Origin of the sequence: Streptomyces sp. NPDC005648, from assembly GCF_040605395.1 — a bacterium.
Lineage (GTDB): Bacteria > Actinomycetota > Actinomycetes > Streptomycetales > Streptomycetaceae > Streptomyces.
This window is the reverse complement of record NZ_JBEXCS010000016.1, coordinates 53,271-110,214: the sequence shown is the minus strand read 5'-3', so window position 1 is coordinate 110,214 and position 56,944 is coordinate 53,271. Positions and strand designations below refer to the sequence as shown.

The window sequence follows — 56,944 nt, the reverse complement described above, 5'->3', positions numbered from 1 at the left end:
CCCCGGAAGCGGCGGGTGCGGCCGGTCGTCGGTATCTGGCCGGTGTGCGAGAGCCGTTCGATGAGGGCGGCGCGCTCGGCCCGCCCGGTGGCGTACGCGTGCAGGCCCACCACGGCCAGGACGCAGGTCAGCAGCGCGATGCCGGTGGTGAGGGTGACGAGGTCTCGTAGCTCCATGGGGGACGGCACCTACCTGGCTTCTCGGGTGGCTAGCTGCTCTGCGGTCTCGGCGACGCCGAAGGCCTGGGGGACGGCCTGGTTGGCCATGTAGAGGCGGTCCGCGGTACGGCGGGTGAGCGGGAAGTGCTCGAAGGCGCCGTAGATCCGGCCGTCGGGGGCCATGGGCTGGGCGTGGAAACGGGCCACGGTCGCGAGCCGGTACGGCTCCCCGCCGTGGCTGTCCAGCAGGGCGATCTCGGTGATGCGGCGGGCGCCGTCGGCGAAGCGGGTGAGCTGGATGATGACGTCGACGGCGCTGTTGATCTGGTCGTGCAGCGCCACGAAGGGGACCTCGACGTCGGACATGGAGGCGAGGGTCTGCAGCCTCATCAGCGCGTCCTCGGCGTTGTTGGCGTGGACGGTGGCGAGGGAGCCGTCGTGGCCGGTGGACATCGCCTGGAGCATGTCGAGCGACTCGCCGCCGCGGACCTCGCCGACGACGATGCGGTCGGGGCGCATGCGCAGCGAGTTGCGGACCAGGTCGCGGATGGAGATCTGGCCCTTGCCCTCGACGTTCGGGGGGCGGGACTCCAGGCGGATGACGTGGCTCTGCTGGAGCTGGAGTTCGGCGGAGTCCTCGATGGTGATGATGCGTTCGCCCTCGGGGATGAGCCCGGAGAGCGCGTTGAGCAGGGTTGTCTTGCCGGTGCCGGTGGCGCCGGAGACGATGATGTTGAACTTCGCCCGCACCAGCCCCGCGAGCAGGAACAGGATCTGCTCGTCGAGCGAGCCGAAGCCGATCATCTCCTGGAGCGTGAAGGAGCGCGGGAAGCGGCGGATGGTGAGGGTCGCGCCGGTCAGGGAGAGCGGCGGGATGATCACGTTGACGCGCTCGCCCGAGGGCAGCCGGGCGTCGACCATGGGGTTGGACTCGTCCACCCGCCGGTTGACCGTCGACACGATCCGCTCGATGGTCTGCATCAGCTGGTCGTGGGAGGCGAACCGGATCGGCAACTGCTCGACCCGGCCTCCGCGTTCGACGAAGATCGCGTCCGGGCCGTTCACCATGATCTCGGTGATGGAGGCGTCTTCGAGGAGGGGTTCGAGGATGCCGAGGCCGAGGGCCTCGTCGACGACCCGCCGGATGAGCTGCGAGCGCTCCACGGTCGACAGCACCGGGCCCTCGCGGCTGATGATGTGCCCGAGGACGCGCTCCAGCCGGGCCCGGCGCTCGGCCGCGGCCAGCGAGGACATCTCCGCGAGGTCGATCTCCTCCAGGAGCTTGGCCCGGTAGGAGGCGACCAGATGGGCGACCTCGCCCCGGTGGCCGTTCTCCTCGGGGGAGTTGATTCGTGCCCGCAGGCTCATCGGTCCGTGCTCCTCGCTGTGCCCTGGTACATCAGTGGTCCTTCGGCATGACGGCGGTCTTGCTGGCGTAGTGGCCGCCGAGTCCGGGGAGGACGCTCGGGATACGGACCCGGGAGGTGACCTGGACCTCGGTGCCCAGGTCGGCCTCCTCGCAGGTGACCTCCAGGCTCACCGCGTTGGCGCAGTCCGCCGCGAAGTCCCGCTCCAGCGAGGCGCCGCGCGCCCCCGCCCGGGCCGCCGTACCGGCCTGCTGGGCGGCGTACGCGACCAGGCCCAGCTGGACGCCGGCCAGCGCCACCAGCAGCAGGATCGGGATGAACCCGAGGTATTCGATGGCGACCTGACCGCGGTCCCGACGGCGGCGCCCGATGTCGTACGACATCTCACTTCGCCTCCCCTACGGCGCCCGCGTGGCCGTCGACGGGGAACGGGAAGCCGAGGAAGCCGGGGAAGAGCACGGGCACCCTGAGGTGCACGTCGGCCGTGACATAGTCCGTCCCCCCGCACGTCACCGTGGCACCGTCGCGGTACGCGGCCGACACCTGTTTCAGCCCGGCCTCCTGACAGGCGGCCTGGCGCGCTCCCGGCGGTGCCGCCGTCCCCGCCCGCACCGCCTCGTCGGCAGCATTCCCCGCGAGCGTGTACGTGTATCCCACCAGTACGAACTGCCACACCAGCACCAGGGTGAGGAGGATCAGCGGGGTCATGCCCAGGAACTCGACGGTGACCTGCCCCCGGTCGCCGCGCCGTCCCCCGCGCTTCCCCCTGGCGCCCCTCATGCTCCTCATCCCCCTCCCCCGATCTCCCGTCGCCGCCCGAAGCGCACCGAGCCCCGGTCGCCGCGCGGCCGCCCGCGGTGCGAGGCCCCTTCCGCGGACCTGACCAGGCCCAGCTCGCCCGCCAGGCCCCACAGTGCCTGCTTCACCACGCTCTTGTTGTCGAGCTGGTGGATCCGGCCCGCGTCCACCGCGCCCTGCAACTCCTTGAAGTTCGCCGGGATCGCGGTGGCGGCGACCGCCGTGCCGGTGATCTTCTGGATGAGCTGCGGCTGGATCTCGCTCGCGCGGGAGTGCCGGTTGACCACGACCGTGGTCTCCTCCGCCTTGCGGATCTGCAGCCGGTCCCACATCCGCACGGTCCGTTTGGCGCCCCGCACGGAGACCACGTCCGGGGTGGTGACCAGCAGGGCCACGTCCGCCATCTCGACGGCCGCCGCGCCCGCGCCGCTGAGCTGGGCCCCGCAGTCGACCACGACGACCTCGTACCGGGAGCGCAGCGCGCTGACGATCCCCCGGGCCGCCCGGTCGGTCACCTCCTCGCCGCGCTCGCCCTCCCCCGGCGCGAGCAGCAGCGCCACCCCGGTGTCGTGCCGGAAGACGGCGTCGGCGAGCACCCGCGGGGAGATGTCGTTGATGGCGGCCAGGTCGACCACCGAGCGCCGGAACTGCACGTCCAGGTAGGAGGCGATGTCCCCGGCCTGCAGATCCATGTCGACCAGGGCCGTGCCGCGCCCGGACGCCTGGGCCGCGAGCGCCAGTTGGACGGCGGTGAGGGTGGCCCCCACCCCGCCCTTGGCCCCGCTCACCGTCACGACGGTCCCGCCGACGCCGGTGAACACATCGCCGCCGGCGCCCAGATGACGCCGTACGCCCGTCGACCACTGGGCGACCGCCTGCACCCGGACCGCCAGCTCCTCGTAGCTCAGCGGGAGGGCGACGAGGCCGCGGGCGCCGTAGTCCATGGCGGCCTGGAAGAGTCCGGGGCTGGCGTCGGTGGTGACGAGGATGACCCCGACCGCGGGGAAGCGGAGCGCCACCTCACGGATGAGTTCCAGGGCCGGCACCGGCCCGATCCGCTCGTGCACCACCACGACCTCGGGCAGTTCGTCGACGGACTCGGCGGCCAGCCGGGCGAGGGTGTCGACGAGCCCGGTGGAGTCGACGACCGGGGCCACCGGCTCGGCGTCCGGGAGCTGGCTGAGCAGGGTCGTGAGGGAACGGACCGCGTCCGCGTCACCGACGGCCGGGAGAATCCTGGTGGGCATGCGGGCGGCCTCTCACTTGTCCTTGAGAAGTTCGTACGTGCGGTCCTTGTCCGGGACCGTCGTGTCGCCGCCGGGTGCCACCAGGGCGAGCCGCACCCGCTGGGCGAACGACTCGGCGTAGGTGATCCGCTGGGCGTCGAGGGTGGAGAGGGCGAAGGTGATGGGGACGGTGTCGGTGGGCTGGTTCTTGTCGCTGCCGGCCGGGTCGAGGGCCTTGATCTGACCGACCTGGAGGACCTTCGCGTTCGTTACGATGATCTTGGACTGGGCGGGGTCTCCCTGCCGCTGGCCCGCGAAGGTGGCGTAGACGTTGACCGTCGAACCGGGGGTGATCTGTCCCGCCACACCGGTGGCCGCGTCGATCATGATGGCGACCTCCTGCTGTCCCGGCTGCAGGGCGGGCTGGTCCACGATCATGTCGCTCTGCAGCAGGGAGCCGGCCTTCAGGGTGGTGACGGCGATCTTGTCCTTGATGTCCCCGATATGGGTGATCGCGTTCTCCGAGAGCCACCGTTTCGGCATCTTGATCTTCTCGAACTGGCCCGGGTTCAGCTGCGTGTAGGGCTTTATCTCGTCCTTGACCTGGTACGCCGTGACCTCGGGGCCGACCTTGGACTTCACGTCGCTGATGACGGACAGGACGCCGGCGAACGCGCCGAGGGCGCAGACGATCGAGACGATCAGCAGAAGCACGCCGCGGCGCTGGCGGGAGTTCATGAACCGTGCAACCTCATTGGGGGATATCGGTCGAGCGGACGGGGGCGGTGCGGACGGACGGCGGTCGCGTCCGGGCGGTTCAGGAGCCTCTCCCGGCGGGGAGCTGCCTCGGGGGGTCGTGGAGCGGCGGCGGCATGGCGGAGCAGAAGACGCAGCGGTCGCCGATGACGTCGATGCCGCACCAGTGGCAGACGCTCTGCCGGACGGACGTGACCAGCTGGTAGAGGACCGGGAGGTCGGGCAGGTAGGCGGCGAACTCGACGAGCTTGTTCGTCCCCCACCACTGGGCCGACTCGGCCGGCAGCGGGGCCTCCCGCAGCCCCTGCACGCTCCACTGCTTGGCCAGGGTGGCGGTCACCCAGTCCGTCTGGAGCTGGCCCTTGGCGACGACCATCCGGGTGGCGAACTCGGGCCCGGCGAGGGCGGCTCCGGGCCCCAGCTTCACCAGCTGCGGCTCGGGATGGGCGAGCACGGCGAACTGGCTGCCGGGCACCCAGGACTTGGCGTGGGACGTCAGCCCGACCGGCACCCGGTCGAGCCGGGCGACCGAGCCGAGCAGGGCGCCGGTGTGGATGTAGTGGGTGAGCAGGCGGCCCGCCGAGGCGAGCACGCCGGGGCTCAGGTCGCAGGAGGCCAGCTGGCGCAACTGGCGGGCCAGGACGGCGAGTCCGAGCGGTGGCAGATCGGGACGGAACAGGGCGATACGGTCGCTCTCCAGCAGGGACCGGATGGTCCGCAGGCGCTGCTCCACCCCCTCCGGGGCCGCCTTCGAGGACACGACGACGAGATGCCCGTACTGGTCGACGAGGGCCTGTATCTCCGCCAGCGCCTGGTCGAGAGGCCGGTGGTGCAGGTCCTGCAGGACGACGGCGGGCAGGGTCCGTTCGTCCTGCGGCGGCAGCGCCATGTCGGCACTGGTCACGGCAACGGCTGTTGGCACGCGCAGCTCCCCGTGTTGCGCCGTCGGTCCACCGGGCCAGGGGTTACTCCGGTACACCGAGATGACTTCATTGCGTGACTACCTCAGCACTGTAACCACGGCCCTGTGACCGGAGAACAGCGTTTGTGCAGCTGATGGGTAACTGACGTGGCACAAGTTGCGGCAAAACGGGGCAGGTTCGAGCATCTCGCCGGTCACGAGTCGAACTCTTGACAGAAGGATTGGTCTGGACCAACGTATTGTCATGTCCCCACAGAGACGATCAGCACGGCTCTGGTCAGGAGCCGTCACCGCCGCCCTCACGCTCTCCTTCCTGAGCGCGGGCCAGGCGTCCGCAGCGGACGTCAACAACGCCCGGAACCCGGGTTTCGAGTCCGGCCTGAGCAACTGGACCTGTTCCGCGGGCAGCGGTACGACGGTCAGCTCCCCGGTCCACGGCGGCTCGGCCGCCCTCCAAGCGACACCGGCCGGCCAGGACGACGCCCAGTGCGGCCAGACGGTGGCCGTGAAGCCCGGATCCACGTACACGCTGAGCGCCTGGGTGCGGGGCGGGTACGCCTTCCTGGGCGTGACGGGCACCGGCACGACGGACGTGTCCACCTGGACGCCGGACACCTCCTCCTGGACCCAGCTGTCGACGAGCTTCACCACCGGGGCGTCCACGACGTCCGTGACGGTGTACACGCACGGCTGGTACGGACAGGCGGCCTACTACACGGACGACGTGTCGGTCTACGGCCCCGACGGCGGCGGCGGTGGCTCCACCCCCACGGTCCCGTCCACGCCCGGCGGTCTGGCCGTCAGCGGTACGACGTCCTCGTCGGTGTCCCTGGGCTGGAACGCGGTGTCGGGCGCGACCGGGTACAACGTCTACCGGGACGGCACGAAGGTCACGGCGGTGACGGGGGCGTCGGCCACGGTGACGGGCCTCTCGGCGTCCACGTCGTACTCCTTCCAGGTCACGGCGACGAACTCGGCCGGTGAGTCGGGGAAGTCGGCGGCGGTGACCGGGACGACCGCCGCTTCGTCCGGGGGCGGGGGCGGCACCGCCCTGCCCAAGCACGCGGTCACCGGGTACTGGCAGAACTTCGACAACGGGGCGACGGTCCAACGGATCTCCGCCGTCTCCGCCCAGTACGACATCATCGCGGTGGCGTTCGCGGATGCGACGTCGACGCCGGGTGCGGTCACCTTCAACCTGGACTCGGCGGGCCTCGGCGGCTACACCGTCGACCAGTTCAAGGCGGACATCAAGGCCAAGCAGGCCGCGGGCAAGAAGGTGATCATCTCGATCGGCGGCCAGAACGGCACGGTGTCGGTGAGTGACTCCACGTCCGCGACGAACTTCGCCAACTCGGTGTACACGCTGATGCAGACATACGGCTTCGACGGGGTCGACATCGACCTGGAGAACGGCGTCAACGCCACCTACATGTCCCAGGCGCTCAGGTCACTGTCCTCGAAGGCGGGCTCCTCCCTCGTCATCACCATGGCCCCGCAGACGATCGACATGCAGTCGACGTCCAACGCGTACTTCCAGACCGCGCTGAACGTGAAGGACATCCTCACGGTGGTCAACATGCAGTACTACAACAGCGGTTCGATGCTGGGCTGCGACGGCAAGGTGTACAGCCAGGGTTCGGTGGACTTCCTGACGGCCCTGGCCTGCATCCAGCTGCAGGGCGGACTCGCCCCCTCCCAGGTGGGGCTCGGGGTACCGGCCTCCCCCAGCGCCGCCGGCAGCGGGTACGTGTCACCGACCGTGGTGAACAACGCCCTCGACTGCCTCACGGCCGGCACCCACTGCGGCTCCTTCAAGCCGTCGAAGACCTATCCCGACCTACGGGGCGCGATGACGTGGTCGACGAACTGGGACGCGGCGGCCGGAAGCGCGTGGTCGGGGGCGGTGGGGCCGCATGTGCACGGGCTGGCGTGAGCGTCAGGTCCTGCGCAGGACGCGCCCCGCACCGGCCGCGACGGTGGTCGCCAGCAGCCAGCCGGTTCCGATGAGGACGATGCCCACCCACTGCATGACCCCGGAGGGCTCGTACGCCCGCTCCTGGCCCAGATCGACCAGCGGCAGCAGCAGATCCAGGGTGTAGATGACCGGTTGGAAGCGCGGATACGGGCCACCGCCCACGGGCCCCGGGGGCCGGGCCGCGAAGAGTGTGGAGCCGACGAGCAGCAGGCACACCAGCAGCCATACGGCCCGCAGTGGGCGGTACCCGTAGCCGACCGTCGCGTCCTGGAGCAGGCTCCAGAGCCTGGCGGGGAGCGCGAGGGCCGGCCGCAGGCTGCGCTGCTTCGCGACGAGCACGGTGCGTGCGGCGGCGTCCCAGCCGTGGCGCTGGTAGACGAGGGCGAGTTGTTCGTAGGGCTGGGGCGAGAAGCCGTCCGGGTCCCGCCCCAGCCAGGGCAGGCGTTCCTCAGCGTGCAGGGTGGGGCGGAGGAGGTCGTAGACGGTGCCGTCGAGGATCAGGGAGGCGGGCCAGGTCGCGGGGTCGTCCCGGAGCAACACCGCCTTGGTGCGGCTGAGGTCGACGCTGCCCTTGGGGGCCTCTCGGAATTGAAGGTCCAGCGCGGCAGCCGTCGTGGCGCGGCAGACGAGGGCTTCTTCGGCGGCTCCGGAGTCCAGGACCGCGCCTCTGAAGGACAGGTAGCTGTGGATGGTGGCATCACTGATGGCGACCCTTCCGTGTGCGGTGAAGCCACGGCCGAGGTGCGCGACACCACCGACATTGATGCCGTTGGCGCTCAAGGCACTCGCGCTGTCGTCGGGGGCTGTCAGTTCGGCGGCGGCAAGCTGGAGCGATCCGCCGATCCGGGCGTCGCACAGATCGATGGTGCCGTGCGCGGTCAGCCCGCCCTGGCCGTCGAGGTCGCCGCCTATGTGGACACGCCCCGCGCTGAGCGCCGTACCCGAAGGGTGGCTCAGGCGGGCGCCCCTGAGGACGACGCTGCCGCGGACCGATGTGTCCGCGAGGGTGATCGGGCCGTCGACGACGAGTCCCCGCTCGGCCTGGATGTCACCGCCTATCTGCGCGCAGCCCAGATGGAGCGCGTACTCGCCCACGTCCGGGCCCGGACCGGTGAGGGTGGCGTCCAGCAGCTCCACCGTCGCTCCGATCGAGGCCCCGCAGAGGTTGACCATGCCCGAGCAGGAGAAGCCGCGGCCCAGGTAGAGGCCGCCGCCGACCGTGAGTTCGGACATCTGGAGGGCGCCGGTGGGGCCGCTGATCGTCGCTTCCCGCAGTATGAGGGCGTCCTGCACCCGGGCGTTGTTCAGATGGACGGCTCCCGCGCAGTCCAGACCCGTCGCCGACAGTGATTCGTCCACGGCGACGGACTGGGCGACGACAGCGGCTTCCCCGGGCGCGGGACGGACCGTGGTGCCGTCCAGGGACAGATGGGTGCCCACGCCGAGGGAACGCAGGTCGAGGGTGCCCTCGACCGTGCAGCGGGTGACCTTGAACTCCTGGGCGGTACGGGCACTGTGCGCACGCAGCCCGGGCAGCCGGCACTCGTCGAGTTCGAGGGCCTCCAACCGCGCGCCCTCCAGCCGCGGCACCTCGTCGAAGCGGCACCGCCGCAGCCGTACGGCCCCTCGTACGACGGCCTCGGACAGGTCCAGCTCGCCCAGGACGCGCACGCCCCGCAGCCGGAGCCTGGCCAGTTGGCCGGGGCGCGGCGGTGGCGCGGCCAGCAGCAGCCGGCGCACGGCCTCCCCGCGCACCTCCGGCACGCCCTCGCACCATTCGCCGAGCCGGTACGCCTCCCACATACGGGCTTCGCCCGCGTCCCAACCGGCCGGTGGCCCGTCCTCGTCCAGCACCCGAGTCTCCCTCGCTCTACGGTGAAACATTTCCCCGCTCTCACCGCATCAATGAAGTGAGAGTGGCAGGCAGCGGCGACAGGGGGAGTACCGATGAGACAGGCGCGGGCGGACGAGTACGCGGAGTTCGCCGCGGTGCGTGCCGGGCATCTGTACCGGGCCGCCTGTCTGCTGACCGCCGGTGACACGCATCTGGCCGAGGATCTGGTGCAGGAGACCCTCGGGCGGCTGTACATCAGCTGGGGGCGGGTGTCGCGGGTCGGGAACCCGGCGGGTTACGCGCAGACCGTGCTCGCGCGTACCTTTCTCGCCCATCAGCGCAGGAGAAGCAGCAGCGAGCGCGCCACGGCCGAGCTTCCCGACCGGCCCGACGAGCATGCCGGCCATGACACACCGCTCCGGCTGACCCTGCTGGAGGCGCTCGGCCGGCTGCCCGCCAAGGACCGGGCCGTGGTCGTGCTGCGCTACTGGGAGGACCGGTCCATCGAGGAGACCGCGCAGGTCATGAACGCCAGTTCCGCCGCCGTGCGGACGCGGTGCGTCCGTGCGCTGGGGCGGCTGCGGGAACTGCTCGGCGAGGACCTCGGCGAGTACGCCCACTCCTGAACTCCCCCACCGCACAACACCCCTGAACACCCCCACCCACAACACCCCTGATCCTCCTTCCTTCGTGAAACGGTGGTCCGTCATGCCCGTCGAAGAGCACAGCGACACCTACGACCCCTTCGAGGAGCGGCTCTCCTTCGGTCTGCGCGAGACCAGCGCCGCGTTCGACACCGACCGCGCCGCCCTCGTCACCGCCGGCGCCCTCAGGGGCCGGCGACGGCTGCTGCGACGGCGGGCCGCCGTCGTGGGCGGGGCCGCGTCCCTCGCGCTGGTCGGCGTGGGCGGGGCCCTGCTGCTGCCCGGCGCGGCCGGGACGCCGGGCCGGGACGGGGCCTCGGTCGGCGCCGGCCGGCCGTCCGCCACCGGCGCCCCCGCCCCCGTCTCCGGCCGACAGCTCGTCCGGACGCTCGAAAAGCTGCTCCCCGAGGGCAAGTTCAGCCAGGCCGAGGGCCGCGGCACGGACGAGGCGACCTCCCCGTACGCCCATCTGGTCTTCGACGACGGCAGGGGCCCGGCGGCGATCGGGGTCAGTCTCGGGTGGATCCGGCCCGGGAGCGACGAGGCGCGCGGGGCGACCCAGTGCCCGGGCAAGGTCTATGTGCAGTACGACGCCTGTGGCACGACCCGGCTGGCGGACGGCTCGGTGGTCATGGTGTTGCAGGGGTACGAGTATCCGGACCGGCGGGTGGACACCAAGTGGTGGACCGCCGAGCTCGTCACCCCGGAGGGCAAGCACGTCAGCGTGAGCGAGTGGAACTCCGCGAGCGAGAAGGACTCGCCGATCAGTCGGCCCGAACCTCCGCTCTCCGCCGCCCAGTTGCGGAAGCTGGCCGCCGAGGGCGTCTGGCGGGACGTCATCGACGCGGTTCCGCAGGACACCGGCGGGCCCGGCGGGCAGCCCAGCCCGACCGTCAGCGTGCCCGCCGTACCGGTCGCGCCGACGCTCAAGTCCCTTCTGCCGAAGGGGAGGAAGTTCACCTTCTCCGACGACAGCGGTTCCGCCACCGACTTCGGCTACGTCGTCCTCGACGACGGCAGGGGCAAGAGCCTCGTCCAGGTCAATGTGCAGTCGAACATGTCGGACGTACGCGGCGAGCTCTTCGACGCGACGTCCGAGACCCTGCCCGACGGAACGCAGGTCGCCGTGCACCAGGGCCCCGGCGAGAAGGGCGGCGCGGGTGTGGTGATGTGGACCGTCGACACCATGCGGCGCGACGGGAAGCGGGTGGTGATCAGCGCCTTCAACTCCGGGGCCCAGAACACCGCCGCCACCCGCACCACCCCGGCCCTGACCATCGCCGAGCTGAGGGCGATCGCCCTCAGCCCCCGGTGGTGGCAGTGACACCCCGGCTTCGGCCGCCCGGTGACTGGGCACGCCCCGGGCGGCCGGGCCGGCGGGGCGTCACGGCTGTCGCCGACCACAGCCGTGCGCCCCGCAGGTACCGAGCTCGAACCACACCGTCTTGCCCGGCCCGTCCTGTCGGCAGCCCCAGCGCCGGGCGAGCGCGTCCACCAGGAACATCCCCCGCCCGCTCTCCTCGGCCCCGGCGGCCGCGTCCCGCACCCGCGGCTCACGGCGCCCGGTGTCGCTGACCTCGCAGCGCAGCACCCCGTGCGCCGCGAAGAGCGCGAGCCTGAACCGGCCCGAGGCGTGCCGCACCGCGTTGGTCACCAGCTCGCTGACCAGCAGCACCGCCGTGTCCGCGAGGTCGCCGTCCCGGTCCGTGAGCCCCCAGCTCTCCAGCTGTCTGCGCACCTCCGCGCGGGCCTCGCGGACACTGGTGGGACGGGGGTCGTACTCGACGCTCAAGTATCCGGCCCCCATGGGCGGTTGGGGGTACTCGGAGAGTTGCAGCATGGGTAGAGGATGACCGCCCCGCGGGCGCCGCACACGGGGAGGACTACCCGAATCCATACCTGTGTGCCGGGGCGTCCGCCTACCCGCGTATGCGTCCGGGGCTATCCGTACTGCAGCCGTACGGTCGCTCCGTGGTCGTCGTCGCGGATGTCCACGTAGGCGCACACCTGGCGGGCGAACCACAGCCCCTGTTCGGGTTCCAGTTCCGCCGCGGGCGGCGGGACGAAGCCGGCCAGCGGGTCGGCGACCCGGGCGGTGGTGCGCAGTTCGCACACGCAGGACGGCGCCTCGCCCCACAGCCGCGCGGAGGTGACCTGGCCGAGGGTGGCCGTCGCCGCGACGACCGACTCGGCGAACAGCTCCGCGTCCACGCGGCTCAGCCCGCGGTCCATGGCCTCGGCGCGCACGGCGTCCGCGTACGGCTCCCGCAGCTGCTCCGCGTCCGGCGCCGGCAGTGCCAGCGGTACGGCGTCCAGTTCGGCGGCGAGCCGGACCGGGTCCTCGTAGACACCCGAGCCGGGGTGGGCGCGGCGGGCGGCCGCGACGACGCACTCTCCGGCGGTGCGGGTGTCGTAGGCGCACAGGGCCGTCGTCGCCATCGGGGCGAAGAGGAGGTTGGCGAGGGCCTCGTAGCGGATCCACTCGGCGGTCTCGCGGGCGGAGCGTCCGGCGCGGCCGTCCCAGACGGGTTCCATGAGGAGGTGGATACGGCCGCCGGGTCCGGCGTTCCCGGCCAGGTAACCGGCGCCCTGGGCGACGGCGTTGGCGGCCGAGCCGGTGTACCAGTCGGTGTGCTCGATGAACGCGATCTCCTTGGCGTCGCTGCCGAGGGCGTCGCGCAGCAGGTCCAGCTTCTCGGGGGCGGCGATGGCGACGGGCGGGGGTTCGCCGGGCGCGCCGAGTCCTTCCGCGAGGAAGGGCAGGGCGGCGGCGACGAACTCGTCGTCCGCGCCGAAGACCGCCATGCGGTGGTCGAAGGGGGACAGTTCGGACGGTTCCGCGGTCATGGTTCTCCTCCGTGGCAGGGGGTGGGGTCGTTCCGTGCCGGATCAGCTCTGGGCCGCCACCCAGGCGGCGATCTGGCTGCGGTTGCTGAAGCCGAGCTTGCCGAGGATGCGTTCCACATGGCCTTCGGCGGTGCGGCGGGCGATGACGAGACGGTCGGCGATCTGCTGGTTGGCGAGCCCCTGGGCGACGAGCTGGGCGACCTCGGACTCGCGGCGGGTGAGGTGGATGCCGGGGGTCCGGGGCGACTCGCGCCGCCCGGCGGGCCGTCGACCGGTGTCCGGGGTGTCGTCCACCGCGTATCCGACGGTCCCGTCGAGTCCCAGTGCGCCCCCGCGTGCGTACGCCCGCTCGAAGGCGGCCGCTCCGACGGCTCGGCGGGCACGGGTCTCGCTGTCGCGTCGGGTCGCGCCGAGCTCCTCGGAGCCCCAGCGGTCACGGTCCACGTCGGCCCAGACCCGGTCGGCGCCGCCGAGCAGGACGGCGGCGCGTTCATGGGCGCCGCGCCGGGCGGCGGTCTGGGCGAGGAGGTCGAGGGTGAGGCCGATGCCGATGACGTCGCGGACGGCGAGCTTGCGGCGCAGGGCGTCCCGGGCGTGCGACTCGGCCCCGTCCCAGTCGCCCCGGACGCTGTGGGCGAGGGCGAGCATCCGCAGGACGTAGGAGAGGACCCATTCCTCGCCGTGTTCCTCGCACAGCCGCCGGGTCTCGGCGCAGACGGCGACGGCTTCCTCGGGCCGGCCCAGGAAGCTCAGGGCGCAGGCGAGTTCGACCCGGTCGAGGCCGTGCAGGCTGAGGTGCTGGCCCGGGACGGGGCCGCGGGCGACGGTGGCGCGGAAGTGCTCCAGGGCGCCCAGGACGTCGTTGTCGAACAGGCGCAGCACGCCGATGACGTACTCGGCGTGCGCGGCCTCGGCCTCGTCGCCGAGGGAGCGGGCCAGGTCGCGGGCCTCCTCGGCGCGCAGGCGGCCGGAGGTGAGGTCTTCCTGGGAGCCGGCGAGGAGGCCGGCGATCCACAGGGCACGGGCGCGTTCACGGGTGGGCTCGGGGCAGGCGGTCAGGGCGCGTTCGAGCCAGTAGCGGCCCTCGCGGGGCGCGCCGCAGGCATGCCAGTGGAACCACAGGGTGCCCGCGAGGCGCAGGGCGGCGAGTGCCTCGCCGGGAGTGGTGAGGCCGTGGTCGAGGGCGGCGCGCAGGTTGTCCTGGTCGGCGCGGAGGCGGGCGACGATCTCGGGCTGGCCCGGCCCGAACCAGGCGCGTTCGCATTCGGTGGCCCGGCGCTGCATCCAGTCCCGCTGCCGGCGCCGGGCGGCGGCCTCCTCGCCGGGAAGCCGCCGCAGCCGGTCGAGGCCGTAGTGCCGGAGGGTGTCGAGAAGCCGGAACCGCACCCCGTCCGGCCCCTGTTCCCGCCCGAACACGGACTTGTCGACCAGCCCGGCGACGGCCTCCAGTACCTCGTGCGACCGCACCCTCCCCCAGCCTCCGGCCGGGGGGACCCCCATCTCGCTCGGCTCGTCGTCCGCGCACACCGCCTCGGCGGTCGCCGTGTCGAAGCCGCCGGCCAGGACCGAGGCCCGCGCCCACACCAACTGCTCCTGCTCGGTGCAGAGTTCATGGCTCCAGTCGACGGCCGCGCGCAGGGTCTGGTGGCGGGGCAGGGCGGCGGTGGAACCGGCGGTGAGGAGGCGGTAGCGGTCGTCGAGGCGTTCCAGGAGCTCGTCGACGCCGAGGACGCGCATCCGGACGGCGGCCAGTTCGATGGCGAGCGGCAGTCCGTCGAGGCGGCGGCAGAGCCGGGCGACGGAGGCACGGTTGGCGTCGGTGAGCCGGAAGCCGGGGACGACGGCGGCGGCCCGGTCGGCGAAGAGGGCGAGGGCGGGGTAGTCCTCGGCGTCGGTGAGTGTCTGCCCGCCGTCCGGGCTCCGCGGGCAGACACTCAGGTCGCCGTCCGGGTCGGGCACGGGCAACGGTCGTACGTCCATGAGGTGTTCCTCGGTCAGGCCGAGCCGATGGCGGCTGGTGGCGAGGACGCGGATGCCGGTGGTGCCGCGCAGCAGGGCGGCGGCCAGGTCGGCGCAGGCCTGCAGCAGGTGCTCGCAGTTGTCGAGGACGAGGAGGAGGCGCCGGTCGCGGACCTGCTCGACCAGGGCGGCCAGCGGGGGCCGGCTGGAGTGGTCGTAGAGGCCGAGGGCGTCGGCGGCGGCGACCGGGACGAGCGCCGGGTCGTGCAGCCCGGCGAGTTGCACCAGTCGCACCCCGTCGGGGAAGCCGCGCTCGACCCGGGCCGCGATCCGTGCGGCCAGCCGTGTCTTGCCGACGCCGCCCGGACCGGTCAGTGTGACCAGCCGCGCCCGCGCGAGCAGTTCGCGGCCCTCGGCCTGTTCGCCGCGCCGATCGACGAAACTGGTCGTCTCGACCGGCAGTCGACGGTCCCGTCGCGGCGCTGATCCGCCCATGATCAGCCTCCCGTTGAAACGGAATCTCACTCTCCTCCGGATTCGGCATATATGCACGTTCCGCTCACACGAGCGAGTGCACTTTCCCGGAGGCGGGTGCGGGGCCAAGGGGCGCGCGTACACTGCGCGGCCGGATTTCACGGGCGTCGGACCGTCACCCCTTGACGCACTCTTGACCTGTCCATGCCATTCACTGACGATGGGCGACACCCGCACACGCACCCGTACGTCGCACGAACAACCCCCCAACTCCCTCAGGAGACTTCATGCGACTTCGCATACGAGGCCGGGGCACCCGCGGCGGCAGACGCACCGCCGCCCTCGCCGCCCTGCTCGCCCTGGCCCTCGCGGCGCCCCTGTCCGCGAACGCCGACAGCGCGCGCCCCTCCGCCCCCTCCGCCGACGACATCCGCCAGTACGAGATCCACGTCGACCACAACACCCCGGTCACCCGCACCGCCATCGCCGCGGCGGGCGTCACCGTGGACGAGGCCGACGAGGAGACGGTGGTCGTCTCCGGACGGGCGGCGCAGATCAAGCGGCTGCGCCAACAGGGCTACGACGTCTCCCTGTTGGGCTCGGCACCGGACAGATCGGCCGGCTCGGACGACGTACGCCTCTACGACTTCCCCACGGCCGACTCCACGTACCACAACTACGCCGAGGCCAACGCGGAGATCGACCAGCGACTGGCCGCCTACCCGGGCATCATGAGCAGGCGGGTGATCGGCAAGTCGTACCAGGGCCGGGACATCGTGGCCATCAAGGTCAGCGACAACGTGGCCACGGACGAGAACGAGCCGGAGGTCCTCTTCACCTTCCACCAGCACGCGCGCGAGCATCTGACGGTGGAGATGGCGCTGTACCTGCTGCGGGAGCTGGGCGCGGGCTACGGCAGCGACTCCCGGGTCACCAACCTGGTGAACAACCGTGAGATCTGGATCGTGCCCGACCTCAACCCGGACGGCGGGGAGTACGACATCGCCACCGGCTCCTACCGGTCCTGGCGCAAGAACCGCCAGCCCAACTCCGGCTCCTCCAACGTCGGTACGGACCTCAACCGCAACTGGAACTTCAAGTGGGGCTGCTGCGGCGGCTCTTCGGGCTCCACCTCCTCCGAGACCTACCGTGGCCCGGCCGCCGAGTCCGCGCCCGAGGTGAAGGCGGTCGCCGACTTCGTCCGCAGCCGGGTGGTGGGCGGTGTCCAGCAGATCAAGGCGGGCATCGACTTCCACACGTACAGCGAGCTGGTGCTGTGGCCGTTCGGGTACACGTACTCGGACACGACGACCGGCATGACGGTCGACGACTACAACGCCTTCAGGACGGTCGGCCAGAAGATGGCGGCCAGCAACGGCTACACCGCCGAGCAGTCGAGCGACCTGTACATCACCGACGGGTCGATCGACGACTACCTCTGGGGCACCCAGAAGATCTTCGGCTACACCTTCGAGATGTACCCGACATCGAGCGCCGGGGGCGGTTTCTACCCGCCCGACGAGGTGATCGAACGGGAGACGTCACGCAACCGGGACGCGGTGCTCCAGCTGCTGGAGAACGCGGACTGTATGTACCGGTCCATCGGCAAGGAGGCGCAGTACTGCCCCTAGGCGGTGGAGGCGTCGGCCGCGTCCTCGGCGACCGGCTCCCCGTCCTCGAAGTACGTGTCGAGGACCGTGTCCAGCTGCCCCTCCCACTCCGTGAAGCGGGCACGGGAGTCGGCCTCGATCTCGATCGGGTACCAGCGGCGGTCGGGGGTGTGGACCGTGACGGTGAACCGCTTGCCGAAACGGGGGGTCTCCGTCTCGACGGCGCCGACCTCGTCCCAGCGGAACTCGCACTCCTGGTCGTCGAGGGCCAGACGTACGCCCTTGTGGTCGGCGACGATCTTCGCGCGGCGGTCGGCGGCCTCGAAGACGGGGCCGTCGGGGACCTCCTCCCCTGCCGCCTCGGAGCCCGCGTCGGCGTCGGTCTCGGCGTCGGTTTCGGCGTCGACGGCTCCGAGATTCTTGGCGTCCTCGATCTCCTCGACGCTCTCGACGTTCGCGTCCTCGGACTCCGCCTCGGCCGGCTTGGCGTCCGCCGGGTCCTCGGCCGCGGGTGCGGTGATCCCGGGAATGAAGGCCGGGTCGAAACCGGCGCCCTTCACGGGCTCGCCCTTCAGGGGCTGGCTGCTCGAACCTATGCGCTGCTCCACAGCGGGAAGTATGGCGGACGAAGCTGTGCCTTGGGGCTCCGGGGGCGGGAGAGACCCACGGGAAGACCCCATTCGTCCATGAAACTCATTCATCCGCGAACACGATGCGCCGGGCCGGACCCGTGTTGCCCTGTGCCGGCGCCATCGCCGAACGTCCGGCCGGCACCGCGCGTTCGCGGCCCCAGGCGCGGATCTCCTCGATCTGCTCCGGGTTGACCCGGCTGAGCGGCACGGTGTTGGCGAAGGCGTCGAGCAGGAACGACGGCTTGAGGCGGTCCGCGCCGCCGCAGCGGTACGCCTCCTCGCCGACGTCGTGCAGCGTGGACTCGAGGTCGGACCCCGCGAAGCCGTCGGAGAGGTCGACCAGGCGGGACACCTGGTCCGGGTCGGGGGCCGTCTTCAGATAGCGCTGGTAGTAGAGCTCGATGATCTCCCGGCGGTCGTCGGGGTCGGGCAGGTCCACGAAGAAGAGCTCGTCGAAACGGCCCTTGCGCAGCAGCTCGGGCGGCAGGCTGCGGATGTCGTTGGCGGTGGCCACGACGAAGGCGCGGGAGCGGGATTCCTGGAGCCAGAACAGGAACTGACCGATGATCCGCTGCGGTACGCCGGAGCTGTCGTCCTTGCCGGCGAGGCCCTTCTCGATCTCGTCGATCCACAGGATGCAGGGCGCCACCCGGTCCGCCATCGCCAGCGCCTCCCGGAAACGGCCCTCCGACTCGCCGAGGTACTTGCCGTGGATGCTGGCCATGTCGAGCCGGTAGAGCGGAAGCCGCCACTCATGGGCGATGGCCTTCGCGGAGAGGGACTTGCCGCAGCCGGGCACGCCCACGAGCAGGACTCCGCGGGGCGGGCGCAGGGCGGTGTCGCGCAGGTCGGCGTGGAGGATGTCGTGCTTGCGGCGCAGCCACTCGCGCAGGCTGCTGAGACCGCCCACGGTGTAGTCGCTCTCCTTGAGCTGGACCCGCTCCAGACCGGTGAGGTCGCTGAAGATACGGTCCTTGGCCTGGGCGAGGCCCAGGACGTCGCCTCTGAGGATGGAGCCCTTGGCGGCGATGGTCGCCATCAGGTTGATGCACTCGGCCTCGGTGACCCCGCTGAGGAACTCGGCGGCGCGGCGCGCGTCGTTCTCGTCCCACTCGATGGGGATGTGGCCCTGGTGGTCGCGGAGGAAGCCGGCGAGGATGCCGTACATCTCGTCGGTGTCGGGCAGGTCCAGGTGCAGGCTCATGCCGAGGCGCTGCAGACCGCTCCAGATGGGGGCGTCGGTGATCAGGACGATGCTGCCGGAGTTGTTGTCGGCGAGCCGGGCCAGTTCGGCGATGTGCCGGGTGACGGGGGTGTCGTCCTCGAGGTGGTCGGGGTCGACGAGGACGACGGTGGCGTTGGGCCGGCTGCCGAACTGGGCGGCGGCGAAGTCCATCGCGCCGGTCAGCGAACGGTCGTCCTGCACCGGGGCGTTGGTCCTGAGGTCGCGCAGACCGGTGGCGCGGGTGTAGATCCAGAACGGCATGCTGCTGCGGCGCGGCTGCGTGGCGGCCTCCCGCAGCAGCCGCAGCGCGCGCTGCTGCTCGATGGTCCGCATGCCGATGACGGGCACCCGGGCGGAGATGTAACTGTCGAGATGAGCCAGGCTTTCGGTGTAGTTCGACATACGGGCCTTCGGGTGGGTGGGCGGAGGATGGGCGGACCCCGGTGGGGCGGCGGTGTCGGTGGTTGTCGGGCGGGAGCGGGGATGGGAGCCGTGTTCCGGACCGGGGTCAGTCCGTGATCACCCTGCGGCGCGGGGTCGTGGACGGGGCGATGGACCAGGGGTCGGGGGGCTGGGTGGGGGGCCGGGACGGTGGGGTGGTGAGGAGTGCCGTGAGGGCGTTGTCGCGCAGGGTGCGGCGGCGGGCCTCGATCCAGCGGGGGTCGGAGCCACCGGCCGCGAGCCGGTCCAGGGAGCGTTCCAGCTGGTCGTGCAGGTCCCTGATCTGACCGTCGACCAGCTCGGTGAACCGGGTGCGCAGCGACTCCGGCAGCCCCGGGTGCCCGGCGAGCGCGCGGACCGCCCGCAGGCCTTCCCGGGCCTGGGTCAGCGTGCGGCCCGCCGAGAACTCGTCCTGCGCCGCCTCCATCGCCCTGACGAGCCGTTCGGCCCAGGCGCGGAGGCGTGCGTCGAGGGCCCCGCCGAGATGGAGGACGAGCCGCTCCCAGGTCTCGCCCGGGAAGTGCTCCTGGACGAGCGCCGGCAGCGCCCAGGGGTCGACGGCCTCCTCGGCGCTCCACCGGCGCAGGAACTCCACCCAGGTCTCGTACTGCCCTCCGTGCCCCCAGTACACGCTCACCCGGTACCGCCGGGCCGGCGTACGAGGGTCTCGCCGGGCGGCAGCGGCTCCCAGGCGGGAAGCCCCTCGACGACCTTCCGCACCCGGCTGGTGACCCGCTCCCCGACAGGCTGCCGGCTGGCTCCCCAGGGCGTGGCGCCCGCGCCACCACCCCAGTCCGGCACACCCCCTCCGGCAGCGGATCCCCCCGCGCCCGCCCCGGGAGTCGCGGGCGCGGGAGCACCCGCCGGCACGGGCCCGGCCGCCGCCGGCACGGGCCCGGTCCCCGCGGGCGGCACCGCCCCGGCAAAGGCCCGTCCGCCGTCCGCAGGCGTCTGACCTCCCGACCACGGGCCGGCGGCGGAGGCCGCACCCTGCACGGGCACCGCCGCCGGCCCGACCCCCGGCCCGGGCGCCGGGGCGGGCACCTGGTCCGCCGGTGTGTCCTGGGACGTCGTCGACCACTGGGGGTCCCCCGGAGGTCTGCGCGGTGGCGGCGGCGTCGGGGTGTGGGGGCTGTAGCCGTCGGTGGTCATGAGGTGCCCTCCTCCTTCGGTACCGTGCGGCCCTCGAAGGGGGAGCCGCCCCGGGTGGCGGTGGCCAGGGACTGGATGAGTTGGCGGCAGCGCGGCTCCACGGCCTCGGCGCCGCGCAACTTGGCGTTCCAGTCGGTCAGTTCGGCGGAGGCCGCACGCAGATGATGGAGGGACTCCAGCTTGGCGGCCTCGAGGATCTGGCGGGCGTTCTCCTGGTGCCGGGCCGCCGTCTGGGCCTCGTTGCGCAGGATCAGCCCCCACACACCGCCGACCACCCCGGCCGCGACCAGCGCGAACCCGAAGTTGAACGAGCCGACGATGATGAGGATGGCCGCCACGACCAGCGCCAGCGGCATCGCCTTCTTCGACCAGTGATACGCGAACGAGGCGATGAAGGGCTGCATGTGCTGGTCCCAGTGCGCGGCCAGCGACCGCTCCAGGTCGGCCAGTGCCTGAGTGAACGAGCCCGTCCACGGCGGCAGTTGGAACGTCGAGGAGGCCACCGTGTACGAGGTCCCGTAGCGGGCCTGGACATCCTGCGGCACCGCGGCCCGGTAGTCGCGGGTGAACTGGGCGTGCGCCTGAAGGAACCACTCCTGGCAGGCGGCCACGGCCAGCCGCTGGGTGGCGGGCGAGGTGCCGATCGCCGACGGGTTGAGCGCCGCCGTCGTCTGGACGGTCAGATAGTCGAGGGTCCCGTCGTACGACGCCGCGTCCGCCTCCGCCGCCCGGCGCGCCTCGTCCACGTCGCCGCCGCTGTCGATGACCGCCTGGTTGAAGGCGAGTTCGCGGCGCAGCGGCAGCTCCTCGTCGTCGTACTCGGTGACGAGCCGGTCGAGGATGTTGTCGACCGCGTCCTCCAGCCGCTCCGAGGGCTGGAACTCCCGCTCCATGATCGCCTGGTACTTCTCCAGCACCGCCTCGTGCGCGCGGGCCCGCCGCAGCACCGAGTCGAGCTGCGGCCACTGCGGGCTGACCTGCACCAGGCGCGGGAACTCGGCGGCCGCGGAGGGCCGGGTGAGGGAGTCGACCTCCTCGCGCCAGCGGGCGATCTGCCGCTGCTGGGTGTCCGCGCTGTCCATGAGCTGCTCGCGCCAGCCGGCCAGCGTGCCGTTGAGGAGTTCGCGTCCGGCGAGCCCGAAGGCGCCCTGGGCGATGGCCTCCAGGATGACCGCGAACGACCGGCCGAGCGCCGTCGGGTCCTGTGCGATCAGGTAGTGCCGCAGCCAGCGGACCGCCGCGTCCGGGCGGTTCTGGCGGCGCAGGACCAGCGCGAAGAACAGGGAGGTGCGGTCCGGGGAGCGCCGGAAGGCCTCCTGCACGGCCTTCTCGCACAGCTCGCGGTCGTCGTCCGACCAGCAGGCCAGCGCGACCAGGGCGGGCGCCAGCCAGTAGCGGGGTGTCTGGAGCATCAGCTGTTCGCTGACGCTCTGCACGGTCTCCGGGGAGACCAGTCCCAGGTCGAACGCCTGGAGCAGACCCGTCGCGCTGTGCCGTACGACGTTGTAGTGCCCGTACTCGTGGTCGATCTGGTCCTGGAGCACGCCGACGCGCGTCTGGGACATCTGCATCTCGTGCGCGAGCCGGCTGGCGTTGACGTACTCCAGGAACTGGGCGCGCAGCTGCTGGAGTTCGATGTGGGTCTGCTGCTGGTTGGACTGGACGGTCGCGACCTGGCCGGACACGGAGCCCACCTGTTCCGCGAGCTGGACCACGAGGTTGTTGACCTGCTGCACTCTCTGGCGAAGGACGTAGTCCACGTCGGCCATACGGTTTCTCCGATCACAGGGTTCTTTGCAGAGAGGTCTTGCGGGCGTGCTCGACCGGCCGACGGACCGGCGGGACGTCAGGAGCACGCCCGGGGCGTCAGGGACGTACGACCGTCCCGTCGTCGAGGACCGGCAGCAGCAGGCCGCCGGTGTAGACCTCGACGAAGGCGTAGCCGCCGGAGCGCACCAGCGTCCGGGCGTCCGCGAACGGGGCGGGCACCTGGTCGGCGGGGGTGAAGTGCCGGAGGATCACCTCGAAGAGGTTCAGCTGGTGGTCGACGTAGGGCGGGCCGAGGTAGCAGCGGGCGAAGAGGCCGAGCGGGATCTCGCCGTAACTCGCCTGGTACTCCTGGCCGATCCACTCGGCCAGCTGCCGGCGCGCGTTCTCGTCGAGGCCCGCGTCCAGGCGGGCCACCGCCTCACGCAGGACCTTGGGGCGCGGTGTGAGGCGTTCGCGGCGCAGAGGGGCCGCGGGGCCCGGGGCGCCGGTGACGCGGCGCTGTCCGGCGCCGGTGGTCAGACCCTGCTGTCCCGGACCGGCGTCCGGTCGCACGATGCGTCGAGGCCGCTCGAACTGGCCCATGTCTCCCCCGAGTTGGATCATCCCCGCGTGTTGCGCGAGGTTGGTGCGCGGTGACGTTGAGTCAATAGTGCTGTTTCGGCGGCCGCTTGGCAGCAGAACGGCCGATATCGGTCCAGGACCCGCCCCATTGGCGCCCAGTTCGGCCACATCACGGGGCCGCCGGGGGTGGCAGACTGCCCGGCATGGGGTCGATCCACGCGTTCATGGCGGGCGTCAACGACTATCCGCCGTCCGTCGCCGGGCCGCTCGGGGGCTGTGTCAACGACGTGACCGAGGCCGAACGGCTGCTGAGGGAGCGGACGGGGGGCGCCGCGCGGGTGCGGACGGTACTGGACCGCGCGGCGACCGTCACGGCGGTCGAGGACGGGATCCGGTCGTTCCTGGGGTCCGCCGTCTCCGGGGACACGGCGCTGTTCTGGTTCTCGGGGCACGGCACCGAGCAGACCGCCACGGGCGCGGACCTGCTGATCGAGGCGACGGGCCGCAACCAGGCGCTGGTGTGCGCGGACGGACCGCTCTTCGACAAGCGGCTCGGCGCGCTGCTCGACGAGGTGGCGGCGCGCGGGGTGACCGTGGTGGCGGTGCTGGACTGCTGCTACTCCGGGGGCGCGAGCCGGGACGGCGATCCGCACCTGACCGCACGGTTCACGCCACCCCGGCCGCGGTGGCGCCCCGGCCGGGACGCGGTGCCGTCCGGCCGGCCCGCGCGCCATCTGCTGCTGGCCGCGAGCAGACTGGACCAGCTGTCGTACGAGGGCTGGTTCGACGGGAGTCCGCACGGTGTGTTCACCCACGCGCTGCTCGGCGCGGCGCGGGCGGCGGGCCCGGACGCCACGTACCGGCAGCTGCTGGCGGCGGCGGACGCGCGGGTACGGCGCTGCGGCGGCCGGCAGCAGCCGGTGCTGTTCCCGGACGCGCCGGGCGTCGCCGATCTGCCGTTCCTGGCGGGCGCGGTCGCGGGCGAGGCCGGTGAACTCCTGCTGCGCCGCGGGCCGCACGGCTGGGAGGTGGACTGCGGCACCGGGCACGGGCTGCCGGACGGCGCGGGCGCCGGGGGCACGGAGTTCGCCGTGGTGGGCGAGGGGCCCGGGGCGGGCGCCGTGGTGCGGGCGCGGGTGGTCCGGGCCGACCGGTCGCTGGTCGACCCGGTGGGCTGGGAGCCGGACGAGGAGCGGGTGTACCCCGTGGCGGTGACCGCACTGGCCTCCGCCCCCGCGACGGTGAGCGTCGAGGGCCCGGGCGGGCGGCTGCGGGAGGCGATCGCGTCGTACGGCCCCGGCGGCGGCCCCGCTCCCCTGCTCAGGGTCACCGAGGAGCCCGAGCGGCAGGGCGACCCGCACTTCCGGGTGATCGTGGCGGACGGCACGGCACGGGTGGTGGGCCGCGACGGCACGGACTTCGTACCGCCGCTGCCGCTCGCCGGGGCGTCGGCCCCCGCCGAGGAGGCCGATGCGCGCCGGGTCGTCGGCTGTCTGAGCCATCTCGCGCGCTGGCACCGGCTGCGGGAGCTCACCTCGCGGCCCTCGGTGCTGGACAACCAGGTGCGGGTGGAGATCGTGCCGTGGGACACCCCGGACGGGCCCGCGCTGCTGCCGGACGGCAGAGGCGAGATCGTGTGCGCCTACGCGCCCGGGGACGGCTACGGGCCGCGCGAGCCGTGGGTCTCCATCCGGCTGCACAACCGCTCCCCGCGTCCGCTGTGGTGCGTCCTGCTGGACCTCACCGACAGCTACGCGAGCGACCCGGTGCTGTACCCGGGTCACTTCATCGGGCCCGGCCGCACCGGGTACGCCCTGGACGGGGAACCGGTCCGGCTCTACCTGCCCGAGACACGGCCTCTGGTGCCGGGCGCGGAGGTCCGGGACTGGCTGAAACTGATCGTCGCGGAGGGCGAGCTGAACACGGTGCCTTTCCGGATGCGGGCCTGGGATCCGGCGGCGCGGACGGACCGCGGGGCGGAGGCCGCCGAGGACGACGGCGTCCTGCGGTTCGGTGCCGGCGGCGGTCCGTCCGGTCCGTCCGGTGCGCGCGAGGCCGGGCGGGTGCCGCAGGGCGCCGGGCCCTCTCGCTGGTCGACGCGGACGATCGCCCTGCGGACCGTGGTACCCCCGGGCGTCTACTGACCGAGGTGGGTGAAGCCCGCCCAGGCGCTGAGGTCGTCGGGGTCGATGTGCCGTACCCGCGCGGCCAGGGCGTCCGGCAGTTCGGCGAGTGGTTCGCGGTCGGGGTCCAGCATCCACAGCTGGGCCCGCCGCAGCGCCCGCGCCGGCGGCTCGCCCTCGGTGCGCAGGAAGTGGTGGGTCAGGAACATCAGGACCGAGGTCGCGTCGTCCGGCACCGGCCACAGCGAGCCGACGACGGACCGCGCTCCGGCCACCAGGAACGCGGTCGCAAGACTGTAGGCCTCGTTGTACCCGCGTCCCGACACATGGCTGCGGCACGCGGCGAGCAGCACCAGCCCCAGCCGCCCCCGGCCCGCCCCGCCGACCGCCTCGGTGAGCTCCTCGGCCGCCAACTCGCCGCCGTGCAGGGACAGATGGGCGGTACGACGGGCATCGTGCGCGATCGACGCATGACAGGCGAGATGGAGTACGGCGCCCTCCTCGACGCCGGTGACATCGGTCAGCCACGTCAGCACCTCCTGGGGCGTCCCGGGCCCGTCCGCCCGCCCGCTCGCCCTGCGACCCAAGAAACGGCCCCGGGGGTAGAAGGCCCGCTGCACCGCGTCCGCCTCCTCGCCGGCGTAGCTGAGGTCTCCCGTCGGATTGCCGACGACCAGCGCGGCACCGGAGTGGGTCACGGCCGGGCGGGCGGCCACGTCGACCAGCAGCCGGGCGGAGGCGGCGTAGGAGATCTCGGCCTCCTGGAGCGCGTACCGGCGTCTCCCGTCGGGCGCCGCTCCCCACGCGGCGTGCCAGGGCACGAGGCTGAGCGTGTCCATCGGTACGAACACCAGGCGCGGGGCACGGCCACTGGCGGTCGCGAACATGTCGAGCAACGGCCGCGCCCCCGCATACCAGGCCCACCCGCACAACCGCTCGAGCCCCTCCCGCAACGACCCCCCACCGTGCGGAACGGGGACAGCCACGGGCCCGAGATCCCGCCCACCGACCGGAGCCCCGCGACCCGCCACCTCCGGATCACCTCGGTTCGTGGTCGGGGTCGCGGTGGTGCGGGCGTACTCGCGCAGGGGGGCCGCGTTGGCCGCGAGGAGGGGGAGGGGGACCGGGTGGACGGTGCCGGTGGAGGTGACGACGACGGCGGTGCCGGGGGTCTCGTCGGTGGCCGGGACCAGGTAGACGAGGGCGTCCTTGCGCAGGGTGCGCAGGGCGGCGGCGATCTCGTCGGGGGACGGGGGGTCGAGGAGGCGGTCCTGGACGGAGTCCGCGGCGGTGAGGGCGGCGAGAACGCGGCGGCGCAGGCTGCTCGGGACGGTCACGGGGGCGCGGAGCGAGGAGAGCGGGTCGCCCGGTGAGGTGCCGAGGCCCGCCGCGTGCCACTCCTCGGCGAGGCCGTCGTGACCTGCCGCGACCAGCCGTTCGGGGACCGTGCGCGAGGTGGTGGCGGCGTGCAGGACGAGTCCGCGGCAGGCGTCGAGGGCGCGTACGGCCTCCTCGGGGGCGCCGTCGCGCAGACACCACCCGGCCACCTCGAACGCGGTGTCGGTCGCCTCCCGCACGGCCTGCGCCGCGTGTTCGGTGCCGGACTGCATGAGCGCGGCCCAGGCGTGGCCGCGCAGCGCGTCGAGCCCCGTGCGGCGGCCCACGGCCCGGTCGTCGCGGCGCAGTTCACCACGGGTGCGCAGGGCGCGGCCGAGGGCGAGTCCGGTGGCGGCGTAGAGCCGGTGCTCGGGTCCGCCGGCCGTCTCCAGCGCGGCCTCCAGATAGGCGATGCCCTTGGCGAGGTGGCGGGCGCGGACGGACGGCAGCCGTTGCTGCATCTCGCCGAGGGCGCAGTGGCCGCTGCCGAGGCAGTGGGCGTAGCGGAGCCGGGCGTCGCTGCCCTCGTCGACCAGGTCGTGGGCCTCCTTGAGCAGTTCCATGGCCTCGGCGAGCAGCTCGACGTCCCGCGCTTCCATGGCCCGCAGGAAGCGGGTGATGCCGTTGTCCCCGAGGACCCAGGCCCGGTGGTCGCGGGGCAGTTGCCTGGCCGCCCGGCGCAGCCGTGCTCCGGAGGGGCGGCCGGTGAGCGGTGGGGCGGGCGGGGCGCCCAGGGTGCGGGCGAGGTTGTCGCGGGCGGAGCGGGCGTTCTCCAGGTGCGTCCACAGCTCGATGCGGGCCGGGTCGTCGGGGTCGAGGTCGCCGTGGGTGGCGTGGAGTCGTCCGATGTGCTGGTCGGCGGCGGCCAGGTCGCCGCGCCGGATCGCGGCCTGGGCGTCCAGGCCCGCCTGCTGGGCGGCCAGCAACTCGCGCAGGTGCGGGGTCAGCTGCGGGCTGTCGCGCATGGACTGCCACATCTGCCCGGCGCTCTCCAGGTCGTCGGCGGCGCCCGAGGTCTGTCCGCGGTGCATGGTGGCGGCGAACCGGGCCAGGTCGATGCCGTGGCCGAGCCGCTCGTCGCCGCCGATCGCGTCGGCGCGCGCGAGATGGTCGAGGACGGCGTCCATGCCCCGGCCGGAGCCGGCGAGTTCGTCGCGCAGCCGGGCCTGGGCGACCACGGCGTGGGCCTTGTGCTGCCACTCGGGGTCGTCCTGCTTGTGGGAGAGGACGCAGTCGATGAGCTCGTCCTTCTGCTCGGCGGTGATGTGGGTGCCGTGCGGGTCGAAGAACATGGAGAGCGAGAGCAGGTTGAGGGCGAAGTACGCCCGGTCGGCGTGCTCTTCGAAGGCGCGGTAGCGCGCGAAGCCGCGGTCGAAGCCCTCCGCCAGCCGGCCGAGCCCGCCCATGCCCTTGTAGATTCCGGGGAATTCCTCGCTGGTGTCGCTGAAGTCCAGAAAGCCGCGGCCCTCCCCGAGCTCGGTCAGCACGGCGAGGTACGCCTCCCGCATGTCGTCCGGGCGCCGGCCGTCGGCCTCCAGGGTGATCCCGTGGGCGTCCTCCAGGGTGTAGTGGGCCCAGCCGTGCATCATCCGGGCCAGTTGGCGCAGCTGTTCGTCGAACTCCTCGTCGTCGAGGACGACTTGTGTGGTCTCGGCGACGTCCCGCAGCCGCTGCGGGTCGGGGTCCTCGCGGTAGCGGCTCTGCTGGGAGACGCCGAGGAAGAAGGCGGTGGCGGTGATCTCGCCGTCCCGTTCCGGCACCCAGTCGTCGACGGCCTTGCGGATCAGGGCGATCGCCCGGTCCTGGCGGGCGGCGTCCCCGTGGACGCCGCCGCGTTCGAACAGCAGCCGCCCGAAGAGGTCGAGATACACCGGTGGGAGCCGGTCGACGTCGTCCGGATCGGCCAGCAGCCCGGCGAGTTCCACCTCGGCCGCCGCGGCCTGCGCGTGGTCCTTCCAGTGGATCCAGATCAGGGCCCGTACGAACGCGGAGCGGATCTCGGCCTCCCAGACCCAGGCGGGCGGCTCCCCGGCCGTCTGCCGTGCGTCGAGGAGGGCGGTGCCGAACTCCTCGCGGGCCAGCTCCAGTTGCTCCCGGTCGCGGGTCAGCCTGCCGTGCGCCATGAGGGCCGCGCCCCGGCTGAAGCGAAACACCTGCTGGTCGGGGCCGGGCGGCGCGGCCGCCAGCGCGGCCCCGTAGTGCCGGGCCGCGGCCTCGGCGTCGGCGGCCTCGGCGCACAGCTCGGCGCGCTCCAGACGCAGATACCCCCGGGACACGTCGAGTTCCAGGGCGTCCTCGCTGCCCGGCTCCACGTCCTCGGCCGCGTCCGCGTACCGCCGCAGCGCCTCGTCGAGCAGCTCCAGACGGCGCTCGGCGGGTCCCTCGCAGTCCATGTAGCGCTGCTTGGCGCAGGGCGCGAGCAGCTGCCGGGCGAGCTCGCGCACGAGGTCGTAGGCGCCGTCCGCGGTGGGCAGCCCGGTGACACCCTCACGGAGCAGCACCCAGATCTCGTCCATGAGTTCGGGGCTCGGCTCGGTGTCGTACCGGAAGGCGCGGACATGGGCGTACAGGATGCGCCAGGCCGCCCAGTCGCCGTCGTCGCCCGGGGTGCGGAAGGCGAGGGCGAACGCCTCCTCGGCGAGCCTCAGGTCCTCCTCGTCGCGCTCCAGCATCAGGAGGCGGTAGCTGAGTTCGCCGGCCGTGCCGCACAGGGCGGGCGCCTCGGGGTGGCCGGAGGCGGTCCGGGCGAGGGTGTCGAGGATCTCGTCGCGCTCGGCGCGGAGGTCTGCGGTGGTCGCGTCGGTCACGGTGCGAGCATTCCAGGAAAACGGGCCTCAGTCCTCAATTCGACTCATCAGGGTGCGAGTTGGACGTAGTAGGGCCGCAGGACCGAGTCGAGCCACTCGCGGCCCTCGGCGGTGTCGAAGTCGACGGTGTCCTCCTCCTCGACCTGGAGCGCGCCGACCGGGCTGCGGTCCCCGAAGAGCACGACCGTGCGTTCCGCCGGCTCCCGCTTGGACGGCCACACCAGGCCCTGCGCCCAGGGCGCCGTGTGACGGCGGATCCAGTGCGCCCAGTCGCGGGTGTACGGGTACTCCTGGGCCTCGGCGTGCACCAGCCAGGTGTCCTGGTGGACGGCGGCCAGGTCACGGGCGCCGACCAGGGGCAGTACGGTCAGGTCGGCGCCGAGTCTCAGCACGCTCAGCCGGCGCCCCTCGACCGCGCGGCGCGGCAGCACCCGGGGCCGGCCCGAGGGGTCGAAGGGCAGCGAGCGCAGCAGGGTCTCGCAGACCGCCGCCGCGGGGCCGAGGCCGGCGTAGAGATAGCCGTAGGCATCGCAGGAGGTGGCGTCGAAGCGCCCGCCCCCGTACAGACAGTGCGCGGGCTTCGGGTTGAAGTCGCCGGCGGCCCGGCGGGAGGCGTGGATGCGGTGGAGCCGGGTGCCGCGGGCCAGTGTCACCTTGCCGGGGGTGCCGGTCAGCGCCTCGGGTGGACGGTAGTTGGGCACGGCTAGTCACTCTCCATCAGGAACCGTGCGGTGTCCGCGAGCCGGCGGTCGTGGCCGGTGCCCAGCAGGTCGACGGGGCTGGTGCCGAGCCAGGCGTTGGCGGACAGCCACCAGTCGGCGGCGCCCCAGGGGTCGCGGTCGGCGGCGAGCAGCGCGTTGACCTCCAGGACGACGAGCCAGGGCAGGGTGTCCTCGGAGAACTGGAAGCGCGGCAGTCTGAGCCGGCCGCCCACGCCGGGCAGCCGGATCAGCCCGGGCGCCAGCGGGGCACCGCCGCGCCGTGCCACCTCGTCGGCGTCCAGGGCGGGTTCGGCGAGCAGCCGGTCGCGCACCGGGCCGAGGACCGGCCCCACCATGCGGTGCCCGTCGATCAGCAGCACGGCGAGGTCCTCGGCGACGAAACCGTCCACGGCCGGCTGTCCGCCCGTCGCGGGGGCGGTGGCGACGAGCCGGGCGCCCGCGTCGCCGCCGAACTCGTCGGGCAGCTCCCCGCTCAGCAGGGCCGCGGCGTCGGCGGCAGCGGCGGCGCGGGGGCGCGGGTCGCGGTCCGGGGCGCGTACGACTCCGAGCAGCGCGGCCAGCCGTTCGCGGGCCGCCGGTCCCAGGCGCCCGGCGACACGGTCCCAGCGGGCCGCCGCCGCGGCGAGGACCACATGGGGGTCCGGCTCCGGAGGCGGATGTCCCATTCAGTCCTCCCTGCTCGACAGGAGCCGTTCCAGCAGATCGGCACGGGCGTGCCGGCGTACGACGAAGTGGATGTCCCAGTCCGCCCCGCGCGCGAGTTCGGCCTCCACGGCCGCCCACAGCGCGCCGAAGCTCTCCAGCGGGGTGAGGCCGCCGCGGCCGCCGCCCAGCAGGGGCAGACAGACCGAGCGCAGCGGCGGGTCGTGCCGGGCGGCCTCCTCGGCCAGCAGCGCGAAGACCCGGGCGACGCCTCGGGTGATGTCGGCGGGCCGGACGTCGTAGTCGTTGGTCTCGGGGCGGGGTATGGCCACCGCGACGTGGTAGATCCGCCGGATGCCCTGACCGCCGAGCGCACCGGCCGAGGTGACGGCGACGGTGCCGGGCTGTGCCGCCCGGCCGGGAACCCCGTGCCGGGCGGTCCAGCCCCGTAACTCGTCGTCGATCCTGTCTTCGACGAGTCCCCCGACGGGGTCTCGGTGCGCCCCCGCGCGGCGCAGCGTGGCGGAGACGGACGACTTGTAGGCCGCGGGGAGCGCGAAGTAGACGTTCGACGGCGAGACGACGACGTCGATGTCGCGCAGCAGGTCGACGGAGTGGACATGCAGCATGACCGGGACGGTGCGGTGGTGCACCCGGACGGACAGGGCCCGGTGGGCGTCGGGCATCCGGTCGGACGCCGGCGCCGGCGGGGCCGCGGTGACCGTACCGGACTGCCCGACGAGCTGGACGACCTGTTCGGCGACCTGCCCGAGGACCATCAACTCGTGGTGCTTGCGGAAGCGTTCGACGCTCACCCCGTACACCTGGGCGGCCCGCCTGCGCCGGTCGGCGGGCGGCCAGTCGCGGGTGCCCTGGGCGAGGCCGAGGCTGTACTCGGCGGCGGTCTGCAGGGTGCCGCCGCCCATGCGGGAGACGGCGAGCCGTAATACCTTCTCCACCGGCCCCCCTGGTGACTCGCCGTCTCCCGGCGGAAGTTCACGGGCGGCCGCGGCGAGGGCCGGCAGGTCGAGCGCACGCAGTCTGACGACTCCGGCACGCCGCACCTTCCGCACCTCCCCGAGGACCGCTCCGTGATCGGGCACGTGAGGAGACGGCGGCATGACGATCAGCATCGCACCGGCCCGACGGGCCCCACAAGCCCGTTCCGCACTCCCATTCCAGCGCACCCCCCGGTCGCGAACAGGTCGCGCCCGGGGCGTTTTCGGGGCGAGGGGTGCGGGAGTCGAGGGGGCGTCAGGCCCGTCGGCGGGTCAGCCGAGTACGGCCAGCGCGTCGATCTCGATGAGGAGCCCGGCGGGGAGGCCGACATAGACCGTCGTACGGGCGGCCGGGGGCGCGGTGAGGCCCTGCTCCTCGAAGTAGGTGTTGTAGATGCCGTTCATCTCGGCGAAGTGGTCGACGTCGGTCAGATAGACGCGGATCATCATCACGTCGTCCCAGCTCGCGCCACCCTCCTCCAGGATCGCCTTGACGTTGGCGAGGGTCTGCAGGGTCTGCTCGCGCAGGGTGGGGCCGGCGGGTGTGGGAGGCCTGCCCTCCTCGGCCGGCAGAAAGCCCACCTGGCCGGCGACCTGAAGGATGTTGCCCTTCTTCACGCCGTGGGAGAACTTCGCGGGCGGGGTGGTGTGGGTCTTGGGGGTGAGGGCGGTCTTCTCGGTCATGGGGTGACTTCCTTGACGGGGGTTCTGCCGGAGTACTCACCGCTGACGGTGTCCGCGGTACGGCGCACCAGCGGGAGCAGGGTGAGGAGTTCGTCGGCGGTGACGACGACGTTGGGCGCGGACACCGACATCGCGGCGACGACCCGGCCGTCCGCGCCCCGGATGGAGGCGCCGACGCAGTTGATGGACTCCTCGTGGCCGCCGAGGTCGGCGGCCCAGCCCTGTTCCCGTACCTTCTCCAACTCCCGCAGGAACGCGGGGGCGTTGGGGGTGGAACGGGAGGTGTACAGGGGGTATTCGAGCTTCTCGGCCAGCGCCCGCCGCTCGCCCTCGGGCAGATCGGCGAGGAGCAGCTTGGCGACGGCCGCGACGGTGATGGCGACCGGCTTCCCGATCCGCGAGTACATCCGCACCGGGTAGCGGCTCTCCACCTTGTCGATGTAGAGCACCTCGTCCTCCTCGTACACCGCGAGGTGGACGGTGTGTCCGCACTGCTCGTTGAGGCGTACGAGGTGGGGGTGGGCGATCTCGCGGATGTCGAGGTTCTCCATGGCCTCCTGGGCGAGGGCGATCAGCCGGGCGCCGAGGCGGTAGCGCTGGTCGGACTGGCGGTAGACCATGCCGTGTTCGTGCAGGGTGCGCAGGAGGCGGAGGGCCGTGGACTTGTGCACGCCGAGGCGGTCGGCGACCTGGCCGAGGTCGGCGGGGCCCTCGGCGAGCAGCGGCAGGATGCTCAGCGCTCGGTCGACGGTCTGGCTCATGGGGTGCGTACCTCCTCCGGGGCCTGCTCGACTCGTGTCCAGCCGGGGCCGAGTCGAAGTGTCCCCCACGCGTCGTCGTCCAGAGCGACGAGGCGGTCGGCGTGGCCCCTGGCCGGGGGTACGGCGAGGTCACCGGGGACGGTGAGGGCGGCGGAGGCCATCAGATGCCCGTACCGGAGCCGGGCGGGGACGGGGAGGCCGCGCAGGGTGGCGGAGAGGAAGCCGGCGGCGAAGGCGTCACCGGCGCCGACGGCGGCGACGACGTCGACCCGGGGGGCCGGGACGAAGGTGACGTCCCCCTTGTGGAACACGGTGGCGCCCCTGCCTCCCTGTTTGACGACGAGCGTCCCCGGGCCGGGAAGGGCGGCACGGACGGCGTCGACGCCGTCCAGGCCCCAGGCCTCCTCGGCCTCGTCCTCCCCCACGAACACGAGGTCGGCGCCCCGGGCCAGCTCCAGCAGCACCCGAGGTCCGCTCCGGTCCTGCCACAGCCCGGGGCGGTGGTTGACGTCGAAGGAGACCAGGGGGCGGTCGGCCGCCGGCGCGGTGAGTTCGCGCATCAGCTCCAGACAGCTCCCGGACAGAGCGGCCGTGATGCCCGACAGATGCAGCACCCGCCCGGACCGCACCGCGTCGAGGTCGAGGCCGCTCGCGGTCATCGCGGAGGCCGCCGACCCCGCGCGGTAGTACGCCACCTCGTGCGCGTCCGTGGCCCGGTCCCCGGCCGTGCGGAAGTAGACGCCGGTCGGGCGCGCCGGATCCCTCTCGACGGCCGAGACATCGACCCCGTACCCGCCGATGGCCGTCAGCAGGTGGTCGCCGAAGCCGTCCGCGCCGACCCGGCTCACCCAGCGCGCGGAATGCCCGGCCGCCGCCAGGACACACGCCACATTGGACTCCGCGCCGCCGATCCCCCGCTCGAACGACGGCACTTCGGCGAGGCGTCCCGGCCGGGAGGGCAGAAAGGCGACCATGGACTCACCGAGCGCCACGACGTCCACGGCGTCCACGGCGCGGGCATTGCGGGGTCCGTCGGCGGTCACGATCGTCGTAGCTCCCAGGTGTGTGCGGGGTGCCGGCTCCGTTGACCCCGCGTTGGGCGAGATGTTAGACAGCAGTGAGCGACATACGCAATGGACGTTGCAGTAAGCGCAACGCTCCTGATCAGGGAGGTTCCATGAGCACCGAGGCGTTTGCCCGACTCGCCGAGGAACGGGTCGACCACCGCTTCAAGGGCCTCCCCCCGGACGCCGACGGCCTCACCGTCGGCGAGCTGGCCGCCCAGCGCCGCAACCTCTTCACCGACGGCTTCACGACCCCCGTGCTCGCCCTCTCCGCCGAGCGCCTGGAACACAACCTCGCGCTCATGGAGACGTACGCGGTCCGCCACGGTCTCGCCTTCGCCCCGCACGGCAAGACCACGATGGCACCCCAGCTCTTCCAGCGGCAGATCGACCGCGGGGCCTGGGGCATCACCCTCGCCGTCCCCCACCAGGTGCGGGTGGCACGGCGGTTCGGCGTCCAGCGGGTCTTCCTCGCCAACGAGCTCGTCGACGCGGCGGCCCTGCGCTGGATCTCCGCCCAGCTCGACACCGACCCCGGCTTCCGCCTCATCTGCTACGTCGACTCCGTGCGCGGCGTCGCGCTCATGGACGCGGCTCTGCGGGGCGCCGCCCGGCCGCTGGACGTCGTCGTGGAACTCGCCGCCGGTCAAGGCGCCCGCACCGGGGTCCGTACGGAGGACGAGTGCGCGGCGGTCGCCGACGCGGTGGCCGCCGCGGGGACGCTGCGGCTGGTCGGGGTCGCCGGGTACGAGGGTGAGGTGCCGGACGCCGAGCCGGAGCGGGTGCGGGCGTGGCTGCGGCGGCTGGTCGCGCTCGCCGTCGACTTCGACAAGGCGAGCCGGTTCGCGGGGCTGGACGAGATCGTCGTCAGCGCGGGCGGCAGCGCCTGGTTCGACGCGGTGGCCGACGTGTTCGCCGAGATCCCCGAACTGTCCGCGCCCGTCCTGAAGTTGCTGCGCTCCGGCGCCTATGTCTCGCACGACGACGGCCACTACCGGAAGGTGACCCCCTTCAACCGGGTCCCGGAGGAGGGGGCGCTGGAGCCGGCGTTCCGGCTGTGGGCCCAGGTCGTCTCCCGCCCCGCCCCCGACCAGGCCTTCGCCAACGCCGGCAAGCGGGACGCCGCCTACGACCTCGACCTGCCGTTCGCCCAGGTGGTGCGGCGGGACGGCACCGAGCGCCCGGCGACCGGCGTCTCGGTCACCTCCCTCTCCGACCAGCACGCGTGGCTGAGCACGGGTCCCGGGGCGGACCTGGAGGTCGGGGACTGGGTGGGCCTGGGTCTCTCCCATCCGTGCACGTCCTTCGACAAGTGGCAGCTGATCCCGCTGGCGGAGGCGGACGGCACGGTCGTCGACTACATCCGCACGTTCTTCTAGGAGGTACGGCCGTGGAGGAGCTGGTCATCCGGGACGCGGACGTCGTCGACGGCAGCGGTGAGCCGTCGTATCGCGCGGATGTCGTCGTCGACGGCGGCCGGATCGTCTCGATCGTCAAGGAGGCGGCCGACGCCGGGTGCCAACGGCCCAAGGCCCGGCGGGAGCTGGACGCCGAGGGGCTCGTCCTCTCCCCCGGCTTCATCGACATGCACGCGCACAGCGATCTGGCGGTGCTGCGCGACCCCGACCACAGCGCGAAGGCCGCGCAGGGGGTCACCCTCGAAGTCCTGGGCCAGGACGGGCTGTCGTACGCGCCCGTCGACGACCGGACCCTCGCCGAGGTCCGCCGCGCGATCACCGGCTGGAACGGCCACGGCGACGACATCGACTTCGACTGGCGCTCCGTGGGCGAGTACCTGGACCGCCTCGACCGGGGGATCGCCGTCAACGCCGCCTATCTCATCCCCCAGGGAACGGTCCGTGCGCTCGCCGTCGGCTGGGAGGACCGCGAGGCGACTCCCCGGGAGCTGGACCGGATGCGGCGGTTGGTCGCGGAGGGCATGGAGCAGGGCGCGGTCGGCATGTCGTCCGGGCTGACGTACACGCCGGGCATGTACGCGAAGGACGCCGAGCTGACCGAGCTGTGCCGGGTGGTGGCGGAGTACGGCGGCTACTACTGCCCGCATCACCGCTCCTACGGGGCGGGGGCGTTGGAGGCGTACGAGGAGATGGTCGCCCTCGCCCGGGAGGCCGGCTGCTCGCTCCATCTGGCCCACGCCACCATGAACTTCGGCGTGAACAGGGGCCGCGCCCCCGAGCTGCTGACCCTGCTCGACGAGGCGCTGGCCGCCGGGGCGGACATCAGCCTGGACACCTACCCCTACACCCCCGGCTGTACGACTCTCGTGGCGCTGCTGCCCAGTTGGGCGAGCGAGGGCGGCCCGGAGGCGATCCTGGAGCGGCTCGCGGACGACGCCACCGCCGAACGCGTCCGCCACCACCTGGAGGTCATCGGCGCGGACGGCTGCCACGGGGTGCCGGTCGACTGGGACACCGTCGAGATCTCGGGGGTGGCGGAGCCGGGCCTCGCGGACTTCGTGGGCCGTACGGTCGCGGAGTCGGCGGACGCGCGCGGCGAGACCCCGTGGACCACCGCGCGCCGGCTGATGCTGGCGGACCGGCTGGGCTCGACGATCCTGCAGCACGTCGGCCACGAGGAGAACGTGCGGACGATCATGCGCCATCCCGTGCACACCGGTGGCTCGGACGGCATCCTCCAGGGCACGAAGCCCCACCCGCGCGCGTACGGCACCTTCCCGCGGTATCTCGGGCGGTACGTGAGGGAGTTGGGGGTGCTGTCGCTGGAGGAGTGCGTGGCACATCTGACCTCGCGCCCCGCTGCCCGGCTGCGCCTCGCGGACCGGGGCCTGGTGAAGGAGGGGTACCGGGCCGACCTGGTCCTCTTCGATCCGCAGACGGTGGCCCCGGGAGCGACGTACGAGAGCCCGCGCACCCTGCCCACGGGCATTCCGTACGTCTTCGTCGACGGGCGGTTCGTCATCGAGGACGGCCGGCGGACGGACGTACTGGCGGGGCGGGCGGTCCGTCGCAGTCCCGTGCGACGGAACGGGGCCCGGCCGTGAGCTACGGCGTCACGGCTTGGGCAGGACGCAGCCGCTGGCGTTGAGGTTCAGCTGGTTGCCGGTGGTGAAGCAGGCCGGGATCTGGTACGTCTCCTCGGCGTAGTTGATGCCCTGACGGACGGTCACGTTGCCGTTGGCGTCGACCTCGCAGGGGTTGTTCTCGGTGCAGCGCTCGCCGTCCTCGTTGCCGGTGTTGTTGACGGCGACGACCTTGCCGGTGGCGTTGTCGACCACGGGCGAGCCCGAGGTGCCGCCGATGGTCTGGCAGGCGGAGGTGTAACGGACCGAGTCCTTCCAGGTCCAGTCGCCCTCCTTGAGCCGGTAGACGAAGCCGTCGATGTTGCAGGCGTACGTCCTCTTCCAGTAGCCGGAGACGACCGTGATGGCGGTGCCGGCGGTCGGGTGGGTGTCCTGGACGGTGAGCGGGCTGATGTTGTACGTGCTCTTGATCGAGGCGTATGTGGTGGTGAGCTGGTAGATCGTCACGTCCGTGTCGGTCATCGTCGAGTAGACGACCTTGCTGGCGCGCAGCGTGCCGACCTTGGTGGCCGAGGAGTTGAGCAGGCCGAAGGTGCGACTGGACGACTGGTTGGTGATGACCTCGCCGGGCTCCGGGAAACCGGTCTCCAGGCAGTGGCCGTTGGTCATGACCAGGGCCGGGTCGCTGTCGGCGGAGTTCGGGAAGCGGATGACGGAGCCGGAACAGTTGCTGAGCGAGACGGTGCCGGCGAAGTTGACCGCCTGGAGGGCCGGCGCGGCGGGCGCCGCGACGGCGGGTGCCGCACCGGCCCCGGCGAGTACCAGGGCGGTGAGCACGGCACCGAGAGGCTTCTTCATGTGGGGGTCCCCTCTTGGTCGATTTTGTCATGTGCATTGTGAGGGGAGGGGGGTGTCTGAGCAAGGAGTGGTTTCAGGACCGGGGTTGGCGGATTTGCGCACAGGCGGCGTCGATGTAGCGGACCAGGGCCGTGCCGTCGTCCGTGATCCAGGCCCCGAGTTCACGGCAGCGCTGTTCACGGGCGGGGGTGAGCCGACCGACGAAGAACACGACCGGCCCGGCGTGGATGCCCTTCTCCCGCCAGGCCGCGACATCTCGGAGACCGGCGTCCTGGCCCGTGGTGCGCGAGGCGTCGGAGATCAGCAGATCGATGCCCTGGGTCACGAGGATGCGCTCCGCGGCCCGGCCCGTCTCGGCCGTCAGCACCTCGGCACCACGCGCGCGCAGAAAGCGGACGTAGTCCACGTTCTGCTCCGGATAGTCGTCGACCCACAGGACGGTGAGGCCCCGGTAGCGCTCGTCCTCCTCGCCGTCCAGGCCCGGCGGCAGCGGCTCCTCGGTCCGGAAGAAGACCGGCGCCCACCCGCCCTGCTGCAGCCGCCGCACCAGCTCGTCGACCCGCGGCAGCCGCATCCACTCCTCGACCAGGTGGACGAAGTTCTGGTCGCGCGCCAGCTCCGGGAACGAGGTGGGCATGTCCTCCTCGACCCGGACCAGCGCCGCCGCCCGGCTCTCCTCGTCCCGGACGGCCGGCACCGCCAGCCCCCGGGCGATCAGGATCTCCCCCGCCGTCCCCCACGCCTCGTCCTCCCCCGGGACGCGATGGCTGATCGCCCGCCGCACGGTCCGGTAGTCCAGGAACTCCCGGGCCGCGTGGGCGTGAGCGGGGTCGCCGGAGACCAGGAGCCGGTAGAAGTCGGCATAGAGGTGCTGCAGCAGAAGCGTCCTGACCACCGCCTCCGGCGTGAAGCCCGCCCACACCGGGTTCAGCGCGCGCTCCAGCCCGAACCCGTTGATCAGCCGCTTGATCCGGCGCGGGTTCCGGGAGCAGCGGTCGGCGATCAGCTTCACCAGGTCGTCGTCCAGCAGCTCGTTCAACCCGGACCGCTGCGCACAGTGCCGTACATAGCCCCCGAGATCGTGATCGCCCGCGACCGGCAGCCGATAACTCGTCTGGAAGACCTTCTCCATGAACGCCGATCCGGCCGGCCCCAGATCCCTCAGCAGACCGGAGGGACCGAGCGCCGAGCGGTCGCAGCCGATGACGAAGGCCAGCCCCGGCACGTCGAGGTACACCTTCACCGCCTCGCACACCGCCAGCACCGTCTCCTCCGCGCAGCGGTCGAGATCGTCGACGAAGACCACCAGCAGCCGGCGCGGCTCGTGCGTCGCGGACTCCGCCCACTCGGTGGCCAGCTTCAGCAGCGCGTCCCGCATCGCGTTGCGGGCCTTGGCGTCGACCGACAGGTCCCGCCAGAAACGGTCCACCAGGGCCGCCACCCCGAAGGGCGCGGCGACCACGGTCAGCGTCGCGCGCAACGCCGTGAGCAGGGTCTGCTGTGTGGACAGCCGTCGCAGCGCCCGCCGCAGCACCCTTCGGTCGAACCGCATCAGGACCGACTTGATCAGCCCCTCCAGCGCGTCCGCGCCGGTAGACGTCCAGGCGTTGTACCAGACGGTCTCCACCTCGTCGTAGCGCCCATTGAGCTCCGCCTCGACCAGCCGCATCAGGCTGCTCTTGCCCATGCCCCACCCGGCGTCGACGGCGAGCGTGAAGGGGGTCGCCGTACGGGAGTCGTGCACCAGCTTGGCCAGTTCGCGCGCGGCCCGCCCGGTGCCGAGCAGATCGGCGTCCGGCCCGGTCACGGGCTCGTCGTTGAGCAACGAGAACTCCACGCACTCCCCCTTCGGCAGCATCAACCTACCCATGGGGAGGACGAGTTGGGGGGCGAGGAGGTTTCCGGGCGGTCGGCGCTCAGCCGGGCCGCTTGGTGCCGCCCTTTCCGTGACCCGGGTTGTTGCCCGAGTTGCCGGGGGCCGAGGTGGTGGGGGAAACGGCCGGAGAGGGGCTGGTGGCGGAGGCCGAGGAGCCGGCCGAGGGTCGCCGGGTCGCCGCCGCGGACGCCGGACCGGTGGCCGTCGTGGCCGACGACGCCTCGGGCGACACCGCGTCGCCCGAGGAGGTCCCGGCACCGCCGGCCGTCTCGCCGGGCGACGCGGTGTCCGTCGGCTCCGCGGACTTCCCGGCCGTCGTCCCCGTACGCCCGTCCTTGTCCCCCGCGCCGCCCGACGGCCCCGAGGAGCCGCCGGAGTACAGCAGGCCGACGACCGCGGCCGCCACCGACACCGTCACCACGGCCCCGCCGGCCACCAGACCCCGCCGTGAACGCCTGCGGTTCGCCTTCCGCCGCGAACGCCGGCCTTCGACAGCAGGGCCCTCGACAGCGCGGCCTTCCACAGCGGGGCCACCGTCCGCGACCACCGGCAGCTTCGTCGTCTCGTCGTATGCGTTCTGCCAGCCGTGCGCGGTCGCCGGGTCGGCGTACTGCCCGTACTCGGGAGTGGACTGCGGGTGCGGGAGGTACACGTTCGGCGGCTCCTGCGGGCTGCCGTGCGCATGGTCGGCCGGACTGGACATGGGCGCGCATTCTAGGGACGGGTGGGACCCCTGGGACAGTTACCGGCGATAACAGCCCAAACCCGAGCGCCCCACGTGGTGGAAAACACGGCCCACACGGCGTTACCGGGCCGTAAGCTCCCTGACATGCAGGTGATCCAGTCGACCAAGCTCGCCAACGTCTGTTACGAGATCCGGGGCCCGGTGCTCGAGGAGGCGATGCGGCTGGAGGCGGCCGGGCATCGGATCCTCAAGCTGAACACCGGAAACCCGGCGGCGTTCGGCTTCGAGTGCCCGCCCGAGATCCTGGAGGACATCCTCCGCAACGTCTCGTCGGCGCACGGCTACGGCGACGCCAAGGGCCTGCTGGCCGCCCGGCGCGCGGTCGTCATGCACAACCAGACCCTCGGCATCGAGACGGACGTCGAGCACGTCTTCATCGGCAACGGCGTCTCCGAGCTGATCGTGATGGCGATGCAGGGGCTGCTGGACGACGGGGACGAGGTCCTCGTACCGGCCCCCGACTATCCGCTGTGGACCGCCGCGGTCTCCCTGTCCGGCGGCACCGCCGTGCACTACCGCTGCGACGAGCAGTCCGACTGGATGCCGGACCTGGCGGACGTGGAGCGGAAGGTCACCGACCGCACCAAGGCCCTCGTCATCATCAACCCCAACAACCCGACCGGGGCCGTCTACGACGAGGCGATGATCAAGGGACTCACCGACATCGCCCGCCGCCACAACCTGCTCGTCTGCTCCGACGAGATCTACGACAAGATCCTCTACGACGGTGCCACCCACACGCCCACCGCCGCGGTCGCCCCGGATCTGCTCACCCTCACCTTCAACGGCATGTCCAAGGCGTACCGGGTGGCCGGCTACCGCGTCGGCTGGATGTCGATCTCGGGCCCGCGCGCGCACGCCGACTCCTACATCGAGGGTCTGACGATCCTCGCCAACATGCGGCTGTGCGCGAACATGCCCGGACAGCACGGCGTGGTGGCCGCGCTGAGCGGCCGGCAGACCATCAACGACCTGGTGCTGCCGGGCGGGCGACTGAAGGAGCAGCGGGACGTCGCGCACGAGCTGCTCACCCAGATCCCCGGTGTGACCTGTGTGAAGCCCAAGGGCGCGCTGTATCTCTTCCCGCGTCTCGACCCCAAGGCGTTCAAGATCAAGGACGATCGGCGGATGGTCCTCGACCTGCTGCGCAGCGAGAAGATCATGGTGGTGCAGGGCACCGGGTTCAACTGGACCGAGCCCGACCACTTCCGGGTCGTGACCCTGCCGACGGTCGGGGATCTGCGGGACGCGATCACCCGTATCGGGAACTTCCTGGACGGCTACAGCCAGCCGTAGAGCCGATCTTTTTGGTTCACTCAACTTTAGACGGAATCTAAGCTAGGATGGTTTCCTGACAGCACGGGAGGCCAGCCATGTACGAACCGATCCGCACCAAGTCGGTCCACAGCACGATGGCCGGCACGACCTCCGACTTCCCCCACCGCTCGCGCGAGGAGGAGCTGGACATCCAGCTCGCGGGCCATCTCGCGGCGCTCCTCGCGGTGACGGACGAGCTGCGGGCGCTGGAGCCCGCCGAGGACCTGGACACCGCCGCCGGACGCCTCGCCGAGCAGGTGGCCCGGCTGCGCGGCGGGGTGACGCCGGTCCGTATGCAGGGGGCGGCGGCCGAAGCCGGTCCCGCCGCCCTGCATGAGCGGGCGCACGCCCTCGCCGGACGCGCCCTGGTCGTGGCCGCGTCCCGCGCCGACACCGCGGTGGCGATCCTCGCCGCGGAACGCATGGACGCGCACAGGCAGGCCCTGGAGCCCCGCGAGCTCGCGTCCACCTGAGCCTGAGGGCTCCCCCTGACGGCCCCGGTCCGCGTGCACCCGCAGCGACGCGCGGACCGGGCGCCACGCACCGCGCCGGCTTGAGCGGCGGCGCCTATTCGCCGTAGGGCTCCTGTGCGACGGCGGCTGCGGGTTCGTTGGGGCTTGTCGCGCCCACGCGGCGGAGCCGCACATCGATACAGCCCCGCGCCCCTTTGGGGGCGTTGCAGGGCCGGGGCTGGTCTGTCACCGTCCGTTCATCCGTTTCGCCGGGGAATGTTGGGTTCCGCGAGCACTCTCCAGCGCGTGAGACGTATCGCAGGGATCGTCCTGGCGGTTCTGTTGGTGGGCGGCGTGGTGGCAGCCGTCCTCGCGGGGCGCCAAGGGGACGAGGGCACGGCAACGAAGACCGTGCGGATGGTGATCGGGTCGGAGAAGGCCGAGTACTTCTCCGATCCCGAGGTGGTGAAGGCCCTGGCCGCCAAGGGCTTCACCGTGAAGGCCGAGACCTCCGGGTCCTGGGCCATGGAGGGTCTCGACCTCAAGGGGTACGACCTCGCGTTCCCCTCCAGCCAGGCGCCCGCCGTCGAACTGGCCGAACGGTACAAGGTGCACGGGACCCTCCCGCGCCCCTTCTACTCGCCGCTCGTCGTCGTGGCCCACCGCGACGCCGCCCAGGTGCTCGCGGCGAACGGCCTGGCGAGCCTCGCCACCGAGCACCGCGGCACCCTCAAGATGGCCGCGTATCTCGACGCCGCCCGGCACGACCGGACGTGGCAGCAGCTCAAGGGGGCCGGCAAGTACGGCGAGCTGAGCGGGACCGTCTTCATCTCCAGTACCGACCCGGAGTCCTCCAACTCGGGGGCGCTGTACCTCGCCGCCGCCTCCTACGTGGCGGACGGCGGACGGGTGGTCGCGAGCAGGGCGGATCTGGACCGGACCGAGCCGTTGCTGAAGAAGCTCGTCAGTGTGCAGGGTGCCCAGCAGTCCAGTTCGGACGCGGTGTTCCGGGACTTCGTGAGCGGGGCCGGCAATCCGCTGGTGCTGGTGTACGAGTCACAGGTCGCCTCGCTGCTCGCGGACGGGCAGAAGCCCGGCGACCTGGTGGTGCTCTACCCGGACACCACGGTCAACAGCGACCACACCGTCGTACCGCTGACCGAGGACGGCAGGGCGCTCGCCCAGCTCCTGTCCACCGATCCGGAGCTGCGCAGGCTCGCCGTGCGGCACGGATTCCGGCCGCAGGGCGAAGCGTCCGAGTTCACCTCGGACACCACCTATCTCGAACCGCAACTGACCGGTGTCCGGCAGGCGCCCGTGCCCACCTCCGCGGTGCTGCACGAGATGGCGCGCCGGGCGCGCGGATGAACGGGGGAACCACCGATGACCGAAGAGACTTTCACCCTGACCCCGCCCGAGGCCGTCGCGCCGGTGCCGAGGGAGAAGGCGGGCGGGCTGGTGCCCGTCGATGACGGCGTGCGGAGCGAGATGGCCTCGAAGGCCGCCTCCTACGTCGAGGGGCTCGCCGCGCTCGACGCCCGGTCGCCCGAGTTCGCGGGGAAGGTCGGGGAGATCACCGCGCTCGGCGCCGGTGACATGCGCTCCGCCGCCGCACAGTCCAACCGGATGCTGGAGCGTACGGTCAGGAGCCTGCCGGGCAAGGGCGGGGACGCCCAGTCGCAGGTCGCCGGCTCGCTCGTCGAACTCCGGCGCGTGGTCGAGGACCTGGATCCGCGCGACCTGCCCGCGAACAAGGGGCGGAAGTTCCTCTCCCGGCTGCCCGGCGGCAACAAGCTGCGTGACCATGTCGCCAAGTACGCCTCGGCGCAGGGCACTCTGAACAGGATCGTGGGGTCGCTGCGCGGCGGGCAGGACGAACTGCGGCGCGACAACGCCGCGTTGCAGACCGAGCGGGTGCGGCTGTGGGAGACCATGGGCAAGCTCCAGGAGTACGTCGTCCTCACCGAGGCCCTCGACGCGGCCGTCGAGCAGCACATCGCCGGGGTCCCGGACCTCCAGGCCGCCGACTCGCTCCGTGCCGACGTGCTCTTCCCGGTCCGGCAGAAGCAGCAGGACCTGCTCACCCAGCTCGCGGTGTGCGCACAGGGCTACCTGGCGATGGACGTCGTACGACGCAACAACGACGAGCTGATCAAGGGGGTCGACCGGGCCGCCACGACCACCGTGTCCGCTCTGCGGATCTCGGTGATGCTGGCCTCCGCGCTCGACAACCAGAAGAAGGTCGTCGACCAGGTCAACGCCTTGCGCGGCACGACCGAGGAGCTGATCCGGGGCAACGCCGAGATGCTCGCGACGCAGAGCGGGGAGATCCAGCGGATCGCCGCGGACCCGGCCGTGGGGGCGGAGACCCTGCGCTCCGCGTTCCAGCAGATCTACCGCACCCTCGACGCGATCGACACCTACAAGGTCCAGGCGACCGAGGCGATGGCGACGACCGTGGAAAACCTGACGGCCGAACTCCAGCAGGCCGGCGCGTACCTGGACCGCAGCCGCTCGCGCGGCGCGCTGGAGGGGGGTCTCGCGTGAGACGTGTCCTCGCGGCGGTCGCCGTCTCCACGGCGGTCCTGCTGACCGCGTGCTCGGCCGGGAAGAAGGCGGACGATCCCGCCGCCCCCGAGCCCGGCACCCTCCGTGTCCTCGCCTCCAGCGAACTCGCCGACATGGCACCGGTGCTGGACCGGCTGCGGAAGTCCACCGGCATCAGGGTCCGCCCCACCTACATGGGCACCCTCGACGCGGTGAACCTGCTCGCCTCCGGCAAGGCGGACGGCCGCTACGACGCCCTGTGGCTCTCCTCCGACGACTATCTGCGGCTGCGCCCCGAGGCAGCGAGGAAGGTCGTCTCGGAGACGCCGATCATGTCGAGCCCGGTCGCGATCGGGGTCAGGACGAGCACGGTGCGCGCGCTCGGCTGGAAGGCCGACGACGTCACCTGGTCCCAGGTCGAACAGGCCGTCCAGGACGGCGGGCTGACATACGGCATGACCGACCCGGCCCGCTCCAACTCGGGCTTCTCCACGCTGGTGTCGGTCGCCTCCGCCCTCTCCGGCGCCCAGTCGGCCCTCACGGACGCGGACGTCACCAAGGCGACTCCCCGGCTGAAGGAGTTCTTCAAGGGGCAGAAGCTGACGTCGGGTTCGTCGGGCTGGCTGGCAACGGCCTACCAGCGGCGCGGCAATGTCGACGCGCTCCTCAACTACGAGTCCGTCCTCATGAGCATCCCGGGCCTGACCGTGATCCGCCCCAGGGACGGCGTGGTGACGGCCGACTACCCGCTCTCCTCCCTCGCGTCCACGGACACCGCGACCCGTCAGGACGTGCGCCGGCTCACCGAGGCCCTGCGCACGGCCGGGGTCCAGCGGGAGATCACCACGACCACACACCGCCGTCCGGTCGTCCCGTCGGTGTCCCCCTGGCCGGGTCTGGACACCACCCGGCGCCGCGAACTCCCGTTCCCCGGCAGCCGTTCGGTCGCCGACGGCCTGCTCCACTCGTACGAGAACGAGCTGCGCCGCCCCTCCCGCACGGTCTACGTCCTGGACACCTCGGGCTCCATGGAGGGCGACCGGCTGTCCCGGCTGAAGAAGGCCCTCGGCGAGCTGACCGGTGACTTCCGGGACCGCGAGGAGGTGACGCTGATGCCGTTCGGGTCGCGGGTGAAGGACGTACGGACGCATGTGGTGGACCCGGCCGACCCGAAGGCCGGCCTGGACGCGATCCGCGCCGACACCCGGGACCTCTCCGCCGACGGCGGCACCGCGATCTACACCTCGCTGGAGAAGGCGTACGGGCATCTTGGCGCCGACCGCGACACGTTCACGTCGATTGTGCTGATGACGGACGGCGAGAACACGGCCGGTGCCGGGGCAGGGGACTTCGACGCCTTCTACCGGGGGCTCGGCGCCGGACCGCGGAACATCCCCGTCTTCCCGATCCTGTTCGGCGACTCCGACCACAAGGAGCTGTCGCACATCGCCGAACTGACCGGCGGCCGTCTCTTCGACGCCCGGAAGGGTTCACTGGACGGCGCCTTCGAGGAGATCCGTGGGTATCAGTAGATATCTGGAGTCGCGCAAGAACATCGCGGGCAGCGCCTGCGGGCTGGTCGGGCTGGTGCTGACCTTCACGGGGGTGGCGGGACCGTACTGGCCGGTGGTCGTGGCCGGTCTGTACGGCGCGGGCGCGCTGATCGCCCCGCCGGAGCGGCCGCCCCTGCCCGAGTTCCCGGACCCGTCGGCCCAACTGGGGGAACTGCGGGGCGACTTCGAGAAGCTGAGCGGCTATCTGGCGGATGCCGATCTGCCGCCCGAGGCGCGGGACCTTCTCGCACGGCTCGACGAACTGCTGTCGGCGCTGCTCGACCCGGGCTGGGCGGCCGAGCTGCTGGCCCAGGACCCGGAGGGGCTGCATGTGCTCGCGCGTGCGGTGCGCCAGGACGTCCCCGAGGCCGTCGACACCTTCGTACGGACCCGCTGGTGGACCCGGCTGACGCCTGGACAGGAACCGCCGGAACTCCATCTGGAGCGGCAACTCACCCTTGTACAGGATGAGTTGAAGCTGCTGGCGACGGCCCTGCGGGAGACGGAGGCACGGCGGCAGGAGTCGCACACCCGGTATCTGGAGGACCGGGGGCGGGATCGTTAGGTCCGCGGTCCGCTCCTACCCGAACACCGCCACGACGATGATCAGCACCAGCACGGCGGCCAGCACGGCCATGACGATCTGCACCGGGCTGGTGCCCTGGGTGTCCGGGGTGCCCGGGGCGGCGGGGGCCGGGACCGTGGCCGCCGGGGTCGGTGCCGGGCGCGGGCCCGGGGCGTTGAAGACGTCGTGGCCGGTGGTGGCCGCGCGGGCGCACCAGGGGCAGGCCTTGAGGTGGGAGCCGTAGACGTGCAGCGGTCGGTCGGGGCACTGCTGGACGCGGGTGCGTTCGTTGTCCAGGGCGCGCAGCCAGGCCTCGGCCGTGGGGCGGGCCGCCGGGGTGTGGACGCCCGGACCGAAGGCGGAACGGGCCAGGTTGAGCAGTTCGGGCGGCAGGACGGTCGGGTCAAGGGTGCTGGGCGGGATGGTGACGCTCTCGGGCCGGACCACATAGGAGACGCTCGCGGCGATGTTGTCCTCCACGGTCGACTGGGACACGCTGTCGTGCGGGACGCCGCCGAAGGGATGGTTGCCGGCGGTGAGCAGCTGGTAGACGAGGACCGCGAGCGCGAAGTCGTCGCTGGCCGCGGTCGCGGGGCTGCCGGACTGCCGTTCGGGGGCGGAGTAGTCGGTGGTGTGCATCAGGCACGGGAAGACCTCGCCGGTGCCCTTGTCGGTGAAGGCGATGGAGTCGCAGTCGAGGAAGGTGACGAAGCCGTCGGCGTCGACGACCACGTTGTTGCTGGAGAAGTCGCCGATGACGAGGCCCTCGTGGTGCAGTCGCGCGGTCATGAACGCCAGGTTCCAGCCCACCCCGAGCAGAAACCGCCAGTCGGCCCGCTCGGGGAACCGCTTGAGCCGCTGGGCGCGGGTGAACAGACCCAGCAGCTGGACATGGCGGGGCTCGCCGAAGCGGCGCATCGCGTAGCCGATGAACCTGCCCTGCGCGGTGCGGGCGAGCGCGGTGGGCCAGGCCAGCTCGGAGGGCTGGGCGCTGTTCAGCGGGCGGCCGCCGAGCGGGGACATGGTGCGCATCCGGGTGAGCCGGCGTTCCTGCTCCGGGCCCGGCAGCTCGTGGTACAGCTTCACCACGACATCGTCCTCGCCCCGCACCGCGAAGACGGCCGCCTGTCCGCCGGCCTTGAGGGGCGGTTCGACGAGGACCACGGGCCGGCCGTCGAGGAAGACGGTGCGGTCGGTCATGAGCGCCTCCTGCGCACGGCCCGCAGCAGTGTCTTGTCGTCGGCGTTCAGCGCGGTCAGCCGGTCCGAGCGCAGCAGTGTCGCGAGCCCTTCGTGCGCGCTCTCGGAGACCGGGCCCGGGGTGTCGAGGGAGCGCAGGACGGCGTCGGCGAAGGAGACGTTGACCGGTCCCTCGCCGCCGGAGCGGCCGAGCGCGGCCTGGGCCAGCCCGTCGGTGGACAGCAGCACACCGTCGACCCAGGGGTCGTACACGGGCAGGGCGATCATCCGCGCGGGTGCCTCGTCCGAGGTGAGGAAGACGGTCTCGTTGCTGTACTCGCTGACGGCGTCGGGCTGCGGCAGCAGGTGGTACTGCCGTACGCCGTCCTCGGTTCCGGACCGCAGGACGACGAAGCCGTCACCGACCGTCAGGTACATGAGCCAGCCGGGAGCGAGGACGACGACGGTCAGGGTCGTCGCGAAGTCCCCGCAGTCCGGCCCCGTCTCCGCCTTGAACTCCTCACGGACCTTCAGGAAGGTGTCCCGCAGCGGGTCGTGGGCCTCGGTGGCGTCCCGGTCGGCGAGGGCGGCGGCCCGGTGGCCGAAGTGGTCCACGGCCAGCTGGACCGCGAGCCGCGAGCCGTCGTCGGAGCGTGGCCTGCTGCCCGCGCCGTCGGCGACCGCGAGCACGGTCACCGGCCCCACCCTGCGGTGTCCGCACCAGTCCTGACAGGGCATGTCGGCCCGGCGGTGCCGATAGCCCTCGACACTCATCCCGTGGACCTGCCAGTCCGTCGCGTTCACCGGTCCCCCTCCGGCATGTCAGCTCTCCCAGGCCCGGCGCTGGGTCTTGAACTGGCTGAAGATCTTCTCGAAGACCTCGTCGCCTGCGCCCTTCTGCTCGGCGCCCGCGCTGGCCGACATCATCTGCAGCAGCTCGCGGAACGGGAAGCCGTGGATACGGGCGTTGAACTTGGGGGCCAGGGCCTCCAGGACCCGCTCCCCCATGTCGCTGATGCCGCCCACGCCGATGGCGTACAGCCGGAAGCGGCGGGCGGCCTGCTCCTCGGCGAGCACCGGGACCAGACGGTGCCAGGAGTCGGTGAGGTGGCCGGTCGCGTCGGTGGGCACTCCGTCGGTGACCAGGCAGATCTGCGGCCGGTAGTACTGCAGTCCGGTGGCGCGCAGCTCGGTCTTGCGTGCGGCGACGATCCGCATCGCCAGCTCCAGCGCCTCGGTCATCAACGTCACCCCGGACGCGGTCAGTTGGGGCGCCTGGAAGAGATGCGCGGGCACGAAGGGGCTCACCCCGGCACGCTGGTCCAGCAGTTGGGGCCCGCGCCAGGAGCTGACGCCCCCGCGTCCGCCGAAGGTGACGACCGCGACCTCGACGCTGTAGCTGAGCGCGACGTCGTCGTGCAGCTCCCGGGTCCAGTCGACGAGGGCGTTGTTGAGCGTCTGTATCGGTGCGCCCGCCATGGAGCTGGAGGTGTCGAGACAGAGCACCAACGGCAGCCGCTGGGCGTTGTTCTCGAACTCGATGTCGGCGTACTCCGCGGGCATCGTGGGCGGGTATTCGGTGGACATGGTGTTCTCCCCCTGGTGGGCCGGTGGTGCTCAGTGGTGCGGGTGCGGGCTTCCCTCGCACGAGAAGGCGTAGAGGACGTCGGAGTCCGCCTCGTGGGGCCGGGTGAAGTCGACCTGCCCGCCGGGCGCGGGCGGCGGCCGGTCCGGTTCCGCCCAGACGGCCCGGTGCAGGACGCCGTCGATCTCGATATAGCCCTGGGGGTGCAGCTCGGTGCGGACCACGGCGCGGGCGGAGGGGTTGCGACGGGGACCGACGGAGCGTCCGTGGACGCGCCGGGGTTCCACGGGGCGCGGGCGGGCGGGCGGAGCCGGGCCGGGCGCGGGCGTGGGCGCCGGGGTGGTGCCGGGGCCGCCGGCGACGGCGACGGCGAGGGCGTGGCGCGGGTGCGGGCCTTCGCCACGGGTGCGGTAGACGGCGTAGAGCGCACCGGCGACCACGAAGGCGGCGAGGGCACCGACGGACGCCCAGAGCGGGCCGCTCGCGCCCTGACCTGAGTCGTCGCTCGCGTTGGTGGTGTCCGTGGGGCTGGGGGTCTTCGGCCCGTCGGTGGTGTGCGTGGGACTGGGCGCCACGGTGAAGGCGTGGCCGCCGAGCGGGGCGGCGTAACCGGCGTCGATCATCTGCTTCCCGGTCAGGAGGGGGCTCGGGGGTTTCTCGCGGTCGACGGCGAGTGCGTCGCACAGGTTCTCGCCCTTGGGGCCGAACCCGCAGACATGGAGGTTCTTCAGTTCGTCGACCGTCTTGCGGCTGAGCAGGTCGACCTCGGCGTCCGGGGCCACGAAGCGGTGGTCGGCCAGCACCAGGAGCACGGTCCCGCCCTCACCGGTGTGCCGGCCGGACGGCACCTGGACGCTCAGGTCCTGGTGGCGGATCTGCACCTTCTTGACGGTGTCCTGGCGCTGCCCGCCCTCGTAGGGCAGCGCCCCCTCCACCGTGAAGGTCAGGGGCCCCTGCCCGAACCGCCCCGCCCAGCAGTTCAACAGCCCCGAGAAGTCCCTCGGACATCCCTCGTCGGCCGACGCGACCGACACCGGAACGCACCACGACAGGAAAACGAGCAGCGCAGCGAAAAAGGTCCGGCCCTTCATGAAACCCCCCGTGGCCAGAATGGCACCCGCCCATAGTGGCGGTAACGCGGCGCTTCCGTAAGGGTTTTGCGAGGAACCCCCAATAAATCCTACAACTCGAATACCTGGTGGCAACGGGTGAACATCTGTCGCGCCCGTTCCACCCAGTCACCGGCCAGTTCATCGAAGTCCGCCTGGCTGATACGGCAGGTCAGCGGCAGATCGCAGACGCCCGCCAGACAGGGCCGGGGACTGCGGACGTCCCACACCGACAGCATGGGAATCAATTGTTCGGTATTCCATGCGTTCGAAGCGGCGGCGGCGATCGCGAGTTGATCCTGGCGCAGAAAGCGGCCGTCCGTGAAAAAGGCGACCAGAAGCCGTTTCGTCGTCATGAAACGCACCGTGAGCAGCCGCCCGGTCTCCCGCACGTCGATACGCAGGGACACGGAGTCGGTGGTGGCGTCGGTCTCGGTGGGATGGTGCTCGCGCTCCCCCCAGTTCCGCACCAACTGCCGCCAGTGGGCGCCGAGTTCCTGGCCGCCGTAGGGATCACCGATCGCCACGTGCCACCGCCTCGGCGACCATGGAGTCCGTCAGCCCCGCGTCCAGCAGCGCCTGGGCGTGCAGTCTCAGACAGGACGGCATCGACAGGCTGGTGCCGGCCGGGCGGTCGCGCCGGTCGGCCAGATCGCGGGTACGGCTGCGGATGGTGCGGGCCACGTTCGGCGGCGGCCAGACCCCGGCCGACGGTGTCCGCTCCAGCAGCGCCCGCAGCAGCTCGGCGGGGGTCGGCCGGTCCTGCGGGCGGCGGGCGAGACAGGGCGTGACGACCGGCAGCAGGCCGCGCGGGACACCGGCGAGGTCGGGGGTGCCGTGCACGATCCGGTACGTGGCCTGCGGTCCGGTGCCGTGGGGCGGCCGGCCGGTCAGGGCGAAGACCAGGACCCCGCCGAGGGAGAACACATCGCTGGGCGGTCCGACGGGCGCCGCCGTCATCTGTTCCGGCGACATGAAGGAGGGGGTGCCCATGACCACCCCGGCGCGGGTGAGACCGGGCACTCCGTCGACGCGGGAGATGCCGAAGTCGATGACGCGCGGGCCGTCGGCGGCCAGGAGCACGTTGGCCGGCTTGAGATCCCGGTGCACCACTCCGGCGTCGTGGATCGCCTGCAGGGCCTCGACCAGTCCGGCGCCCATGCTGCGCACCTGCTCCTCGGCGAACGGCCCGTCGGCGCGCACCGCCTCCGACAGCGCGGGAGCCGGCACGTAGAGCGTGGCCAGCCAGGGCAGTTCGGCGTCCGTGTCGGCGTCGATGACCGGCGCGGTGTAGGCGCCGCTGACCACCCGCGCCGCGGCGACCTCGCGGGCGAAGCGGGCCCGGAACTCGGGCTCCGCCGCCAGCTCCGGCCGTACGACCTTCACCGCCACCTCGCGGCCGGCCGGCGACCGGCCGAGATACACCCACCCCATCCCGCCGGAGCCGAGCCGCCCCACGATCTGGTACGGCCCCACACGCAGCGGGTCACTGACCGGTGTGCGCACCCCTCTTCACCTCTTTCGGGGGTTCGTTCAAGGATGTCCCGAGTGTCCCGCGAAATCCCGGTCGGGGCAGAGGTGATGCGGGAAATGACAGAGGGGATTACGGCTGCGCGAGCCGCGTCTGGAACACCCGCCCGAAAAGGCGAAAGGCCTGTCGTGGTCCTTCCGTCGGGGCGGACGGAAGGACCACGACAGGCCCCGAGCCCCGCACGCCGTTGTACGGGACCTCGCGTCTGTCACCGCGGCCGGCCGTGACGATCACGGGTCAGGGCACATCCCAGCCGGCCGCGGAGTCATGGGGTGGTGGGCGTCAGCCGAGGCGCTCCACCAGGGCGCGGTACTCGTCCCACAGCTCCTTGGGCGTGTGGTCGCCGAAGGTGCCCAGGTGCTCGGGGACCAGCGAGGCCTCCTCGCGCCAGACCTCCTTGTCGACCGTGAGCAGGAAGTCGAGGTCGGAGTCGGAGAGTTCCAGGCCGTCGGTGTCGAGGGCCTCCTTGGTCGGCAGGATGCCGATCGGGGTGTCGACGCCCTCCGCCCTGCCGTCGAGGCGGTCGACGATCCACTTCAGGACCCGGCTGTTCTCGCCGAAGCCGGGCCAGACGAACTTGCCCTCGTCGTTCTTGCGGAACCAGTTGACGTAGTAGATCTTCGGGAGCTTCGACTGGTCCCTGCCCTTGGCGACATCGACCCAGTGGCCCATGTAGTCGCCCATGTTGTAGCCGCAGAACGGCAGCATGGCGAAGGGGTCGCGGCGCAGCTCGCCGACCTTGCCCTCGGCGGCGGCGGTCTTCTCCGAGGCCACGTTGGCGCCGAGGAAGACGCCGTGGTTCCAGTCGAAGGACTCCGTCACCAGCGGCACCGCGGAGGCGCGGCGGCCGCCGAAGAGGATCGCCGAGATCGGCACGCCCTTCGGGTCCTCCCACTCCGGCGCGATGATCGGGCACTGCGCGGCGGGCGTGGTGAAGCGGGCGTTGGGGTGGGCGGCGGGCGTCCCGGACGCCGGCGTCCAGTCGTTGCCCTTCCAGTCCGTGAGGTGGGCCGGAGTCTCCTCCGTCATGCCCTCCCACCAGATGTCGTTGTCGTCGGTGAGCGCCACGTTGGTGAAGACCGAGTTGCCCCACAGCGTCTTCATCGCGTTGGCGTTGGTGTGCTCACCCGTGCCGGGCGCGACACCGAAGAAGCCGGCCTCGGGGTTGATCGCGTAGAGCCGGCCGTCCTCGCCGAACCGCATCCACGCGATGTCGTCGCCGATCGTCTCGACGGTCCAGCCGCGGACCGTCGGCTCCAGCATGGCCAGGTTCGTCTTGCCGCAGGCGCTCGGGAAGGCGGCGGCCACGTACTTGGACTCGCCCTGCGGCGGGGTGAGCTTGAGGATCAGCATGTGCTCGGCCAGCCAGCCCTCGTCCCGCGCCATGACCGACGCGATGCGCAGGGCGTAGCACTTCTTGCCGAGCAGCGCGTTGCCACCGTAGCCGGAGCCGTAGGACCAGATCTCGCGCGACTCGGGGAAGTGCGAGATGTACTTGGTGGAGTTGCACGGCCACGGCACGTCCGTCTCGCCCTCGGCCAGCGGCGCCCCGAGCGTGTGCACGGCACGCACGAAGAAACCGTCGGAGCCGAGCTCGTCCAGGACCGGCTGTCCCATCCGCGTCATCGTCCGCATGGAGACCGCGACATAGGCGGAGTCGGTGATCTCGACGCCGATCGCGGAGAGGTCCGAGCCCAGCGGGCCCATGCAGAACGGGACGACGTACATCGTCCGGCCGCGCATCGAGCCGCGGAAGACGCCCTTCTCCCCCGCGAAGCTGTTTCCTTCTCCGGTAAAGATGGCCCGCATCTCGGCGGGTGCCTTCCAGTGGTTGGTGGGTCCGGCGTCCTCCTCCTTCTCGGAGCAGATGAACGTCCGGTCCTCGACCCGCGCGACATCGGTCGGGTCGGAGGCGGCGTAGTACGAGTTGGGGCGCTTGATCGGGTCGAGCTTCCTGAAGGTGCCCTTCGCGACGAGCTCCTCGCACAGGCGCTCGTACTCGGCCTCGGATCCGTCACACCAGACCACGTTGTCCGGCTCGGTCAGTTCAGCGATCTCGTTCACCCACGAGACCAGTTCCTTGTGCTGGGTGGGGATGACGGGGGGAGCCGCGATGTCGCGCGCCACGATTGCTCCTTGATGAGGGATTTTTTGTTTGGAGGCCCCGTGGGGGCTGCGACCCGGATGCTTCGTGGCTGGATCTTCAGCGCTCATCCGGTGCCGACCGCACTCATTTGATCATCCGACGCGTCCGCCCATATGTCCAGAGGGCCGCACAGGTGAGCGGAGTGGGGATCGTCACGTGTTTTCCGTGTACGACGCGTTTATTTGCGTGCACGTAGAGTTCAAGTGACCGTTTCTTTGCGCGGCAATCCTGATGGGTCGCGCGCGGCGCCCCGTCCGATCGGGCGCCGTGAGACGATGGCCACTCTTCGTCGCTACGCGGTCCGCACTCATCTGCGACTTACGGTTCCGTAGGTACGATTCGCGGTATGACTGCGCCCGTCCCCGACGCGCCCACGAACACGCCGGCCGCCGGCGGCGGCTCCGGCGCGCCTTCGATCCCGCACCAGATCAAGCAGCATGCCCAGCAGCTCGCCGAGCCGATCAAGCCGAAGCTCCGCGGCTGGCTGCATCTCGGCATGTTTCCGGCCGTTCTCGTCTCCGGCCTGGTCCTCACCGCACTCGCCGACTCGAGCAGGGGCCGCATCGCCTGCGGGATCTTCGCCCTGACGGCCTGCCTGCTCTTCGGCGTGAGCGCGCTGTACCACCGGGGCAACTGGAGCCCGCGCATGGACGGCATCCTGCGCAGACTGGATCACGCCAACATCTTCCTGATCATCGCCGGCACCTACACCCCGCTGACGATGCTGCTGCTGCCCGGCGCCAAGGGGCAGTGGCTGCTGTGGGGCATCTGGGGGGCCGCCGCGGCCGGGATCGTCTTCCGGGTCTTCTGGGTCGGCGCCCCGCGCTGGCTCTACACCCCCTGCTACATCGCGATGGGCTGGGCGGCCGTCTTCTTCCTGCCGGACTTCATGCGCACCGGCGGCATCGCCGTACTGGTCCTGGTGATCGTCGGCGGCCTCCTCTACAGCGCGGGCGGAGTGATCTACGGCATCAAGCGCCCGAACCCGTCACCGCGCTGGTTCGGTTTCCACGAGGTGTTCCACTCGCTCACCCTCGCCGCGTTCGTCGTCCACTACGTGGGGATCTCGCTGGTCGCCTACCAGCACGGGTAGCAGCCCCGACACGCACCACCGACCTCTGAAGGGCCACGGCTTCCGTGGCCCTTTCGCACGTCCGCCCGAGGCGGCGCCGCGCAACTCCCGCCCGCCTCGCCGCGGGCGGCCCGGAGATGGCCGCCGAGCCGGCGGATGCCCGACAATGACCGCCATGACGGCCGCACGATCCCGTTTCTCCCCCGCCGACCGCCCTGGGCTCGGCCTGCGCGAGCGCAAGAAGATCAAGACCCGCGAGGCGATCCGCACGGCGACCTACGAACTGATCAGGGAGCAGGGCTACGACGCCACGACGATCGAGCAGATCGCCGATCGCGCGGAGGTCTCCCCGTCCACCGTCTTCCGCTACTTCCCGGCCAAGGAGGACATCGTCCTCACGGACGAGCGCGACCCGCTGCTGCTGGCGGAGCTGCGCGCACGGCCGGCCGGTGAGCCGTGGATGGACTCGCTGCGGCACATCATGCGCGAGGCGATCGGACCGACCGCCGAGGAGGACTCCGAGGTGCTCAGGATGCGCGCGCGTCTGGGGGTCGAGGTCCCCGCCGTCCGCTCCCGGATGTTCGAGAGCATGTCGGAGACCGGGCGCATGCTGTGCGGGGCGATCGCCGACCACTCCGGCCTGCAGCCGGACGACCTCCGGGTCCGGGTCTACGCGATGTCCCTGATCGGGGGCCTCATGGAGGTCTCCATGTACTGGGCGGAGAACGACTTCGAGGGTGACCTGAGGGACCTCATGCTCCAGGCCCTCGACGTCATGGAACACGGCCTGCCCAGCCAAAAGCCCTGAGCCGCGCGCCCGCCGCCGTGACATCCTGACCGGGTGAACGGTCCCGAGATCCACGTCGAGTTCGCCCCCGACCTCGCCGTCTTCGTCCCGCGCGGGCTGAGCCGGACGCTCGTCACCGACGGCGTCTCCACCCTCGGCCATGTCGTCGAGTCGGCGGGCGTCCCGCTCACCGAGGTCGGGACCCTCCGGGTCGACGGCCGCGAGGTCCCCTTCTCCTACGTCCCCTCGGCCGGCGACCGCGCGGAGGTGCGGTCCGTCGCCCGACCCCAGCGGGTCCCCGGCGCTCCCCTCCGCTTCCTCCTCGACGTCCACCTCGGCACCCTCGCCCGCCGCCTCCGTCTCCTCGGCGTGGACACGTCGTACGAGTCCACGGACATCGGCGACCCCGCCCTCGCCGCCCTCTCCGCCGCCGAACAGCGGGTCATGCTCAGCCGCGACCGGGGCCTGCTGCGCCGCCGCGAACTGTGGTCGGGCGCCTACGTCTACAGCACCCGCCCCGAGGACCAACTCCGCGACATCCTGGACCGGTTCCGCCCCGAGCTGCGCCCCTGGACCCGCTGCACCGCCTGCAACGGCCTCCTCAGGGAAGCCACCCTGGAGGAGGTGGCGGGCCAGCTGCACGGCGGGACCCGGCGCTCGTACGACGTCTTCGCGCAGTGCCGGGAGTGCGGACGCGCCTACTGGAAGGGCGCGCACCACGAACAGCTGGTCGCCATCGTGGAACGCGCCCTGGAGGAGTTCGCCCGCTAGGGCCCGCTGCAGGCTTTGGGGGATACGGGTCAGCCGGCCAGTGCGGCGCGCAGGCGGTCGCGGTCGGTGGTCGGGGCGTCGCAGGTGAAGTTGCGACAGACGTAGGCGGCGGCCCGGCCGTCGACGAGGGGGCGGTCGGCGAGCAGCGGGAACTCGTCGCTCCCCGGCGTCCCGAGGGCGACCACCGCCCCCGGGGCGGTGCCCAGAAGTGCCGTGCGGTGCAGGGCCCTTGTGTCCTCCTCGTCGAGCGCGGGACCGACGATCGCGACCTCCCGCGGCCCGTCGAGCAGCGCCTCGGCGACCGCGAGCCCCCAGCCGA

General features: G+C 72.1%; 51 protein-coding genes (2 of these 51 only partly in view). 16 read left to right on the top strand and 35 right to left on the bottom strand.

Annotated features, from left to right (window positions below):
- The 7 genes from ABZT17_RS12560 to ABZT17_RS12530 all read right to left on the bottom strand — a co-directional run.
- A protein-coding gene (locus ABZT17_RS12560) for a type II secretion system F family protein (RefSeq protein ID WP_356347290.1) crosses the window boundary here: on the bottom strand, window positions 1-176 show its beginning. 769 nt of this gene lie to the left of the window's left edge; only the first 176 of its 945 coding nucleotides appear in the window; it begins with the start codon at window positions 174-176; the stop codon falls past the left edge of the window.
- A 12-nt stretch (window positions 177-188) separates the two neighbouring features.
- Window positions 189-1,526 (bottom strand): CpaF family protein, encoded by a 1,338-nt coding sequence (locus tag ABZT17_RS12555; RefSeq protein ID WP_356347288.1) that lies wholly within the window; start codon window positions 1,524-1,526, stop codon window positions 189-191.
- A gap of 31 nt (window positions 1,527-1,557) precedes the next feature.
- Window positions 1,558-1,908, bottom strand: a complete 351-nt coding sequence (locus ABZT17_RS12550) for a TadE/TadG family type IV pilus assembly protein (protein WP_356347285.1) — start codon at window positions 1,906-1,908, stop codon at window positions 1,558-1,560.
- A gap of 1 nt (window position 1,909) precedes the next feature.
- Window positions 1,910-2,305 (bottom strand): TadE family protein, encoded by a 396-nt coding sequence (locus tag ABZT17_RS12545; RefSeq protein WP_356347283.1) that lies wholly within the window; start codon window positions 2,303-2,305, stop codon window positions 1,910-1,912.
- 5 nt (window positions 2,306-2,310) lie between these two features.
- Window positions 2,311-3,570 carry an AAA family ATPase gene (locus ABZT17_RS12540; protein WP_356347281.1) on the bottom strand — a complete coding sequence of 420 codons (1,260 nt, stop codon included), beginning with the start codon at window positions 3,568-3,570 and terminating at the stop codon, window positions 2,311-2,313.
- A gap of 12 nt (window positions 3,571-3,582) precedes the next feature.
- Window positions 3,583-4,287: a Flp pilus assembly protein CpaB gene (cpaB, locus tag ABZT17_RS12535; protein ID WP_356347278.1), complete on the bottom strand. Its 705-nt coding sequence runs from the start codon at window positions 4,285-4,287 to the stop codon at window positions 3,583-3,585.
- A 79-nt stretch (window positions 4,288-4,366) separates the two neighbouring features.
- Entirely contained in the window at window positions 4,367-5,227 is an 861-nt protein-coding gene (locus ABZT17_RS12530) for a hypothetical protein (protein ID WP_356347275.1), read from the bottom strand.
- Window positions 5,228-5,471: 244 nt separating this feature from the next.
- On the opposite strand from ABZT17_RS12530, the gene ABZT17_RS12525 reads away from it, so the two are divergent.
- Window positions 5,472-7,163, top strand: coding sequence for a glycoside hydrolase family 18 protein (locus tag ABZT17_RS12525; RefSeq protein WP_356347273.1), 1,692 nt, complete (start codon window positions 5,472-5,474; stop codon window positions 7,161-7,163).
- A 3-nt stretch (window positions 7,164-7,166) separates the two neighbouring features.
- Here the strand turns inward: ABZT17_RS12525 and ABZT17_RS12520 are convergent, their stop codons facing one another.
- A complete protein-coding gene (locus ABZT17_RS12520) occupies window positions 7,167-9,059 on the bottom strand; it encodes a hypothetical protein (RefSeq protein WP_356347271.1) in 1,893 nt (630 codons plus the stop codon).
- Window positions 9,060-9,152: 93 nt separating this feature from the next.
- Between ABZT17_RS12520 and ABZT17_RS12515 the strand changes: the two genes are divergently transcribed.
- Window positions 9,153-9,665, top strand: coding sequence for a SigE family RNA polymerase sigma factor (locus tag ABZT17_RS12515; protein WP_356347268.1), 513 nt, complete (start codon window positions 9,153-9,155; stop codon window positions 9,663-9,665).
- Between the two features lie 82 nt (window positions 9,666-9,747).
- Window positions 9,748-11,007: a hypothetical protein gene (locus ABZT17_RS12510; protein WP_356347266.1), complete on the top strand. Its 1,260-nt coding sequence runs from the start codon at window positions 9,748-9,750 to the stop codon at window positions 11,005-11,007.
- Between the two features lie 60 nt (window positions 11,008-11,067).
- Here the strand turns inward: ABZT17_RS12510 and ABZT17_RS12505 are convergent, their stop codons facing one another.
- The 3 genes from ABZT17_RS12505 to ABZT17_RS12495 all read right to left on the bottom strand — a co-directional run bounded on the left by ABZT17_RS12505 (window position 11,068) and on the right by ABZT17_RS12495 (window position 14,984).
- Window positions 11,068-11,523 carry an ATP-binding protein gene (locus ABZT17_RS12505; RefSeq protein ID WP_356347264.1) on the bottom strand — a complete coding sequence of 152 codons (456 nt, stop codon included), beginning with the start codon at window positions 11,521-11,523 and terminating at the stop codon, window positions 11,068-11,070.
- A gap of 101 nt (window positions 11,524-11,624) precedes the next feature.
- Window positions 11,625-12,530 carry an MEDS domain-containing protein gene (locus ABZT17_RS12500; RefSeq protein WP_356347262.1) on the bottom strand — a complete coding sequence of 302 codons (906 nt, stop codon included), beginning with the start codon at window positions 12,528-12,530 and terminating at the stop codon, window positions 11,625-11,627.
- Window positions 12,531-12,572: 42 nt separating this feature from the next.
- Entirely contained in the window at window positions 12,573-14,984 is a 2,412-nt protein-coding gene (locus ABZT17_RS12495) for a LuxR C-terminal-related transcriptional regulator (protein WP_356347260.1), read from the bottom strand.
- Between the two features lie 266 nt (window positions 14,985-15,250).
- Between ABZT17_RS12495 and ABZT17_RS12490 the strand changes: the two genes are divergently transcribed.
- Window positions 15,251-16,594 carry a M14 family metallopeptidase gene (locus ABZT17_RS12490; RefSeq protein WP_356347258.1) on the top strand — a complete coding sequence of 448 codons (1,344 nt, stop codon included), beginning with the start codon at window positions 15,251-15,253 and terminating at the stop codon, window positions 16,592-16,594.
- Here ABZT17_RS12490 and ABZT17_RS12485 read toward each other — a convergent pair.
- The 6 genes from ABZT17_RS12485 to ABZT17_RS12460 form a co-directional block, all read right to left on the bottom strand.
- On the bottom strand, window positions 16,591-17,181 hold the full coding sequence (locus ABZT17_RS12485) for a hypothetical protein (RefSeq protein ID WP_356347256.1): 591 nt from the start codon (window positions 17,179-17,181) through the stop codon (window positions 16,591-16,593). The genes ABZT17_RS12490 and ABZT17_RS12485 overlap by 4 nt on opposite strands.
- An 85-nt stretch (window positions 17,182-17,266) precedes the next feature.
- Complete coding sequence (locus ABZT17_RS12480; RefSeq protein WP_356347254.1) at window positions 17,267-18,832, bottom strand: AAA family ATPase; 1,566 nt, start codon at window positions 18,830-18,832, stop codon at window positions 17,267-17,269.
- Between the two features lie 106 nt (window positions 18,833-18,938).
- Window positions 18,939-19,502, bottom strand: a complete 564-nt coding sequence (locus ABZT17_RS12475; RefSeq protein WP_356347252.1) for a hypothetical protein — start codon at window positions 19,500-19,502, stop codon at window positions 18,939-18,941.
- 2 nt (window positions 19,503-19,504) lie between these two features.
- Window positions 19,505-20,023, bottom strand: coding sequence for a hypothetical protein (locus ABZT17_RS12470; protein WP_356347250.1), 519 nt, complete (start codon window positions 20,021-20,023; stop codon window positions 19,505-19,507).
- A complete protein-coding gene (locus ABZT17_RS12465) occupies window positions 20,020-21,792 on the bottom strand; it encodes a hypothetical protein (protein WP_356347248.1) in 1,773 nt (590 codons plus the stop codon). The genes ABZT17_RS12470 and ABZT17_RS12465 overlap by 4 nt, the downstream gene beginning before the upstream one ends.
- Before the next feature lie 97 nt (window positions 21,793-21,889).
- On the bottom strand, window positions 21,890-22,375 hold the full coding sequence (locus tag ABZT17_RS12460; RefSeq protein WP_356347246.1) for a hypothetical protein: 486 nt from the start codon (window positions 22,373-22,375) through the stop codon (window positions 21,890-21,892).
- Between the two features lie 182 nt (window positions 22,376-22,557).
- Between ABZT17_RS12460 and ABZT17_RS12455 the strand changes: the two genes are divergently transcribed.
- Window positions 22,558-24,498 carry a caspase family protein gene (locus ABZT17_RS12455; protein WP_356347244.1) on the top strand — a complete coding sequence of 647 codons (1,941 nt, stop codon included), beginning with the start codon at window positions 22,558-22,560 and terminating at the stop codon, window positions 24,496-24,498.
- On the opposite strand, the gene ABZT17_RS12450 is transcribed toward ABZT17_RS12455, so the two are convergent.
- The 7 genes from ABZT17_RS12450 to ABZT17_RS12420 all read right to left on the bottom strand — a co-directional run bounded on the left by ABZT17_RS12450 (window position 24,492) and on the right by ABZT17_RS12420 (window position 33,511).
- Entirely contained in the window at window positions 24,492-28,661 is a 4,170-nt protein-coding gene (locus tag ABZT17_RS12450) for a CHAT domain-containing protein (protein ID WP_356347242.1), read from the bottom strand. The genes ABZT17_RS12455 and ABZT17_RS12450 overlap by 7 nt on opposite strands.
- Window positions 28,662-28,708: 47 nt before the next feature.
- Window positions 28,709-29,362 carry an RES family NAD+ phosphorylase gene (locus ABZT17_RS12445; protein WP_356347240.1) on the bottom strand — a complete coding sequence of 218 codons (654 nt, stop codon included), beginning with the start codon at window positions 29,360-29,362 and terminating at the stop codon, window positions 28,709-28,711.
- Window positions 29,363-29,364: 2 nt separating this feature from the next.
- Entirely contained in the window at window positions 29,365-30,048 is a 684-nt protein-coding gene (locus tag ABZT17_RS12440; protein ID WP_356347238.1) for a hypothetical protein, read from the bottom strand.
- A complete protein-coding gene (locus tag ABZT17_RS12435; protein WP_356347236.1) occupies window positions 30,049-31,146 on the bottom strand; it encodes a hypothetical protein in 1,098 nt (365 codons plus the stop codon). It abuts the gene before it with no gap.
- 150 nt (window positions 31,147-31,296) lie between these two features.
- The gene (locus tag ABZT17_RS12430) at window positions 31,297-31,707 is read right to left on the bottom strand and encodes a RidA family protein (RefSeq protein ID WP_242765981.1); all 411 of its coding nucleotides are present in this window, start codon (window positions 31,705-31,707) and stop codon (window positions 31,297-31,299) included.
- Entirely contained in the window at window positions 31,704-32,468 is a 765-nt protein-coding gene (locus ABZT17_RS12425; RefSeq protein WP_356347233.1) for an IclR family transcriptional regulator, read from the bottom strand. Before ABZT17_RS12425 ends, ABZT17_RS12430 begins: the two co-directional genes overlap by 4 nt.
- Complete coding sequence (locus tag ABZT17_RS12420) at window positions 32,465-33,511, bottom strand: sugar kinase (protein WP_356347231.1); 1,047 nt, start codon at window positions 33,509-33,511, stop codon at window positions 32,465-32,467. Before ABZT17_RS12420 ends, ABZT17_RS12425 begins: the two co-directional genes overlap by 4 nt.
- Window positions 33,512-33,645: 134 nt before the next feature.
- Between ABZT17_RS12420 and ABZT17_RS12415 the strand changes: the two genes are divergently transcribed.
- Complete coding sequence (locus ABZT17_RS12415; protein WP_356347229.1) at window positions 33,646-34,911, top strand: amino acid deaminase; 1,266 nt, start codon at window positions 33,646-33,648, stop codon at window positions 34,909-34,911.
- A gap of 11 nt (window positions 34,912-34,922) precedes the next feature.
- On the top strand, window positions 34,923-36,554 hold the full coding sequence (locus tag ABZT17_RS12410) for a D-aminoacylase (RefSeq protein WP_356347227.1): 1,632 nt from the start codon (window positions 34,923-34,925) through the stop codon (window positions 36,552-36,554).
- A 9-nt stretch (window positions 36,555-36,563) separates the two neighbouring features.
- Here ABZT17_RS12410 and ABZT17_RS12405 read toward each other — a convergent pair whose 3' ends face one another.
- From ABZT17_RS12405 to ABZT17_RS12395, 3 genes are all read right to left on the bottom strand, one after another.
- Window positions 36,564-37,391: a serine protease gene (locus ABZT17_RS12405; protein ID WP_356347225.1), complete on the bottom strand. Its 828-nt coding sequence runs from the start codon at window positions 37,389-37,391 to the stop codon at window positions 36,564-36,566.
- Between the two features lie 73 nt (window positions 37,392-37,464).
- Window positions 37,465-39,228, bottom strand: coding sequence for a P-loop NTPase fold protein (locus tag ABZT17_RS12400; protein ID WP_356347223.1), 1,764 nt, complete (start codon window positions 39,226-39,228; stop codon window positions 37,465-37,467).
- A gap of 79 nt (window positions 39,229-39,307) precedes the next feature.
- Window positions 39,308-39,970: a hypothetical protein gene (locus tag ABZT17_RS12395; protein WP_356347221.1), complete on the bottom strand. Its 663-nt coding sequence runs from the start codon at window positions 39,968-39,970 to the stop codon at window positions 39,308-39,310.
- Between the two features lie 126 nt (window positions 39,971-40,096).
- On the opposite strand from ABZT17_RS12395, the gene ABZT17_RS12390 reads away from it, so the two are divergent.
- The 6 genes from ABZT17_RS12390 (at window position 40,097) to ABZT17_RS12365 (ending at window position 46,446) form a co-directional block, all read left to right on the top strand.
- A complete protein-coding gene (locus tag ABZT17_RS12390; RefSeq protein WP_356347218.1) occupies window positions 40,097-41,308 on the top strand; it encodes a pyridoxal phosphate-dependent aminotransferase in 1,212 nt (403 codons plus the stop codon).
- Between the two features lie 77 nt (window positions 41,309-41,385).
- A complete protein-coding gene (locus ABZT17_RS12385; RefSeq protein ID WP_356347216.1) occupies window positions 41,386-41,802 on the top strand; it encodes a hypothetical protein in 417 nt (138 codons plus the stop codon).
- Window positions 41,803-42,057: 255 nt separating this feature from the next.
- The gene (locus tag ABZT17_RS12380) at window positions 42,058-43,149 is read left to right on the top strand and encodes a hypothetical protein (protein WP_356347214.1); all 1,092 of its coding nucleotides are present in this window, start codon (window positions 42,058-42,060) and stop codon (window positions 43,147-43,149) included.
- Between the two features lie 15 nt (window positions 43,150-43,164).
- Entirely contained in the window at window positions 43,165-44,328 is a 1,164-nt protein-coding gene (locus tag ABZT17_RS12375; RefSeq protein ID WP_356347212.1) for a toxic anion resistance protein, read from the top strand.
- Window positions 44,325-45,860, top strand: a complete 1,536-nt coding sequence (locus ABZT17_RS12370; protein WP_356347210.1) for a VWA domain-containing protein — start codon at window positions 44,325-44,327, stop codon at window positions 45,858-45,860. Before ABZT17_RS12375 ends, ABZT17_RS12370 begins: the two co-directional genes overlap by 4 nt.
- Entirely contained in the window at window positions 45,847-46,446 is a 600-nt protein-coding gene (locus tag ABZT17_RS12365) for a hypothetical protein (protein ID WP_356347208.1), read from the top strand. Before ABZT17_RS12370 ends, ABZT17_RS12365 begins: the two co-directional genes overlap by 14 nt.
- A gap of 15 nt (window positions 46,447-46,461) precedes the next feature.
- Here ABZT17_RS12365 and ABZT17_RS12360 read toward each other — a convergent pair whose 3' ends face one another.
- The 7 genes from ABZT17_RS12360 to ABZT17_RS12330 form a co-directional block, all read right to left on the bottom strand.
- A complete protein-coding gene (locus ABZT17_RS12360) occupies window positions 46,462-47,646 on the bottom strand; it encodes a hypothetical protein (RefSeq protein ID WP_356347206.1) in 1,185 nt (394 codons plus the stop codon).
- Window positions 47,643-48,428 (bottom strand): PP2C family serine/threonine-protein phosphatase, encoded by a 786-nt coding sequence (locus tag ABZT17_RS12355; protein WP_356347204.1) that lies wholly within the window; start codon window positions 48,426-48,428, stop codon window positions 47,643-47,645. The genes ABZT17_RS12360 and ABZT17_RS12355 overlap by 4 nt, the downstream gene beginning before the upstream one ends.
- Before the next feature lie 18 nt (window positions 48,429-48,446).
- Window positions 48,447-49,211 (bottom strand): VWA domain-containing protein, encoded by a 765-nt coding sequence (locus ABZT17_RS12350; protein ID WP_356347201.1) that lies wholly within the window; start codon window positions 49,209-49,211, stop codon window positions 48,447-48,449.
- Window positions 49,212-49,241: 30 nt separating this feature from the next.
- Window positions 49,242-50,243 carry a hypothetical protein gene (locus ABZT17_RS12345; protein WP_356347199.1) on the bottom strand — a complete coding sequence of 334 codons (1,002 nt, stop codon included), beginning with the start codon at window positions 50,241-50,243 and terminating at the stop codon, window positions 49,242-49,244.
- A gap of 146 nt (window positions 50,244-50,389) precedes the next feature.
- The gene (locus tag ABZT17_RS12340; protein WP_356347197.1) at window positions 50,390-50,845 is read right to left on the bottom strand and encodes a hypothetical protein; all 456 of its coding nucleotides are present in this window, start codon (window positions 50,843-50,845) and stop codon (window positions 50,390-50,392) included.
- Window positions 50,832-51,824, bottom strand: coding sequence for a serine/threonine-protein kinase (locus ABZT17_RS12335; protein WP_356347195.1), 993 nt, complete (start codon window positions 51,822-51,824; stop codon window positions 50,832-50,834). Before ABZT17_RS12335 ends, ABZT17_RS12340 begins: the two co-directional genes overlap by 14 nt.
- 307 nt (window positions 51,825-52,131) lie before the next feature.
- A complete protein-coding gene (locus ABZT17_RS12330; RefSeq protein ID WP_356347193.1) occupies window positions 52,132-53,976 on the bottom strand; it encodes a phosphoenolpyruvate carboxykinase (GTP) in 1,845 nt (614 codons plus the stop codon).
- A 365-nt stretch (window positions 53,977-54,341) separates the two neighbouring features.
- Here ABZT17_RS12330 and ABZT17_RS12325 point away from each other — a divergent pair, with 365 nt between their 5' ends.
- The 3 genes from ABZT17_RS12325 to ABZT17_RS12315 all read left to right on the top strand — a co-directional run bounded on the left by ABZT17_RS12325 (window position 54,342) and on the right by ABZT17_RS12315 (window position 56,625).
- Complete coding sequence (locus ABZT17_RS12325; protein WP_356347191.1) at window positions 54,342-55,088, top strand: hemolysin III family protein; 747 nt, start codon at window positions 54,342-54,344, stop codon at window positions 55,086-55,088.
- A gap of 145 nt (window positions 55,089-55,233) precedes the next feature.
- Complete coding sequence (locus ABZT17_RS12320; protein WP_356347189.1) at window positions 55,234-55,875, top strand: TetR family transcriptional regulator; 642 nt, start codon at window positions 55,234-55,236, stop codon at window positions 55,873-55,875.
- A gap of 33 nt (window positions 55,876-55,908) precedes the next feature.
- Window positions 55,909-56,625 (top strand): Mut7-C RNAse domain-containing protein, encoded by a 717-nt coding sequence (locus tag ABZT17_RS12315; protein ID WP_356347187.1) that lies wholly within the window; start codon window positions 55,909-55,911, stop codon window positions 56,623-56,625.
- Between the two features lie 29 nt (window positions 56,626-56,654).
- On the opposite strand, the gene ABZT17_RS12310 is transcribed toward ABZT17_RS12315, so the two are convergent.
- Window positions 56,655-56,944 carry the final stretch of a thioredoxin domain-containing protein gene (locus ABZT17_RS12310; protein ID WP_356347185.1) on the bottom strand. 1,741 nt of this gene lie beyond the right edge of the window, so the window shows 290 of its 2,031 coding nt (coding positions 1,742-2,031); its start codon lies off the right edge, out of view — the gene reads right to left on this strand; the stop codon is at window positions 56,655-56,657.

What these genes read in the sequence shown, in the direction of transcription:
- ABZT17_RS12555 (WP_356347288.1), bottom strand. Translation starts at nt 1,526, where the DNA reads ATGAGCCTGCGGGCACGAATCAACTCCCCCGAGGAGAACGGCCACCGG.
- ABZT17_RS12550 (WP_356347285.1), bottom strand. Translation starts at nt 1,908, where the DNA reads ATGTCGTACGACATCGGGCGCCGCCGTCGGGACCGCGGTCAGGTCGCC.
- ABZT17_RS12545 (WP_356347283.1), bottom strand. Translation starts at nt 2,305, where the DNA reads ATGAGGGGCGCCAGGGGGAAGCGCGGGGGACGGCGCGGCGACCGGGGG.
- ABZT17_RS12540 (WP_356347281.1), bottom strand. Translation starts at nt 3,570, where the DNA reads ATGCCCACCAGGATTCTCCCGGCCGTCGGTGACGCGGACGCGGTCCGT.
- cpaB (WP_356347278.1), bottom strand. Translation starts at nt 4,287, where the DNA reads ATGAACTCCCGCCAGCGCCGCGGCGTGCTTCTGCTGATCGTCTCGATC.
- ABZT17_RS12525 (WP_356347273.1), top strand. Translation starts at nt 5,472, where the DNA reads ATGTCCCCACAGAGACGATCAGCACGGCTCTGGTCAGGAGCCGTCACC.
- ABZT17_RS12515 (WP_356347268.1), top strand. Translation starts at nt 9,153, where the DNA reads ATGAGACAGGCGCGGGCGGACGAGTACGCGGAGTTCGCCGCGGTGCGT.
- ABZT17_RS12510 (WP_356347266.1), top strand. Translation starts at nt 9,748, where the DNA reads ATGCCCGTCGAAGAGCACAGCGACACCTACGACCCCTTCGAGGAGCGG.
- ABZT17_RS12505 (WP_356347264.1), bottom strand. Translation starts at nt 11,523, where the DNA reads ATGCTGCAACTCTCCGAGTACCCCCAACCGCCCATGGGGGCCGGATAC.
- ABZT17_RS12500 (WP_356347262.1), bottom strand. Translation starts at nt 12,530, where the DNA reads ATGACCGCGGAACCGTCCGAACTGTCCCCCTTCGACCACCGCATGGCG.
- ABZT17_RS12495 (WP_356347260.1), bottom strand. Translation starts at nt 14,984, where the DNA reads ATGGGCGGATCAGCGCCGCGACGGGACCGTCGACTGCCGGTCGAGACG.
- ABZT17_RS12490 (WP_356347258.1), top strand. Translation starts at nt 15,251, where the DNA reads ATGCGACTTCGCATACGAGGCCGGGGCACCCGCGGCGGCAGACGCACC.
- ABZT17_RS12480 (WP_356347254.1), bottom strand. Translation starts at nt 18,832, where the DNA reads ATGTCGAACTACACCGAAAGCCTGGCTCATCTCGACAGTTACATCTCC.
- ABZT17_RS12470 (WP_356347250.1), bottom strand. Translation starts at nt 20,023, where the DNA reads ATGACCACCGACGGCTACAGCCCCCACACCCCGACGCCGCCGCCACCG.
- ABZT17_RS12465 (WP_356347248.1), bottom strand. Translation starts at nt 21,792, where the DNA reads ATGGCCGACGTGGACTACGTCCTTCGCCAGAGAGTGCAGCAGGTCAAC.
- ABZT17_RS12460 (WP_356347246.1), bottom strand. Translation starts at nt 22,375, where the DNA reads ATGGGCCAGTTCGAGCGGCCTCGACGCATCGTGCGACCGGACGCCGGT.
- ABZT17_RS12455 (WP_356347244.1), top strand. Translation starts at nt 22,558, where the DNA reads ATGGGGTCGATCCACGCGTTCATGGCGGGCGTCAACGACTATCCGCCG.
- ABZT17_RS12440 (WP_356347238.1), bottom strand. Translation starts at nt 30,048, where the DNA reads ATGGGACATCCGCCTCCGGAGCCGGACCCCCATGTGGTCCTCGCCGCG.
- ABZT17_RS12435 (WP_356347236.1), bottom strand. Translation starts at nt 31,146, where the DNA reads ATGCCGCCGTCTCCTCACGTGCCCGATCACGGAGCGGTCCTCGGGGAG.
- ABZT17_RS12430 (WP_242765981.1), bottom strand. Translation starts at nt 31,707, where the DNA reads ATGACCGAGAAGACCGCCCTCACCCCCAAGACCCACACCACCCCGCCC.
- ABZT17_RS12425 (WP_356347233.1), bottom strand. Translation starts at nt 32,468, where the DNA reads ATGAGCCAGACCGTCGACCGAGCGCTGAGCATCCTGCCGCTGCTCGCC.
- ABZT17_RS12415 (WP_356347229.1), top strand. Translation starts at nt 33,646, where the DNA reads ATGAGCACCGAGGCGTTTGCCCGACTCGCCGAGGAACGGGTCGACCAC.
- ABZT17_RS12405 (WP_356347225.1), bottom strand. Translation starts at nt 37,391, where the DNA reads ATGAAGAAGCCTCTCGGTGCCGTGCTCACCGCCCTGGTACTCGCCGGG.
- ABZT17_RS12395 (WP_356347221.1), bottom strand. Translation starts at nt 39,970, where the DNA reads ATGTCCAGTCCGGCCGACCATGCGCACGGCAGCCCGCAGGAGCCGCCG.
- ABZT17_RS12390 (WP_356347218.1), top strand. Translation starts at nt 40,097, where the DNA reads ATGCAGGTGATCCAGTCGACCAAGCTCGCCAACGTCTGTTACGAGATC.
- ABZT17_RS12385 (WP_356347216.1), top strand. Translation starts at nt 41,386, where the DNA reads ATGTACGAACCGATCCGCACCAAGTCGGTCCACAGCACGATGGCCGGC.
- ABZT17_RS12380 (WP_356347214.1), top strand. Translation starts at nt 42,058, where the DNA reads ATGTTGGGTTCCGCGAGCACTCTCCAGCGCGTGAGACGTATCGCAGGG.
- ABZT17_RS12375 (WP_356347212.1), top strand. Translation starts at nt 43,165, where the DNA reads ATGACCGAAGAGACTTTCACCCTGACCCCGCCCGAGGCCGTCGCGCCG.
- ABZT17_RS12360 (WP_356347206.1), bottom strand. Translation starts at nt 47,646, where the DNA reads ATGACCGACCGCACCGTCTTCCTCGACGGCCGGCCCGTGGTCCTCGTC.
- ABZT17_RS12350 (WP_356347201.1), bottom strand. Translation starts at nt 49,211, where the DNA reads ATGTCCACCGAATACCCGCCCACGATGCCCGCGGAGTACGCCGACATC.
- ABZT17_RS12325 (WP_356347191.1), top strand. Translation starts at nt 54,342, where the DNA reads ATGACTGCGCCCGTCCCCGACGCGCCCACGAACACGCCGGCCGCCGGC.
- ABZT17_RS12320 (WP_356347189.1), top strand. Translation starts at nt 55,234, where the DNA reads ATGACCGCCATGACGGCCGCACGATCCCGTTTCTCCCCCGCCGACCGC.